The following is a 57,671-nucleotide window of genomic DNA, read 5'->3' as shown; positions in this document are numbered from 1 at the left end:
CGATTCTCCTCCAGCTGTCGATTCCCAATCGTCTTCAGAAATTGACCATCCATCAGTTCTGTGAGAAATTCTAATTGTTGAATTATCCTGTTGCGCAGCATAAATACGATACGGAAAATGATTATCTGTCGTCACACGATAAAATTGTGATGTTGGCTGATTGTGATAAGTACTCCATGTTTCGCCTCCATCGTAAGTAACTTGTGCACCTCCATCATCACCAATAATCATTCGATTTGGATTTTCGGGAGCAATCCATAAATCGTGGTGATCTCCATGTGGTGCATTGTGTGTACTGAAGGTTTTTCCACCATTAGTACTTTTATGATAACGAACATTTAAAACATAGACAACATCTACATCTTTTGTATCTGCATAAACTCTAGTATAATACCAAGCACGTTGACGTAATTTTCGTTCACTATTGACTTGTGTCCAAGTGTTTCCTCCATCATCACTTCGATACAATCCACCTTCATCTTTATTTTCAACCATTGCCCAAACGCGTTGATTGTTTACAGGAGAAACAGTAACACCAATGATTCCTAGAGTACCTTTAGGAAACCCTTCTTTAGTAGAAATTTCAGTCCATGTTTCACCTCTATCTGTACTTTTCCAAAGTGCGGAACCTTCACCTCCTGAACTCAAACTATAAGGTGTTCGTTGAACTCTCCAAGTTGACGCATATAAAATTCTAGGATTTGTTGGATCAATAATTAAGTCAACTACACCTGCTTGGTCATTAGAATACAAGATTTTATTCCAAGTTTTCCCACCATCAGTACTTTTGTAAACACCTCTGTCTTGAGTTGGTTTATAAATGTTTCCTAATACTCCAGCATACACAATATTATGATCTGTTGGATCCACAGCAATTCTTGGGACATGTCGTGAGTTTTTTAATCCAGCCGAAGTCCATGTTTTTCCTGCATCAACACTTTTCCACATACCATAACCAGAAGACACATTACCACGAACCGTTTTTTCTCCTCCTCCAACATACATCACATTAGGATCACTTTTAGAAACTGTTATTGCACCAATACTTCCACCAAAAAAACTATCAGAGATATTTTCCCAACTTCGTCCACCATCTAATGTTTTCCAAATGCCTCCACCTGTAGATCCAAAATAATATAAGTTTGGTTTATTAGGAACTCCTGTTACTGCAGCGCTTCGTCCTCCTCTAAAAGGACCAAGCAAGCGATATTCGAGTGCATTATATTGAGATTCATCAAAAGTTTGCGCTTGAATATTTGTTAAAAATATACAGGAAAGGAAACAGAAAAAAAATACAGAAATTCTCATACTCTGGTGTGGTTTATTTTTTGAATCTTAAAAATACTAATTAATACAAACTAATTCTCTTGCGGCAATAATTTTAACTTCACTTCTCTATGTAAAAATAATGCTGTTACTAGTGTAGATAACACATCAGAAATTGGAAATGACATCCAAACACCTAATTCTCCATAAAATTTTGGTAAAATAAAAATCAATGGAATAAAGAAAAAGCCTTGCCTTGTTAAAGTTAATAATAAGGCTGGAATTGCTTTTCCAACAGCTTGAAAATAAGCTGCTCCAATAAGTTGCACTGCTATTATTGGTGTTGCTGCAAATACCCATCGCATTGCTGAAGGCGTTTCATTTAATACATCTGCATCAGTTGTAAATAATCTAGTAATCTCTTCAGGAAAAATCATAAGAACAACAAACACTAAAGTTCCTAAAACCATGGCATATTTTAGTGCAGTTGCTATTGTTAATCGCACACGTTGGTAGTGTTGAGCACCATAATTAAAACCTGCAATAGGTAAAAATCCTTGTGTAATTCCGAATACAGGAAACAAGGCAAACATGAGCATTCTTCCTACAATTGCATAAGCTGTGACAGAAGTTTCTCCTCCTAAATCGAATAATATATTGTTCATAAACAAATAAGTCACACTCACAACAGCTTGCCTAGAAAGTGTTACAAATCCTAGTGATCCTATTTCTTGAATAATTGGTAAGCGCAATTTAAAATAACAATTGGTGAGTTTTAATTCTGAATTTTTAGACAAAAAATACCATATTAAAAACAAAAAACACAAGAGATAAGATCCTGTTGAAGCCCAAGCTGCACCAGCCATTCCAAAGTCGAATACATTTATAAACACATAATCTAACACTAAATTTCCAACCGAAGGAATCATCATCGCATACATCGCAAATTTTGGTTTTCCTTCTGCTCTAATCACAGTATTTCCCATCATGCACAATGCCAAAAACGGAATACCATATAATACTATGGTGTAATAAATTTTAGCAGGTTCAAAGATGCTTCCTTTTCCGCCGAACACTGGAATTATAGTATCTACAAATGCTAATCCAGGAATGATTAATATAATTGTAAATAATAAAGTTAACGTAATTTGATTTCCAAAAACTTTAAGTGCTTTTGTACTGTCGTTAGCTCCTAAAGCACGTGAAATGATAGACGAGCCTCCAACACCTATACTCATTCCTAAAGCTGCTATAAAAAAAGAAACAGGAAGCACAACATTTATTGCTGCAATAGCAACAGAACCAATCCATTGACCGACAAAAATGGTGTCAACCAAAATATTGAGTGACATGACTAAAATTCCAATAGATGCAGGAACAGCTTGCTTAATTAAAAGCTTGCCAATAGGTTGTGTTCCTAAATCTTTAGAAGATACTTTAGACATTATGCTTCAACAGTTTCACTTAAAGCCCATTGATTAATCCAACTGGAAAGTAAATCGACAAATTCTTGATCATCGTTTAAGCAAGGAACAGTTGTAAATTCTTGTCCTCCCATTTCATGGAAAATCTCTTCACCTTCCATCGCAATTTCTTCAAGTGTTTCGAGACAATCACTTACAAAAGCTGGCGTAACAACAGCAAGTTTTTTTATACCTTCTTTTCCTAAACGCTCAATTGTTAAATCGGTATATGGTTGTAACCAAGGGTCAAAACCTAATCGAGATTGGAACGATGTTGAATAGGTTCCTTCTTTTAAATTCAATGTTTCGACAACCCGTTTTGTAACTTCAAAGCATTGATGTCTGTAACAAAATTTATGAGCTTTACTTGGTGTTGCACAACAACTACCATCGATTTTACAATGCGACTTTGTGATGTCACTTTTTCGTATATGACGTTCGGGAACACCATGATATGAAAACAACAAATGCTCATAATCTTTGTCTTCAAGATGCCTAGCAATTGAGTTTGATAACACTTTTATATAATTTGAATCCTTATAAAATGCTTTTAAATCTTGGATTGTAATATGAGGAAAATGCGTTTTTCTAATGGTTTCTGCCAAGACTAAAATAGTTTCGGTAGTTGCCATAGCATATTGTGGATATAGTGGCATTAAAAACACTTCGTCAACGCCTTTGTCTACTAATTCTTGAAGGCCTTTTTTAATTGTCATACTTCCATAGCGCATAGCTAATGCTACAGGAACTTCAACTTGTTTCTGTACTTTATTTTGTAAGCGTTCTGATAAGACAATTAATGGCGAACCTTCTTTCCACCAAATTTTTTTATACGCTTCTGCTGAAGCTTTAGGACGTGTATTTAAAATAATTCCTTTAACCAAAAGTGTTCTTGCCCAAAGTGGCACATCAATGACGCGTTCATCCATCAAAAATTCACCTAAATAACGCTTAACATCTTTAGGGTTTGGCGAATCTGGCGAACCTAAATTTACAAGTAAAACTCCTTTCATTCGTTTATTAATTTTCTTTAAGTAATTCGGTTCGAATGCTCTCTGGAATAACTGAATTAACAATCATTTTCATAGCGTCGTCATTTCCTAAAAATTTCCATCCTTTGTACTGCGGATCGTTAATTGCAAACATTGTTGCACTCATATCGATAATTAAAGACATCGTTTCTAATTCTTCTTTAACATGTTCTTCGCCAAATTGCGTTTGCATAGTCGCTTTCATAAACATTAAAAACCCTTTTTTATCTTCTTCAGTTTGCTCATCTTCTGTTAAAAAAGTCATTTTCATTGTGCTTGAATAGAAAATCGCAGCATAGTCAATTCCATTTAAAGCTTTCTTATCTGTAACTTTAGTCACATCGTTGGCCAAAAACTGGATTTTCATATCTTCAGCATTAAACATCTGTTGCATTCCAATTTTCATTTGTTCTCTTGGAGCCATTTCAAAAACTTTTGGGTACATATAATCTAAAACACCATCAAAATCTTGATTGACCATAAAGTCAAAATAAGCATTAGCTTCGGTTGTTAATGTTTCTTTAAGGGATTGTGAGTGTGCTGAAATGGATATAAAGCAAACTAAAAAAAAGCTTAAAAGGTGTTTCATTGTTACAATTTATTTTTTCAAAAATACAACAGTCTTTGGTTACAGTTAATGTTTTATAATTTAATTAGGATAGAGACATCAAATACTTTTTTGGAGTCGTTCCGTATTTCTTTTTAAACGCTGAAATAAAATGACTTGATGTGCTGTACCCAACTTTAAGTCCGACCTCATTAACATTATAATCTCCAGCTTCAAGAAGTTTTCTAGCAACTTCCATTTTGTAATCAAACAAAAAGCTAAATACCGAATCGCCATAAATTTGTTTAAAGCCTTCTTTAAGCTTTTTTAAACTAAGTCCTATTTCTTCTGAAAGCTCTTGTAATGTTGGAGGCTCTGCCATTCGAGAAATAATAATGTCTTTAGCTTTTCGAATTTTAATCACATTGGTTTCATCAACTAAAAATGGACACTGCTCTACATCTGCATCTTCGTTTCTATTAAAATAAAGACTCAATAATTCTAGAGCTTTTCCTTTAAAATATAATTGTTTGATGGAGTTATTTAAATTATAATTGATGATTTGATTTAGTGCTATTGCCATAGAAGGCGAAATACTTCCATCCTTATAATATTTTTTGTCTTTATTATCTTCACTTAAAAACGTAATATAATCGGCTTCTTGAGAAAATAGACCATGAAACTTTTTAATAGAAACTAAAACAGAAACCAACCACGAATTAGGATGCACTTCTAAATGAATTGGCAAATCCCGTTGTGGATTATACAACAACAGTGAGTTCTCCTCTTCAATTTTTAGCTTGTACGTTCCGTTATTAAATACAAATTCGCTAGAGCCTTTGATACAAAAATGAAATTGAATAAAACGACTATCAATCTCACGCTCAACAATTTGAATATTATGTTGTTCGTTCTGAAACGTTAGCACAAAAAAACCATCTGCTAGTTTCGTTTCTTCAAATGAACCTCTAGCGATATTTTTTGAGATTGAAAAATCAATTTCTTTTTTGTTGTTATTTAGATTCATTCTAAACAAAAGAGGTTTAAAGTGTTGATATGACTACAAAAATATGACATTTATCATTTTATTTTAAGAAATAGCTCTAAAAAACCACAAACGACACTAAAAGTTCTTCTAGCGTTGTTTTTTTTTGACATGCATTTCTATTTTTGTTTCGTATTTATCCAAATCAGGTATGGAGCATTACAATAAGTCGAAAGGCACAACATTTTATGCCATTGGTCTCAGCTATAAAAAAGCTGATGCTGAAGTGCGTGGTCATTTTAGTTTAGATGACACTTCAAAACTTGCAGTATTAATGCAAGCTAAACAAAACGGAATTGAAAGCCTTATTGTTACCTCAACATGTAACAGAACTGAAATTTACGGGTTTGCAGAGCATCCATTTCAGTTAATTCAATTGTTATGTGACAACACAAAAGGCACAGTTGAAGAGTTTCAAAAAGTGGCTTATGTCTACAAAAACAGAGAGGCTATTTCGCACTTATTTCGTGTAGGCTCAGGATTGGATAGCCAAATACTTGGTGATTTCGAAATTATAAGTCAGTTAAAAACTAGTGCTAGACTTTCAAAAAAACACCAACTACTAAACCCTTTTCTTGAACGATTAGTTAATGCTGTCATACAAGCTTCAAAACGCATCAAAACTGAAACCGAAATTTCTTCTGGTGCAACTTCTGTCTCGTTCGCTTCTGTACAGTACATTATGAATGAAATTGAACACGTTTCAGAAAAAAGTATTTTACTCTTCGGAACAGGAAAAATTGGGCGAAATACATGTGAAAACTTGGTAAAACATACCAAGAATGAGCAAATAACCTTAATTAATAGAACTAAGAATAAAGCTGAAGCTGTTGCAGGAAAATTCAACCTTTTGGTTAAAGATTATGCAAATCTTCAAGAAGAAATAAATGCGTCTGATATTTTAATCGTTGCTACAGGAGCTCAAAATCCAACTGTCGACAAACACTGTATTCAAACCACAAAACCGTTGTTGATTTTGGATTTATCCATTCCAAAAAACGTAAATGAAAATGTAAGCGATTTAAGCAATGTTACCTTAATACATTTAGATGACTTATCTCAAATTACAGATGAAACTTTAGAACGAAGAAAAGAACATATTCCAGTTGCTGAAGCAATTATTGAAGAGATAAAAACCGAATTTAATGCTTGGTTAGCAACCCGAAAGTTTGCACCTACAATTAAAGCGCTAAAATACAAGCTTACCGATTTTGCCACTGCAGAACTAGATACGCAACGCAAAAAAATGACTGACTTCAACGAAGTGCAAGCCGAAGTGATTAGTAATAATATCATTCAAAAAATCACAAACCATTTTGCGCACCACTTAAAAGACGACAATATATCTGCAGATGACAGTCTAGAGCTCATTAAAAAAGTGTTTCAATTAGAAACCACACAAGAGCATGTCTAAAATTATCCGAATTGGAACACGTGATAGTGAACTCGCACTATGGCAAGCTAAAACTGTACAATCGCAACTTGAACATTTAGGACACAAAACTGTACTGGTTCCTGTAAAATCAACAGGAGATTTAGTACTCAATAAACCTATTTACGAGTTAGGAATTACTGGTGTTTTTACAAAAACATTAGACATCGCAATGCTTAACGAAGAAATAGATATTGCTGTACATTCCTTAAAAGATGTTCCTACATTATTACCAAAAGGTATTGTTCAAGCTGCAGTTATAAAACGAGGTAATGTAAAAGATTGTTTAGTTTATAAAAACAATGAAGAGTTTCTATCTCAACGAGATGCAATTATTGCAACAGGAAGTTTACGCAGAAGAGCACAATGGTTAAATCGTTATCCTACGCACACATTAGTAGATTTACGTGGTAATGTAAATTCACGATTACAAAAACTAGAAGACAATAACTGGAATGCTGCTATTTTTGCAGCAGCAGGATTAGGAAGAATTGGCATTAGACCTGAGCAGACCTTTAATTTAGATTGGATGATTCCTGCACCAGCTCAAGGTGCTATTATGATAACTGCCTTAGAAACTCACGACCATGTTTTGGCTGCTTGTGCTGAAATTAATCATAGTGATACCGAAATTTGTACATCAATTGAGCGAGAATTTTTAAATCGTTTAGAAGGTGGTTGTTCTGCTCCAATTGGAGCTATAGCTTTCATTAAAAATGAGGAAATCCATTTTAATGGCATTTTATTAAGTCTTGACGGAAGTAAAAAAATAGAAGTACAACGTACTGTTGCTCTTGGTGAGCATAAAGATTTAGCAGAAATTTGTGCCAACTATATTATTGAACGAGGAGGCAAACGTTTAATGGATTCAATTAAGGAATCTTCGAAAGAAGTGAACATCTATTCAACTAAAACCTTAACTGAAGATCAAAAACAACTGTTTCATGATGACGTGGTTTCTAAGAGTTCAGATTTTGTAAAAATTGGATTAAGCAGAATGACTCATAAAGTCATAAAGCCAATGCCTAAAAATGTGATTGTCACAAGTAAAAATGCAGTTGAAGCCTTACTGATGAATTTTGCACCACAAGAACTTCAGTTTGAGAATGTCTATTGTGTTGGGAGACGAACTAAGCGGTTTTATGAACGAAAAATAGGTAAGGTAAAGCACACTGAAAATAATGCTAAAGCCTTAGCAGAGTATTTAGTAGAATATATTGAAGGAACCGAAGTTACTTATTTTTGTAGTGATATTCGTTTGAATACATTACCTAATATCTTAAAAGACAGCAATATTGAAGTCAACGAAGTTAATGCTTACAACACAAAATATGATGCTCTAAAAATAGACAACACAGTAAAAGGTGTCATGTTTTATAGTCCTTCAACAGTACAAAGCTTTAAACAGGAAAATGTAGCAAAAGAAAATATGATTGCTTTCTGTATTGGTGAAACTACAGCTAAAGAAGCTAGTAAACATTTTGATGATGTAAGAGTCGCAAAAATACCAACTGTAGAAAGTGTAATAGAGTTGGTGAATTTGCATTTCGTGCATTAGTTATTGGCTGTTGGCAAATTGAAATAAAATGAGTAAAAACTAAAATATGAGGAATTTTAGAACTCTAACATTTGGAAGAATGGGATTAAAACCGAAACACAATTAATTATTTCTCAAGAACTAGGATTTATTCCTAAAGAAGATTTAATAACCATTTTTAAACTTCTTAATAAAGAAGCAAAGATGATAAACAGTTTAATAACTAGAATAAAAAACAGCTAATCGCTAAAAGCCAAGTGCCAACTATGAAGAACGATTTATTTTTAAGAGCCTTAAAAGGAGAAACTGTTGAACGTCCTCCTGTATGGATGATGCGTCAAGCTGGCAGGTATCTACCTGAATTTATGGAAATTAAAGCGAAGTATGATTTCTTTACACGATGTCAAACTCCAGAATTAGCTAGTGAAATTACTGTACAACCTATTAGGCGTTATGGAATGGATGCTGCTATTTTGTTTAGTGACATTCTCGTTATTCCTCAAGCTATGAATATAGAGGTGTTAATGAAACCAAATATTGGTCCGTTTTTACCTCAGCCTATACGTTCTCAAAAAGATGTTGACAATGTTATAGTACCAGATGTAAAAGATGCTTTAGATTATGTCTATCAAGCCATAAAAGCAACTAAAGAAAAACTGAATGATGAAATTCCTCTAATTGGTTTTGCTGGTTCACCATGGACAATTTTATGTTATTGCGTTCAAGGACAAGGCAGTAAAAACTTTGACAAAGCCAAAGAATTTTGTTTCACAAATCCTGTTGCTGCACATACTTTACTTCAAAAAATTACAGACACCACAATTGCTTATTTAAAAGAAAAAGTAAAAGCAGGTTGTAACGCTGTTCAAGTGTTTGATTCTTGGGGAGGAATGCTCTCTCCTGTCGATTATCAAGAGTTTTCCTGGCAATATATTCAACAAATTATTGATGCTTTAAAAGATGATGCTCCTGTGATTGCCTTTGGAAAAGGTTGTTGGTTTGCACTGGGTGAAATGGCAAAATCTGGTGCTTCAGCTTTAGGTGTTGATTGGACTTGTTCTGCTAAAAATGCGAGATATTTAACAGGTGGAAATATTACACTTCAAGGTAATTTTGATCCAACACGTTTATTTTCTCCACCTTCAGAAATCAAAAAAATGGTGCATCAAATGATTGACGAGTTTGGAAAAGATAAGTATATCGTAAATTTAGGTCATGGAATTCTTCCAAACATTCCATTAGACAACGCTAAAGCATTTATTGATGCTGTAAAAGAATATAAAGCATAAACTAAACGATTAATATATGGTAAAGAATATTTTTAAAGGGATACAAGCGTACTCAAGTTCTTTAGCATTAATCTCAAAGCTTAAACTCTGGAAATACTTTTTTATTCCAATCATTATTAGCGTCATAACAGCTACTGTTATCGGGTTTTCAGCCTATGGACTATCTGATAATATTGGTCGCTTTATTGCAAAAATTTGGGTTTGGGATTTTGGAAAAGAAACCTTCACAACCATCTCAACATTTATTGGTGGCATAATAGTTTTAGCTGTTGGTTTAATTCTGTATAAGCATATCATTATGGCTTTGTCTGCGCCATTTATGAGTCCTGTTTCCGAAAAAATAGAAGCACATTTAACTGGTGTTGACATTCATAGTCATAGAAACACAACGTTTAAAGAACAGCTTTGGAGAGGGATTAGAATAAATATGAGGAATCTTTGTAAAGAATTACTCATTACGATTCCTATTCTTTTATTGAAATTTATTCCTGTGGTTAATATATTTTCAACCATTCTGTTATTTTTAGTACAAGCTTACTATGCTGGTTTCGGAAATATGGATTATACTTTAGAACGTCATTTTAAGTATCGAGAAAGCATTCAATTTGTTAGAAAACACCGAGGAATTGCCATCGGAAACGGAATCGTTTTTATTTTGTTTTTATTAATTCCAGTAATAGGTGTGATTTTAGTATTGCCTATGAGTGTTACTGCTGCTTCATTAAAAACCGTTAGCATTTTAAAGCAAAACAATCTACTTTCAGAAAACAAAACACTAGCCAAATGAAGTTGCAATTTGAAGGTTTTGAAATTAGTCCGATTCACGAAGGTGATGCCTGGAAAATCTGTGATTTTGTAATTTCTAATTCCGACAGATTAAAACAGTATTTACCAAAAACTTTAGAGCAAAATTTAAATCCAACCTTATCACAACTATACGTTGAAAATCGAATCAAAGCTTTTCAAAATAAAGAAACATTTGTATTTACTATAAAACAATCTAAAACACGACAACTTGCTGGACTAGTCATTCTTAAAAACCTAGATTGGAAAACTAAACAAGCTGAGTTTGCCTATGCTATTGATTATAATTTTAAAGGCCAAAAGATAATCTCTAAAGCTGTAGAAAAAGTATCTCGTTATGCATATAATGAATTTGGTTTAAAAACCTTTCAAATCATCACGCATAAAGACAATATCTCTAGTGTAAAGGTTGCAACAAACAACAACTTTATTTGGCAAAAAACGCTTACAAAAATATTTACTCCTAATGGTGAGCAACCCTTAGATATGGAGCTATATGAATTGTATAAATAATTATGAAAGATAAATTCTTCAAATACATACACGAATTACAAGACATAATCACTTCTAAACTTGAAGCTATTGATGGTAAAGCCAAATTTCAAGAAGATATTTGGAAACGAGCTGAAGGTGGTGGCGGACGAACTCGCGTCATCGAAAACGGACATGTTTTTGAAAAAGGAGGTGTGAATATTTCTGGTGTTCACGGAAAATTACCAGAGTCTATGCAAACCTATTTTAATGTTAAAGATGCTAATTTCTTTGCTTGTGGATTAAGCTTAGTCTTGCATCCTAAAAACCCAATGGTTCCAACAGTTCATGCTAATTGGAGATACTTTGAAATGTATGATCAACAAGGTAATATCGTTGACCAATGGTTTGGTGGTGGACAAGATTTAACGCCTTATTACTTGTTTGAAGACGATGCTATACATTTTCATCAAGTTTGTAAAACAGCATGTGATAATCATCATCCAGAATTCTATTCTAAATACAAAGCGCGATGTGATGAATATTTTTACAATGCACATAGAAATGAAGCTCGAGGCATTGGAGGTTTATTTTTCGATTATTGTAAAGTTTCAAAAGATATGACCATGCAAAACTGGTATGATTTTGTGACTGAAGTTGGCAATAGTTTTCTTGATGCTTATGTGCCTATCGTTGAAAAACGAAAAGATTTAGAATACTCTTTAGCACAAAGAAATTGGCAAGAAATTCGTCGTGGTCGCTATGTCGAATTTAATTTGGTGCATGACAAAGGAACCCTTTTCGGTTTAAAAACCAACGGAAGAATTGAAAGCATCTTAATGAGCTTACCTCCTCATGTACAATGGGTTTACGATCATCATCCTGAACCTGGAAGTGAAGAAGAAAAACTATTAAATGTATTAAAAAACCCAGTAAATTGGATGTAATTTTGTCATTCAGAGCGTATCTGCCAATACGCAGACGAAGCGAAGAATCTAACAAATTGAGATTCTTCAGTCGCTTCACTCCTTCAGAATGACATTAAAAAACAACTTAAATCTTATTACTTTAGACTTTAAACTTATAACTATGTACCCATTAAAAAGAAACAGACGACTAAGAACCAACGAAGCCATTAGAAGCTTAGTTAGAGAAACTATAATTTCTCCAAACGATTTTTTAGTGCCATTATTTGTGGTAGAAGGCAAAGGCATTAAAGAAGAAATAACATCTATGCCAAATTACTATCGATACAGTTTAGATTTACTGGAGCAAGAAGTAAAAGACCTTTGGAAACTCGGTTTAAAATCTGTGTTATTATTCGTGAAAGTACCTGACAACCTTAAAGATAATAAAGGAACAGAAGCTTTAAATCCAAACGGATTAATGCAGCGCGCTATTAAAACTGTAAAAAATGCTTGCCCTAATATGTTGGTCATGACTGATGTGGCTCTCGATCCTTTTTCGTCATATGGTCACGATGGCATTGTTGAAAACGGAAGAATCATCAATGATGATACAGCAGATGTCTTAGCAGAAATGAGTTTATCTCATGCCGAAGCTGGAGCCGATTTTGTAGCTCCAAGCGACATGATGGATGGTCGCATTTTAACCATTCGTGAAGCTTTAGAAGACAACGGATTTACAGATACAGGAATCATGAGCTATTCGGCAAAATATGCTTCAGCCTTTTATGGTCCATTTAGAGACGCTTTAGATTCTGCTCCTGCTGATATTAAGGATGTTCCTAAAGACAAAAAAACTTATCAAATGGATTATGCCAACCGTTTTGAAGCCATTCGTGAAACCGAAATGGATATTGATGAAGGTGCAGATATTGTTATGGTAAAACCAGGATTATGTTATTTAGACATTGTTCGTGAAATCAAAAATGAAGTCGATGTTCCTGTTGCTGTTTATCAAGTATCTGGTGAATATGCAATGCTTAAAGCTGCTGCCGAAAAAGGTTGGCTAGATCACGATGCCATTATGTTAGAGCAAATTACAGCAATAAAACGTGCTGGTGCAGATGTGATTGCAAGCTACTTTGCTAAAGATGTAGTAAAATTATTATCGTAACTTAGCATCAACTAAATTAGTTTTAATGGGCTTACTTATTTTCTACGCAATTATTTCAATTTTCTTTTCCTTTTTATGTTCCATTCTAGAAGCTGTGCTCCTTAGTATTACTCCAACATTTCTCAACCTAAAAAAGAGTGAAGGTAAAGCATATGCTGAAGATTTAGAAGCCTTAAAAAAAGATGTCGATCGACCTCTAATTGCTATCTTAACGCTTAACACCATAGCACACACTGTTGGTGCTATTTTGGTTGGTGTTCAAGCAAAAGCTGCTTATGCTGAACTATATGGAAGTCAATCACATGCCATTTTTGGGATTCAATTTACTGAAGAATTAATGGTTGGTGTAGTATCTACTATCATGACAATCTTAATTTTAGTCGCTTCAGAAATTATACCTAAAACTATTGGAGCAACCTATTGGAAACAACTAGCCAATTTTACAACTAAAGCACTCAATATTTTAATTTTTCCATTAAAATGGACTGGTGTTTTATGGATTTTACAACTCACAACAAAACTCATTGGTGGTAAAGGTCATGGAAGTGTATTAAGTAGAGAAGGGTTTTTGGTCATGGCAGATATAGCTCATGAAGAAGGTGTGTTTCAAGAAAATGAAAGTAAAATCATTAAAAACTTACTCACCTTTAAAGAGGTGTTTGCTAAAGATGTCATGACACCTCGAACAGTTATGAAATCTGAGGACGAAAAAACGACTGTAGAAGATTTTTTTAAAGAGAATATGAATCTTCGCTTTTCTAGAATTCCAATCTATGCTGATGATCCTGACAATATAAAAGGACTAGTCTTAAAAGGTGAAGTATTTAAAGAAATGGCTTTAGGTCATGGCTCAAAAAAACTAGCTGAATTAAAAAGAAATATTATTGTAGTCTCTAGAGACTTACCTATTCCTAAACTATTTGAAAAGCTTGTGGAAAGTAGAAATCATATGGCTTTAGTGGTTGACGAGTATGGTTCTGTTAGTGGTTTGGTTACTATGGAAGATGTGATCGAAACACTTTTAGGAATGGAAATTATGGACGAAAGTGATAATGTTTCAGACCTTCAGTATATGGCTAGAAAAAGTTGGGAAGCTAGAGCAAAAAAGCTTGGTATTCTTGAAGATGAGTCTTCTGAAGAGAACGAATAATAATGGAAACTTGTATCATTTCTTCACCTTTAGGTTATACCAAAATTATTGGTGATAACGATGGCATTGCGCAAATCACAATCCTAAATTCCGAAGAAAATGAAACCAATATTATTCCTTTAGAATTAGAAGATTGTGTGATGCAACTTCGTGAATACTTTGAAGGCAAACGACAGGTTTTCGACTTAAAATTAAATCCGCAAGGCACTCCATTCCAAAATAAAGTCTGGAAACAACTTCAAACTATTCCTTATGGAAAAACCATGTCATATCTCGAACTCTCAAAACAACTTGGAGATATTAAAGCCATTCGTGCTGTAGCAAATGCTAACGGTAAAAATCCACTTTGGATTGTTGTGCCTTGTCATCGTGTGATTGGAAGCGACGGAAGCTTAACAGGATATGCTGGTGGACTGCATCGAAAACAATGGTTGCTAGAACATGAAAGTCCGTATAAACAGCAACGTCTTTTTTAATGTATAAAATTATTTCAACATTTTTACAACGGTTTTTTAAAGCATCAACTATTTTTAAATACGGATTCAATTGGTCTCCAATGTACCGAAGAACTACAGCCAAAATCATTCAAGTTGATGATGACTTACACAAGGTGATAATTAAAATGAAACCAAACTGGAAAAACAGAAACTTTGTCGGTTCCATTTTTGGTGGAAGTATGCTGTCTGCAACCGATCCTATTTATATGATTCAACTGCTTCAAATATTAGGCGACGGCTATGTTGTTTGGGACAAATCGGTTGAAGCACGCTATAAAAAACCTGCAAAAGATACTATCTATGGTGAATTTTTATTCACTTCAGAAGAAATAAAAACTATTAAAATTGAAGTTGCCAATCAGAACGAAATAGACTTTAACAAAACCATGCACCTAGTAGACAAAAACCAAAATAAAATTGCTACTTTTAAAAAAAACCTATATATCGCTAATAAAGCTTATTATAAACAAAAACTAAAACAACGAAACTCAACAAAATAATTATCCTAAATGAAGTTTATAAAAAAAATCTTTAAGTTTTTAGTAATCTTTTTCGGACTACTAATTATCCTTCTCTACATAACAGATACCGATTATTTAATCAAAGCAGTAAGAACCATTTATCTAAAAGGTCATACCACAGCTTTTCTAGAAGACTTTAAAGAATTTGACAATCAAAGTATTGAAAAATCAAACAATCCTCAACCTTGGTCAAATCACAAAGATTATAATTCTGTTGAAGAAACCAGTCTCTTAAAAAAAGCAAATAAAGATTGGGGAACTATTGCTTATGTTATTATTAAAAACGATAGCATTTGGTTCGAAAATTATTATGATGGCTATGGAGAAGATTCTAAAACGAACTCCTTTTCAATGGCTAAAAGTTACGTGTCTGGCTTATTAGGTAAAGCCATAATGCAAGGATATATTAAAAATTTAGACCAACCTGTATGCGATTTTCTTCCTAATTTTTGTGATGGAAAAGCGGCTCAAATGACTGTAGGTGACTTAGCGTCAATGGCTTCTGGAACCAATTGGGATGAGGCATATTATTCGCCTTTATCTATTACTACTAGAGCATATTTTGATGATGATTTAGCAAAAGTAATGAACAGTTTAAAAGTTATTGATACACCAGGACAATCTTTTAAATATGCAAGTGGAGACACTCAGATGCTAGCCATGGTTATTGAAAAAGCAACTGGTAAAAAACTATATCATTATTTTGAAGAAAGCTTTTGGAAACCTTTAGGAAGTGAAAATAGTACATTATGGCAAGTTGATAGTGATGATCATGATTTAGTAAAAGCCTATTGTTGCATAGCAAGCAATGCTAAAGATTTTGCGCGCTTTGGAAAACTTTATAAAGACCATGGCAAATGGAATGGAAAACAAATCTTAGATTCAGCTTTCGTAGCAAAATCTATAACACCTCGATTTACTGAAAGCCCTGAATATGGCTATGGTTTTTGGATGAATGATTATCTTGAAAAAACCTTTTTTATGATGCGTGGTCATTTAGGTCAATATGTTATTGTTCAACCAGAAGATAACATCATTATTGTTAGACTTGGACATTCAAAAGGTCCTGAAAATCCATTGGAAACATTTACAAATGATATTGGTCTATATGTTGAGGAAGCATACAAAATGCTTAACAAATAGTACCATATATTTTAGAATCAGAAATTCTTTTGAACCAACGTTACAAATTGAAGATTATTTTCTATATATTTAATTCGTCATATTTTCTACTATGAAATACTTTAAACTCATTAGTGCTTTAATACTAACTTTAGGTTTATTTTATGTCTTAAACACAAAATTAGGAAGCATTCCTCCTCTTGGAAAATTTTTAGCACCAAATGAAGGTATTTGGCAAAATGAAGGTACCGAATCTACAGATGGCTTACTAGAGCTTATTGGACTTGAAGATGAAGTGACAGTGCATTACGATGCACAACTTATTCCGCATGTGTTTGCTAAAAACGATTACGATTTATACAAAGCACAAGGTTTTATTACAGCAAAGCATCGTCTATGGCAAATGGAGTTTCAAACCTTTGCTGCTGCTGGTCGAATCTCTGAAATTGTTGGCGAAAAAGCTCTTGATTTTGATAGAGCACAACGTAGAAAAGGCATGTTGTTTGGCGCTGAAAATAGCTTAGAGATTATTAAGCAAGATCCAGAATCTTTAAAATTTCTTCAAGCATATAGTGATGGCGTGAATGCTTATATAAATCAGCTTCAACCTGAAAATTATCCTGTTGAATACAAACTACTAGATTATCAACCTGAAGCATGGAGCATTGAAAAAACCATGCATTTATTAATGTATATGACTGATATGCTCTGCGGAAGGGATTCTGACTTAGAATACACTAACATGCTTAGAAAATTTGGTAAAAAACGATTCGATTTATTGTTTCCAGATTTCTTTGATGTAAACGAACCTGTTATCCCAAAAAATACCGATTGGAGCTTTATTGATGTTCAACAAACTGAAGTTCCGTTAAGTGAAATGCCATTAGATTCTATTTCTGAAACTATGGAAAAACCTCATCCCAATAACGGAAGTAATAATTGGGCTGTAAGTCCGCAAAAATCAGCAACTGGAAATGCAATTTTAGCTAACGATCCGCATTTAGGTTTAAAACTTCCGGCAATATGGTTTGTCATGCAATTGCAATCGCCTAACCAAAATGTATTTGGAGCGACACTTCCTGGTGCTTTAGGTGTTATTATAGGATTTAACGAAGATATTGCTTGGGGAGTTACCAATGCAACTCGTGATGTGAAAGATTGGTATAAAATTGAATTTCAAGATACTTCTAGACAATCTTATAAGTTTAACAATACCTGGAAAAAAACAACGATTAGACTTGAAGAAATTAAAATACGAAATCAAGAAACCTTAATCGATTCTGTAATCTATACGCATCATGGACCTGTAAGTTATGATCACACCTTTAAAAGTGATAATGCCAAACAAGGCTATGCTATGAAATGGACAGGTCATATTGGGCATAATTTTACGCAATTATTTTTAAAACTGAATAAAGGAAAAAACTATGCAGATTATGTTGATGCCATTTCAAATCATGTCGCTCCAGCTCAAAATTTTGCCTTTGCTTCAAAAGAAGGTGATATTGCTTTATGGGTTCAAGGACAATTTCCAAACAAATGGGAAGGTCAAGGTAAGTTTTTATTAGATGGTAGCAATCCAGATCACGATTGGCAAAGTTTTATTCCAAAAAAATTTAATGCACATACTAAAAACCCAGAACGTGGTTACGTGAGTTCTGCTAACCAACATCCTGTTGATGAATCTTATCCGTTTTATGTGTTTAATGATGGTTATGGAACTTATAGAAATCGAATTATTAATAACTATTTAAATGCACGAGAAAAAGTTAGTGTTCAAGATTTTAAAAGCCTTCAAAATAACAACTACAATCTTAAAGCAGAAGAACTCGTCCCTTTTATGTTAAGTAGAATGGAAACTTCTGCGCTTACAACCGAAGAGCAACAACTTCTTAATCATATTAGACATTGGAATTATCTAAATGTTATTGACCATAAAGGACCTAGCATTTGGTCAACATGGATTAAGCATTTGTATCGCCTTACTTGGGATGAATTTGATGTAGAAAGTGAAGCTTTAAAAGCACCTTTTATATATCAAACCATTTACATGCTGAAAAATCATCCAAATGACCCATTTATGGACATTGTTGAAACTCCTGAAAAAGAAACTGCAGTAGATTTATTTATACTTTCATTTAAAGCTGCAGCCAAAGAATTAAAAGCGTGGGAAACTGAACATGGCGATTTTGAATGGAAACATTACAAAGGCGCTTATGTTGGTCATTTGTTACAAGCTTTACCTGCGTTCTCAAGATTTGATATTCCAATTGGAGGTGACCGAAACACAGTAAATGCATCAGATGTGAACCATGGACCTTCGTGGCGAATGATTGTTGAAATGACTTCTCCTCCTAAAGCTTATGGTATTTATCCTGGTGGTCAATCTGGAAATCCTGGAAGTAAATACTACGACAATTTTATAGACGATTGGGCTAAAGGTGAATACTACGACATGCTATTTTTACAAGATGTAAAAAATACCAAAGACGTCCTTTCAACTCAAACATTAACTCCTAAGCTATGAAGAATATTATAAATTTTGCGGCTACAATTATCATTGCTTTTTTATTATCTCAAGTACTGCCTTGGTGGTCTGTGATGCTTGCTAGTTTTATCACAGCTATACTCTTTCAGTTAAACAAAAGCGCTGTGTTTTTTATTCCGTTTTTAGCTATTGCTATGTATTGGATAGTACATTCTTATTGGCTTAGCAGTGCTAACGATTTTGTTTTAGCAAAAAAAATATCTGAATTATTATCCTTGAATGGGAATGTCTATTTACTAATCTTAGTTACTGGATTAGTTGGAGGTTTAGCTGCAGGTGTTTCGGCAATCTTCGGAAAGCAATGTGCGTTAATTTTAAAACCATCTAAAACCTGATACTATGATTTCTAAACTCAACTTAGAACATATTTTGTTTTTAGATATTGAAACTGTTCCTGAAACTGAAACATACAACGAGCTCGATAAAACTAAACAACAGCTTTGGGAACTAAAATCTCAATATCAAAGACGTGAAGAATTTACTGCTGAAGAATTTTATGATCGTGCTGGAATTTGGGCTGAGTTTGGAAAAATCATTTGTATTTCGGTTGGTTATTTTACATTTCAAGGCGAACGTCAATTTAGAGTGACTTCCTTTTATGGTGATGAAATTAAAATTCTAAAAGATTTTAAAAACTTATTGATTACGCATTTTAGCCAAGCCAAAAATTTGCTGTGTGCACATAATGGCAAAGAATTTGATTTTCCGTATATCGCAAGACGTATGATTATTCATAATATTGAGTTGCCTTATAAATTAAATCTCTTCGGAAAAAAACCTTGGGAAGTACCTCACTTAGATACTTTAGAACTCTGGAAATTTGGCGATTATAAAACCTATACATCTTTAAAACTATTGACCAATGTTTTAGGAATACCATCACCAAAAGATGATATTGATGGTAGCGAAGTATTTCGGGTGTATTATAAAGACAAAGACATTGACCGTATCATTACCTATTGTGAAAAAGACACCATTGCTGTAGCACAAATTTTTTTAAGATTGCGTGGTGATGATTTACTTCATGACAATGAAATTATTCATATATAATTTGGATTTGACAATCAAGGATTTATCATTTCGACAGAACGAGAAACGAGTGACGAGAAATCTCATTTACGATTTGACTCTTATATATTCTGTTTACGAATGACACTTTGATTCATCTAAGTTTATTCCGCAAAAAGGATTGAACGTTTTGTTTGAAATCCTTTTTTAGAATAAAAAAGATTGAGTCGTGAAAGCCTGTTTTTTAGTTTACTAAAAATTTGCCCAACAAAAAAACCTAGACATTATATCTAGGTTTTTATTATTGAATTGTTTTGAAAAGTTATTTAATAATTAATTTTTTACTAATCGTACCAGAGGTATTTATAAGTTGGGTTAAATACACGCCTTTTGAAAAGTTTGATGCATCTATCGTTTGTGTCAATGCACTTGTATCTAATAATGTGTTGACAATAACTCGTCCTTGAACGTCATACAATACCAAAGTGGTCTCTTCATTAAGTTGACCTTTTATTACAATCTGCTTTTCTTTTATATTACTATACACCTGAAGCATTTCTAAATTCGATTCTGAAATCGATAAAGCTTCATCAGACATTCTTAGATAAAAACGTCCAGTACCAGATAGGTTCGTTGAAGGTGTAATGACATAATCTGTCTCATTTAATAAAGTTATGGTATTAGTTACCGCATCTTCAAGATATACATTTACTGATTCAGGAATGTTCATATCTGTAATACTAAATGTAAGTTGCTCTCCTTGATTGGCATTTACACCTAATGGAATAGACACATTATTAATATCTGTATAATTAAGTGCTTGTAAAGCTAAAGCTTCATTAGCACTGTCTTGTACAAGTTGAGAATACAAAGCAAAATTTGCTGCATTTCTTCCCCAAACCATCGCATCGTAGCCTTGATCAAAACCTTGACTTGCATTAGCATTAAAATAAAAGTCCGTTCTAGTTGTATTGTTAGCATTACTCAAACCAAGCTTTAAGTAAATTAACTCAGCATTTCTACCAGCAATAAAATCATCACTAGTTCCTGTAGATTGCATCGTTGGTGTAAATTGTAAATCGTATGCAGCAACTTTAGTTGGATCTGCACTAACAAAAAAGCCTTGCCCTGGTGCAATAACTGTCGAAGATGTTGTGTTAGCAAGATTGTAAATCGTCCAACCATTTAAAGTAGAACCATCGTAACCATATATTGCTGCTGTTCCTGCATTAAACAAACTAAGGTTAGAAACTCCTGTACTCACTTCGTGGTTGAGAAAACTCTGAACATTTATATAGGAAGGATAAGGATTCCCTACAAGATTCCATTCTGTTTCGTGAGGACCTGAATGTATCAAGTTTATACTAACTGCACTAGTATTTACAGTTCCTGTAAAGGTAAAGGTATTATTGTTAGTCGATGCTGCTCTATAACCAACAGCAGGATCAAGTGTAGCATTAGCATCTTCAGTAACATCAGTATCGTAAATCACATACTCATTTGTAACCTTGCTCCATGGACCAAATAATTTTTGAGACGGATTTGACGGATTAGAAAAAATGTTATTATTAACCGAAGCAAATGTGCCAAAGGTTTGCCCTGTAACAGGAGCAGAAATTAGATCATTCCCTCCACTTTGAATATTAACATGTCTTTGATAACTCACCATTCCTGTAACACTACCATCAACTATTAAGCTTGAAAATTCATTTGAATCTGAATTTAAAATTAAATCGCCATTTGTTGTAATATCTCCAGCAACTAAAAGATTATTTGCCTTATCAATATTAACGGTTGCTCCTGTATTAATGGTCAAGTTATTTATACTTATATCAATATTTGGATCATAAGTGCCATCTAAAACCAATACATTATCTACACTTGTTGTCCCATCTGGAGCGCTAGGACTCCACGAACCTCCAGAAAATAATAATCCATCATATTTTACATTCACAGTATAATCTTCAACCTCTCCATCAAAGTTTGTTAAACATGAGGTTGGATTATTTTCATATCGAGCAGAAACTCGCATTCTTGTTGCGCCAAAATTCATACTTTCTGGTATCGTTATTGGTAATATTGGCAAAGCGCCATTTGACACATTTGTAATATCCCCTAAATCATACTCTTCTCCACTGTCATCAAAATCTCCATCCATATTCCAATCTATCCATGCAAATGCATGAGCCACATAATTACCATCTGTATTAACCCGAACTGTTAGGTTTACAGTAGATCCTTGTGTTACATCTGTACTAATATTTGTAAAATCCTCATATCCTACATCTTTAGTAGGACCATCAGCATTATCGATGGTTCCAAAAACCACTCGTGTCACTCCAGTTTCGTATTGAGTGTCTCCAAACGAATTACAATACGTCACAGGAGGTGGACCACCAATTCCAATATGGTCAATAGCAATATCACTACTCCAATCGCTTCCAGTTGTTCCTGTAATTCGGATTTTTACAGTCTCATTTAAATAAGACATCAAATCAATACTTTCGCTATTCCAAACATCACCTAAATTTCCTGTATTTGAAAAAACAGACGTCCAATTAGCTCCATCATCGTTAGAAATCTCTGCTTCTATTGTACCTGCATTTGTTCCAAAAGAATGGTAAGAAAAAGTAAAGTAGGCTTCTGTAAGACCTGTTAAATCAAAACATGGACTTTCTAAAATTGCTGTTGCATTTGCACCTATCTCTCCAGGAGAATTGTTTGAGGAAGCCTCCAAAAACAAATAATTTCCATTGCCAGTTACATCGTCTGAAGGACCTGTATTGTTTGATGGTGTGCCTCCAGCATCTAAAATCCAATCACCATCATCTCCTGAAGCTTGAGCCCAATCACCTATTCCAGAATCAAACGTTTCTAAATACGGAAATGAAGAAATAACAGTTCCTGTACATGCAACGACATCTGTTGTAGTGAACAATTCTGAACTACTATAAGCCGAATTAAAGCTTCCGCAATTACTTCTCACTTGAAATTCATATTGTGTTAAAGCGGTTAATCCTGTTAATTGAAACGTTGCTGTCGAAACTGAGGTTGTCGTCCAAGAAGGCGCTCCTACAGCTCTATAACGTAAATCATAAGTCATTCCAGAGATGGCATTCCAATTTAAAGTTGCTGAAGTCGTGCTTACGTTTGTAGTTCCCAATCCTGTTGGTACAGTTGCTTGAGGCGTTAGTAATATATCAGACAAGATGTTAGTGGTTCCATCAGTTATAGATTGACTGTTAAGCGTAAATGGCTGATAACATGGCGCTTCAAACAATAAACTATAAGTACCTGCTTTAATTGGCCTGTAATAATCACCATGAGTATCTGTATACACTTCAGAACCAAAAGCATCATGACCAACAACAGTCACTTTTGCTCCTTCAATTGGGTTGTTTGTATTTGCATCTAAAACAACACCTCTAAACCCATAGGTTCCCTGTGTTAAATAGTCTAATAAAGCATCTCTGTTATAATACCAATAATCATCTAACCTACTTTCCTGTAGTATTTTTTGATCAGACAATTCGATTGTAACCTCTCTACAATGCTGATAAAAATTCATGTAATCTTGACGTCCACCATAAACTCTATACCATTCTGCACCATGTGTTACACCAGGACTTTCCATATAATAACTAGGTGAGCCATCCCAATCATCATCATCAGTCATATAAGTTGGTTTATTAAGATACGTTGGCGTGGATGTATTACCAGCATTGGCATCATTTTGACAATGTGTTGCATATTCGACACCTACATATTCATACCATTCTGTATCAGCATGTTCATGCTGACTAGGATAGGCATTATCAAACGGATAATTAACCAACTCTGTTCCTCCATGAAAATTAGCCGCAATAACAAAGTTATGTGCATCTGCAAAATTCATAAAAGCAATGGTTTCGGTTTGGTATGCATTTCCATCATCATGTGGTCCAGCAATATTATCTGGATAATTTCTATTTAAATCAACATTATTACCATTTCCTCTTCTTGCATTAACTACTGAAGTATTCGTAGGACTATTATGATATGTTCCATCTGGATTAGCATTTGGGTTAATCCAGATTTCAGCATTTTCGACTAAGTTTTTAACTCTATTATGGTCTGCATGACTTGTATTGCTATAAACCGTTAAAATATAATCGATTAATGTGAGCATCATTGGGTAACCTGCAATTTCATCACCATGCATTGATGATGTAAACATTATTTTAGGCTCTTGTTCATCTGTAGATACATTATCTGAAATCTTTACAAATAACAATTCTTTATCGCCTTGACCTGTAAAACCAATACTAACTTTTTCAACTAAAGCAGGATAATCATCTTCAAAGTCTTGCATCTGTTGTGCGTATTCAGCATAGGTTGGATAAGTACTTAAAGGAAATGTAAGCGTTGAAGCTGCTGATCTTGCTGCTAATGGTCTAACATCATAAATTGCAGACTCATCAACTTCGTTTTCGTTTTTTGGTACTTGAAAAGGAAGATTGGTAGACTCAAACATTCTAAATTGAGCTTCGTTAGCCCAAGCTTTAACTGTTTTAGTTATAGGATTATAATTAACAAGCGACATATTATGTGTTAAACGTTCTAAATCGCTATCTCTTTCTATTTGAAATGTAAAGGTTAACTCGCCTTGTTTTGCTAGGTAATTTTCAGCCTTTTCTTTTTCTGAATTTTGTGCATTTGTAGTAAATATGAATACAAATATTGCAATTAAGCTTAGGTTGATTTTTTTCATTTTAGTAGGATTTCAATGAATTTATTGCGGCTAAGATATAATTTTTATGTTTATTTTATCCATAAAACGCAAAAAATAACGATGAAATGCATGTTTAAAATTCAATCAAAACCGTATTGATTTGTTTTTCAGCATGTTATTGATTTTATTGAATTGTTTGATTTGTAATCTTTTTACTACATCAATAAGCCAATAAGGTCATATTAATCTTATAATTTGACTATTTTTACATATGCCAAATACTATTTTACTAGAAGTTAACAACTTAACTATTTCTTTTTTTAATGAAACGGAAAGCTCCATTATTAATAATGTATCATATCATCTAAATACAAATGAGATTTTAGGTGTTGTAGGTGAATCTGGTTCAGGAAAATCGGTATCTTCTTTAGCTATTCTTGGATTACTTCCAAAGAATATTTTAAAAATCACTAGTGGTTCTATTAATTTCAACGGACAAGATTTAGCTTCACTTTCAGTTAAAGCTTTTCAACATATTAGAGGAAAAGAGATTGCTATGATTTTTCAAGAACCTATGAGTTCGTTAAATCCTTCTATGACTTGCGGAAAACAAGTTATTGAGATACTTCTTCAGCACACAAATTTATCAAAACCTGAAGCCAAAGCTGAAACGATTTCTCTTTTTGAAAAGGTTAAACTACCTAATCCAGATCGTATCTATTCAGCATATCCTCATGAAATTTCTGGAGGACAAAAACAACGTGTCATGATTGCAATGGCTATTGCTTGTAAACCAAAACTATTAATTGCAGATGAGCCAACTACTGCATTAGATGTTACAGTGCAAAAGGAGATTATAGAACTTTTAAAACAATTACAAAAAGAAGAAAACATGAGTGTTTTATTTATCTCTCATGACTTGGCTTTAGTTTCAGAAATATCAGATCGTATTTTGGTTATGTATAAAGGTTCTATAGTAGAGCAAGGCCATGCCTCTGATATTTTTTACAATCCGCAACACACCTATACAAAAGCATTATTAAGTTCTAAACCTTCTCTAGATGTTCGCTTAAAGCGTTTGCCAACAATCAAAAATTTTATGGAAGGCATTTCAGTTACTGAAATTATTGATGCTTCGCAACGTCATTCAGCTCACAAAACATTGTATAGCAAACCACCTTTACTAGAAGTCATAAATCTTGAAAAAGAATATCTTACAAAATCTGGTTGGTTTGGGTCACAAGAATCATTTAAAGCTTTAAACCAAGTTAGTTTTAAGCTTTATGATGGAGAAACTTTAGGATTAGTTGGTGAATCTGGTTGCGGAAAATCTACTTTAGCAAATGCTATTCTTTTATTAGACAAATCTACCGCAGGACAAATCATATATAATGGTACAGATATCACAAAACTCAATACAAAACAAGAAAGAAAATTAAGAAAAGACATTCAAATTATTTTTCAAGATCCTTATGCGTCATTAAATCCTAGAATTACAGTAGGAAAGGCTATTATGGAGCCTATGAAAGTTCATAAAATAGGAACTTCTGAAGCTGATAGAAAGGAAAAAATTTTAGATTTACTTCTAAAAGTAGGCCTTGACGAAACTTATTTTAATCGTTATCCTCATGAGTTTTCTGGTGGTCAGCGTCAACGTATTGGGATTGCTAGAGCTATTGCTTTAGAGCCAAAATTAATTATTTGTGATGAGTCCGTTTCGGCATTAGACATTTCAGTTCAAGCGCAAGTATTAAATTTACTGAATGAGCTAAAAGAGAATTTCGGATTTACTTACATATTTATTTCACATGACCTTGCCGTAGTAAAATACATGTCTGATCAACTTTTGGTTATGAATAAAGGAAAAGTTGAAGAAATCAATGATGCAGATATCATTTATGAAAATCCAAAAACGGAATACACTAAAAAACTTATTCATGCTATTCCAAAAGGATTATAGCATGAATATTTTTTTAGTTAGGGTTAAGATGTTTTTGAGCAATCTTAGTGTGCTTCTAAAATCAAGTTTTAACTTGTTTTCAGAATTAGTAGGTTTAAGTAGATTTGGGGCAAAAAAATTCATAGGTTAAAGTTTATGATAGTTTTTGGGGCAAAATCATAAAGTTAAGTTTATGGCAAATTTGGTTAATTGTATTTCGATTTGGTTTTGCTAATATGTAACATGTTTTTGATTTATCAGTTAAAACGCATAATAAATCGACGAAATACATATAATTTTAACACTTAATGTGTTTTTTCTTACAAAATAATTTGTCAATTTCACAATTGAAATGAAAAAAACCACTCATAAAAGTGGTTTTTAATTCTATACCTAAAAAAGGTTCTACTACTATATTTGCATCTCAGGAATATCGCCTTCAACAATTAAGGTTCCTTCAGTCGCGTTTTTAATATCCTCTACCGATACGCCTGGAGCACGCTCTAAGAGTTTAAAACCTTTATCTGTAATTTCCATAACAGCTAGATTGGTCACTACTTTTTTAACACAGCCAACACCTGTTAATGGCAATGAGCAAGCTTTTAAAAGTTTTGATTGTCCTGCTCTATTGGTATGCATCATAGCGACGATAATATTTTCGGCACTAGCAACTAAATCCATAGCTCCTCCCATTCCTTTTACCATTTTACCAGGTATTTTCCAATTGGCAATATCTCCATTTTCGGCAACTTCCATAGCACCTAATATGGTAAGGTCGACATGCTGACCTCTTATCATTGAAAAACTTGTTGCAGAATCAAAAAAACTTGCTCCTGGTAACGTTGTTATGGTTTGCTTTCCAGCATTTATAATATCTGCATCTTCTTCACCTTCAAATGGAAAAGGTCCCATTCCTAGAACACCATTTTCACTTTGAAACTCGACTTCAATATCATCTCTCACGTAATTGGCGACCAACGTTGGGATTCCAATTCCAAGATTTACGTAATAACCATCTTGAACTTCTTTGGCTATACGTTTTGCGATTCCATTTTTATCTAACATTTTTTTAGTTTAAGTTGAAACGTTTTAAAGTTAAAAGTTTGTGCTCAAGCCTATTTTACTTTCAAGCTTGAGGCACTTTAAAATTTTTAACTCTTTTGTCTTACAGTTCTTTGTTCAATTCTTTTTTCGTAATGTGCACCTTTAAAAATGCGTTGCACAAAAATACCTGGTATATGAATTTGATTAGGATCTAATTCGCCAACAGGTACTAATTCTTCAACCTCAGCAACTGTTATCTTTGCTGCACCACACATATTTGGATTGAAATTACGAGCCGTTCCTTTAAAAATTAGGTTTCCTGCTTCATCGCCTTTCCAAGCTTTTACAAAGGCAAAATCGGCTTTAAAGGCATGTTCTAAAACATACATTTTTCCATCGAATTCTCTAGTTTCTTTTCCTTCAGCCACTTCAGTACCATAACCAGCAGGTGTATAAATGGCAGGAAAACCAGCTTGAGCTGCTCGACAGCGTTCAGCCAAAGTGCCTTGTGGAATGAGTTCAACCTCTAATTCACCAGATAACATCTGTCTTTCAAATTCGTCATTTTCACCAACATACGATGAAGTCATTTTATCAATTTGTTTGCCTTGCAATAACAAACCTAAACCAAAATCGTCTACACCAGCATTGTTAGAAATACACTTGAGGCCTTTAACTCCTAATTGTACTAATTTGGCTATAGAATTTTCAGGAATTCCAGACAAACCAAAACCTCCAAACATGCAAGTCATATGGTCTGAAACACCTTGCAAAGCTTCGGAAACATTAGCTACTTTTTTATTAATCATTTCTATAAATTTTGATACCGAAAAGTACGAAATAAAAAAGCCATTCTAAAATGAATGGCTATTGATTTATAAGTAATTTAATTAAAAATCTAACACATCTTTTAAATCGTCTGCTGGATCCTTTTCATCACTATTTCCTTCTTTAAGTTTGTCACAATCTACTTCAATTGAAAGCTCTTGAGGCTTTTCAAATTCTCCTTTAGATACATTTAGTTCAGGATCTTCATAACAGGCTTTCATATACAATGCCCAAATTGGTAATGCCATCGATGCACCTTGACCGTAAGTAATACTCTTAAAATGAGCTGCTCTGTCTTCGGCACCAACCCAAACACCTGTAACCAAATTAGGAACCATTCCCATAAACCAACCATCACTTTGGTTTTGAGTTGTTCCTGTTTTTCCTGCAATTGGATTATCTAGCTCATAAGGATATCCTGTAATGATTTCTTTATATACTGTTTGTTTAGCAGCCCAATTATGAACTAATCGTCTTCCTGATCCAGATTCTACAACACCTTCCATTAAATTTACAGTAGTATAAGCCACTTCTTCACTCAATACGTCGCGACTCTCAGGTGTGAATTGGTATAAAACGGTTCCGTTTTTATCTTCAATTCGAGTTACCATTACTGGTTTATTGTACACTCCTTTATTAGCAAATGTTCCATAAGCTGCAACCATTTCGTAGACGCTTAAATCTGGTGTTCCCAATGATATTGCAGGTACTGGCGGAATATCAGATTCAACTCCTAAACGTCGTGCCAAATCAATGACTGGTTGAGGACCAACTTTATCCATTAATCTTGCAGTAACTGTATTTACCGAATTTGCTAAAGCTGCCTTTAGGGTTAAGAAACCATCATAGCGTCCATCAGAATTTTTTGTCGTCCAAGGTTCAGGATTACCATACTTTTGAGCTTCAATTGTAATTTGTTGTCTAGGCAAAGTATCACAAGGTGATAAATGCAATTGATCTATAGCTGTGGCATATACAAAAGGTTTAAATGTAGAACCTACTTGACGCTTACCTTGTTTTACATGATCATACTGAAAATGTCTGTAATTCATGCCTCCAACCCAAGCTTTTACATGACCTGTTTGAGGATCCATTGACATCATTCCAGGATGTAAAAACGATTTGTAATAACGCATAGAATCGATTGGCTTCATAATTGTGTCAACTTCTGAAGCTTTGCCATCCTTCCATTTAAACACAGTCATTTGAGTAGGTTTTTGAAACGATGCTCTAATTTCTTTATCTGTTTTCCCTTTTTCTTTTAAAACTCTCCAACGTTCACCTCTTCTCATTGCATCATTTAACAACTTGTCTATTTCAGATTTATCAAGTTCTAAAAAAGGAGCCGTTTTATTTCGATCTGGCGTGTTTTGGTGATCAAATTCTGCTTGAAGTCTTGGCATATGACGTTGCACAGCAGCTTCGGCATATTTCTGCATTCTCGAATCTATGGTTGTATAGATTTTGAGTCCGTCGTTATATAAATTATACTTTTCGCCATCTGGTTTAGGATTGTTTTTGATCCACTTTTTCATAAATCCGTCAAGATATGCTCTAAAATAAGTTGCGATTCCTTCACGATGCGACTCTGGAGAATAGTTTAAATCTAATTCTGTTTTTTGAAGGGAATCTTTTTGATTTTCTGTGATAAACTCATATTTAGCCATTTGACTAAACACAACATTTCTTCTGTTTTTTGTGCCTTCAGGGTTACGATGTGCTCTTGGGTTGTATAATGATGAATTTTTAAACATTCCAACTAGCATTGCAGACTCTTTGAGGTCTAACTCCTTTGGTTCTTTTCCAAAATATATTCGAGCAGCACTTCTAATTCCGTCAGCATTATTTCCAAAATCATAAATATTGAAATACATGGCAATAATTTCTTCTTTAGTGTACTGACGTTCTAATCGAATAGCTATAATCCACTCTCTAACTTTTTGAAAAAGACGTTGAAATTTATTAGAAGATACTTGCTTTGTAAATAATTGTTTGGCTAATTGTTGAGAAATGGTACTTGCTCCTCCTCCACTTCCAAGCTTAACAATGGCTCTAAGTGTGCCTCTTGCATCTATTCCTGAATGCTCATAATATCTAATATCTTCTGTAGCTACTAAAGCATCAACGAGGTGTTTTGGTAATTCGCTATAATCGACAGGTGTTCTATTGTCATTAAGGTAAAATTTACCTAAAGTTTTATCGTCTGAAGAAATAATTTCGGTTGCTAAATGTGTTTTAGGATTTTCTAAAATGGTATGGTCTGGCATTTCACCTAAAACTCCCCAAGATGCTAATAAAAATGTAAGTATAAACAACAGAATACCAGTTGTAAATGCCATCCAAAACCAACGAATATATTTAGAAAAATCAACCGTTGTAGTCGATGCTGATTTCTTCTTTACTGTTTTTTTTGCCATAATCAATTTGTATTATACTGCTCTACTCTAAAGCCAACATCAGTAATTCCTTCAAGATTTAAAACACCATACACTTCTCCATTTTCACGCATAGCATGTTGTATATTAACCTGGTACTCACCAGCTTCGTTAAACACAAATGGTTTATCATAACCTTTGTACCACAACTTATTTTCTTTAACATCTGTAAACCCAGTGCCTAAAAATGTTCCGTCAGGTGCTGCCATTCGATACTCAAGTGTATCTTTAAATGTTTTTCCATTTGGATAATTTAATTCTACAACCAAAAATAAATTACTATATTTATAATCATTGGTGTTTCTTAAATTGACAAATAAATTGTAATTATTAATTGTGTCTGGTGGTGTTATTTTAAATGACACCACTGAATCCTTATGCCATTGATTTGGCATGGATCTATATTGGTCAAAAACACTGTTAGAATCACATGAAACAGTAATTAAGATTAATAAAAACCAAACGTAATATTTACTTTTTAGCATTATTTTGAGGCTTTTGACGACGACGTTGTTTTCCTTTATGTTTTCTGCGTTTGTTTTTACGTTTTGGTCCATCGAAACGCGTAAGGCTATCTTGACCAACAACGTTTTCAAACTCGGTTTTAGTATCTTGGATGAGTTCGGCAGTATATTCTTCAAGGCTAGCAACCTTTTGTTTTGCTTTGTTTTTTTCAATGATTTCTTTAACCTGATCTGTTGTAAGCACATGCCAATTCATCCATTCGCCTTCGTAAGCATACCACAAATGTCCTTTAAAAATATCTGTTTTTTGACACACTGCTGTTCCTTTTTCGGTGTATAATTTTGTGTCATTTTTTGGAAATGCTTTTAAGGCATCTAAATAAGCATCTAGTTCATAATTTAAGCAGCATTTTAGTTTACCGCATTGTCCAGCAAGCTTTAATGGGTTTAAAGACAATTGCTGATACCTTGCTGCAGAAGTACTCACAGATCTAAAATCGGTTAGCCAAGTAGAACAACATAATTCTCGACCACAAGATCCAATACCACCAAGACGAGCGGCTTCTTGTCGAAAACCAACTTGTTTCATTTCAATACGAGTTCTAAACTCACGTGCAAATACTTTGATGAGTTCTCTAAAATCTACACGTTCTTCAGCAGTATAATAAAACGTTGCTTTACTTGCATCACCTTGATATTCGATGTCAGAAATTTTCATTTTAAGCTTTAAGTCAATCGCAAATTGACGTGCTTTCACCTTCATTGGTTCCTCTTTATCTCTAGCAGCAGACCAAATATCAATATCTTTTTGAGAAGCTTTTCGATAGATTTTCATGACGTTTTCTTCATCATTAATATCTATTTTTTTACGCTTCATTTGTACTCTTACCAATTCTCCTGTAAGAGTAACCATTCCAATATCATGACCTGATTTTGCTTGGGTAGCAACGATGTCACCTATGCTTAGTGATAGGTTTTCAGTATTTTTGTAGTATTGTTTTCTTCCGTTCTTAAAACGCACCTCAACACCAATAAATGGCTCTTGTCCTTGAGGTAACGACATATTGGCCAACCAATCAAAAACAGTGAGTTTATTGCAGCTATCTGTACCACAAGTCCCATTATTTTTGCATCCTTTTGGTTGTCCATCCTTTCCAGTTGAGCAACTTTTACAACTCATAAATTATATATATAGATTCTGAAAAACATCATAATTTTCAGAAGACGATTAAACGTAATTTTAGACCTAGATTTTTTGGTCTAAAATATTTTAAACGTAAAGATAAGATTATTAATTCAACTGAAAATTCTAAAAGACAGTTTCTTCTTTATATATTGAAATAAATTGTTTTTACTTTTTTAAAACTTCAAAAATATTGCGTAAATCCTTTTTAAAAGGTAAGTGATCTGCTCTACCTTTTTTAAAGATGTCATTGCTATTACCTTGACCTTTTCGCAACGCTTTTTGCTCTTCGTAAGGAAGCTTTATGATTTCTTGACAATGAGATGAACAACAGTTGTCCATTTTTTCTTTACACTCATCACATTGTATAAATAACAAATGGCATGCTTCATTAGCACAATTAGTATGCATGTCTGCTGGTTTACCACATTGGTGACAATTGGCAATAATATCATCTGAAATACGCTCAGAACGTCGTTCGTCAAAGACAAAGTTCTTACCTAAGAATTTATTTTCTAAATTATTGGCTTCAATTTGTCTTACATAATTGATGATTCCGCCTTCCAATTGAAATACATTTTTAAAGCCCTTATGTTTGTAGTAAGCACTTGCTTTTTCACAACGAATTCCTCCTGTGCAATACATAACAAGGTTTTTGTCCTCTTTATGTTCCCTCAAATCTTCTTCAATAAGATCTAAAGATTCTCTAAAGGTGTCTACGTCTGGAGTAATCGCATTTTTAAAGTGTCCAATTTCACTTTCATAATGGTTACGCATATCTACCAATACTGTATTTGGATCTTCAATTAAATCGTTAAACTTTTCAGCATCTACATGAACTCCTTTATCTGTTACATCAAACGAATCATCATTCAATCCATCTGCTACAATCTTATGACGCACTTTTACTTTCAGTTTTAAAAAGGCAAAATTATCATGTTCAATGGCAATATTTAACCTTACATTTTCTAAAAATGAAATGGTGTCTAAATGATTTTTAAAAATTTCGAAGTTTTCTGCTGGAACAGAAAGCTGAGCATTAATGCCTTCTTTAGCAATATATATTCTTCCTAAAACGTCAAAATCGTTCCAAGCTAAAAACATATGATTTCTAAAAATTTCGGTATTGCCAATTTTGGCGTACTTGTAGAAAGAGATTGTTAAGCGGTCTTTTCCTGCTTTTTCAATAAGTTCGGCTCTTTCTTTAGCACTTAAGTTATTGTACAGTTGCATGCTATACGAGTTTTAGGTGTTAAAAAATGAATGGCAAAGATAGTGAAAAGTATTTAGTTGCTTGGTATAAAAGACAAAGAAGCACTTATGAATATCATAAGTGCTTCTTTCAGACTAACTCGTTATTAATATTTTTAATTTGTTCTTAAAAATATAATGTAAGTTAACCTCCATCTGATTTACAGTTGCTATTAACGTGTACAGAAACTGAAACATCAAAAGCGTTGTTAAAAATAATTTTTCTAAAAAATCTCATCTTTATTTCAAGAATTAATTTAATGGATATGTCATATTACTGACCTTTTTCATAGCAAGATTTCCCAATCTCAATTGGTAGATGCAAAATGTTTAAAAAGGTTGCGTTATTACATTGAAAAAAATTAAAAGTTGTTGTAATTTAGCAAACCTATCAAATAAAAACAGATTGAAATGAGCAGTGAAAAAGACGCAAAATTAAAAGCCTTAAAATTAACTTTAGACAAACTCGATAAAGCCTACGGAAAAGGAACAGTAATGAAAATGAGCGACCAAGCAGTCGTTGATGTAGATGCTATATCTTCTGGTTCTTTAGGATTAGATATCGCTTTAGGTGTTGGTGGTTATCCTAGAGGTAGAGTTATTGAAATTTACGGTCCAGAATCTTCTGGTAAAACCACATTAACACTACATGCCATAGCTGAAGCTCAAAAAGCTGGAGGAATTGCTGCTTTTATTGATGCAGAACATGCTTTTGATAGAACCTATGCCGAAAAATTAAATGTAGATATCGACAACCTTATCATCTCTCAACCAGATAATGGTGAACAGGCTCTAGAAATTGCCGATAATTTAATTCGCTCAGGAGCTATTGATATTGTTGTTGTCGATTCGGTTGCTGCATTGACTCCTAAAAGTGAAATTGAAGGCGAAATGGGTGACTCAAAAATGGGACTTCATGCGCGATTAATGTCTCAAGCTTTAAGAAAGCTTACTGGCTCTATAAGTAAAACCAATTGCACAGTGATTTTTATCAATCAATTGAGAGAGAAAATTGGTGTTATGTTTGGTAACCCAGAAACAACTACTGGAGGAAACGCTTTAAAATTTTATGCTTCAGTGCGATTAGATATTAGACGTTCTACACAGATTAAAGAAACTGATGGCAATGTTGCTGGAAATAAAACTAGAGTTAAGGTTGTAAAAAATAAAGTGGCTCCACCTTTTAAAATGTGCGAATTTGACATTATGTATGGTGAAGGTATTTCAAAAGTCGGTGAAATATTAGATCTAGCTGTCGAACATGAAGTCGTTAAAAAAAGTGGCTCTTGGTTTAGTTATGGCGAAACTAAATTAGGTCAAGGTCGCGATGCTGTAAAAGCATTAATAAAAGATAATCCAGAATTAATGGATGAACTTGAAGATAAGGTTAGAGCTCTTATTAAAGAAAACAATTAAATTTATTTCAACAAAAAAATCCCAAATTTGGGATTTTTTTGTTTTACAGACGCAACCTTTATTATTCTGTTGCATCTATATATTGATTAAGGTATATATTACCTAAATATTTAATTATATGAAGAAATTATTTTTGTTAGGGTTTTTAATCTTCAGCGTGTTCTCTTGCAGTCCTGATGAGGATAGATCATTGGATTTTTATTATGAAACCCTACCTATCGAAAGTGTTGATATGCCTACTGAATTTGAGTATGGCAACACCTATGAAATAACGATGACTTATTTAAGACCTTCAGGTTGTCATCTGTTTAACGATTTCTATTATTTAAGTGAACTTAATCAGCGAACAATTGCGATTATTACAACTGTATTTTCTAATCAAGATTGCCAAACTCTTGATCCCAATGAAAATGTTGAAGAAGTGTCATTTAACTTTCAGGTCAATAGTTTTGAACCTTATGTGTTTAAGTTTTGGCAAGGTGAAAACGCAAGTAGTAATGACACATATTATGTTGTAGAAGTTCCTGTGGTGGTTGACGGAGACTAATTAAATTATACATCAATAAATAAAACTAACACATTTGAGTTTAGAACAACTCATAGCACAATGCCAAAAAAATGATGCTCAGGCTCAAAGTCAAATATATAAACTCTATGCGAGTAAACTGTTTTCGATTTGCTTGAAGTATTCACGCAACTATGCCGAAGCTGAAGATAATTTACAAGATGCCTATGTGACTATATTTAATAAAATAAATCAATTTAAAAGTAAAGGCTCTTTTGAAGGATGGATAAAACGAATCACTATCAATACAGCTTTACAACGTTATAGAAGTGCTGGTGTTTTTAACCTCGTTAATGAAGATCAAATTGAAGAGGTATCTGTTGAAGTTGATGAAGATAACATTAGTTTAGATTATTTGCTTCAAATCATTCAAGAGTTGCCAGATCGATATAGATTGGTATTTAATTTATATGCTTTAGATGATTTTTCGCACAAAGAAATTGCAAAAATGCTTGAAATATCTATCGGAACATCAAAATCAAATCTTGCTCGAGCACGATTGATTTTAAAACAAAAAATAGAACACTATAAAGCGAATACAAATTCGCAAAGCTTATAATGAACGATAAAAAGAACATAGATAAACTTTTTAAGGAAAAGCTCAAAAATTTTGAAGCGACTCCCAAAGATCATGTTTGGCAACATATTGAAGAACGTCTTCATGAAGGTAAACGTAAAAGACGACGTATTATTCCTATTTGGTGGAAAGTCGCTGGTATTGCTGCTGGTATAATCTTATTGTTTACTGTTGCTAATCGTATTTTTAATACTTCAGAAAAAGATGGAATTACAAAAGATGTTATTGTTGATGATTCTAAGCAGAACAATGATCTTAAACCAAAAGGTGAAAGCAATACACTTCCGCAAAAGTCAGCTTCTAAAGATTTAATTGAAAATAATAATAACGATGAAAATGTAGCAGACATCAATCTTGAAAACACTACTAACGAAGAAGAAGAAAAAAAGGCTTCAATTCAAAAACATAACAGTAATCGCATACATTCAGACAGTAAAAATGAATCCGTTGTTGCTTCTGAAAATTCAACTGATGTTAAATTTAAAGAAAGGCTTCAAAATAAAAAGGCTTCAAATTCAAACAAAACTTATAAAGCATCAATTGAAGAAAAATCAAATCCAATTAAAAACCTTTCTACAAAGGAAACTGTTGTTAAAAATACCGAAAGTAATTCTAAGTATAAAAATAGTTCAGACAATGTACTAAAACCGCAATCAGAAATAGATAAAATCATTAAGTCTTCAAAAACTGATACTACTACTTCTGTGGTAAAAGGAAATACAGACGAAAACAATAACTCAGAAACAGAAGACAACACAATTGAAGAGATTACTCAAAACAAAGAGCAGAAAGAAGAAACCAATGCCATTGAAAATGCCATAGCTGAAACAGAAGATACAGATGAAAAAGAAAACACCGAAGAAAAACTAAACAAATGGAGTGTTTCGCCAAACGTAGCGCCTGTTTATTTTAGCTCATTTGGTGATGGCTCTCCTTTAGATAATCAATTTGTAGAAAACACAAAAGAATCTGAAATCAATATGAGTTATGGTATAACTGGAAGTTATGCAGTTAGCAAAAAATTAAAGATTAGAGCAGGTGTTAACAAAGTACAATTAGGCTATAAAACCAATGATGTGTTAATTTTTGAAAACACAAATCCTGTAGCTCTTGGTACAAGACAAATTGCTAACGTAAATTTAGTTGATAGTATGAGTCAGCACTCTATTTACAGTGCAAAAAACTTTAAGTTTGATAACGCTCCTGCAACTTTATTTACAAAAGAACATGGCTCTATAGATCAACAACTTGGTTTTATTGAGGTTCCTATAGAAATCGAATATAGCTTAGTTGAAAAGAAAATAGGATTGCATCTAATTGGTGGTTTTAGCACTTTGTTTTTAAGTGATAATGATGTATATGCTGTTTTAAATAATGGTAATCGTACACGATTAGGTGAAGCTAGTAATGTTAGAGATTTAAGTTATACTGCTAATTTCGGAATTGGCTTAAACTATAACTTTTCAAAGCAATTTCAATTTAATCTTGAACCAACATTCAAGTATCAAATAAATACATTTAATAATACGTCTGGTAATTTTAACCCTTATTTTATTGGTGTTTATACTGGACTTAGTTTTAAGTTTTAGGTTTTTTAGTTGGTTAGATAGTTATTGTTAACCTCAGTAACTACTCAAAAGCTACTCTGTGCCAAGAGTAGCTTTTTTGTTGTTATTAAATGCCAATAATGCATTCAATATTAATTCTCTAGATTTTGCATTCAACTGTTTAGTATCTTTAATAGTTAACTCTTCAGTAGGAATAAACTTATGTATTTTGATTCTCATCAATCCTGGACTTCCACTAAAGAATGTATACGAAAATCGTTTTTTATTATCTGGAAACGTTAAAGGTACAATTGGAATATGATGATTAATAGCCATTCTGAAAGCACCATCTTTAAATTCATCTAACACAATACTTTCATCTGGAACACCTCCTTCTGGAAAAATGCAAATACTCATGCCTTGCTTTAAACGTCGCTGTGCTCTTAAAAATACAGCTTGTCTACTTTTCGCACTGCTTCTATCGACTAAAATACTAGTGCGTTTGTAGAAAAATCCAAATAAAGGAATTTTAGCCAATTCTTTTTTACCAACAAAAACAAACGGATTTTTAACAGCAACTAACATGAGCATAATATCTGTCATTGAGGTGTGATTGGCAATAAACATATAACTTTTATTAGACTCTGGAACTTGCTCTTTATTAATTTTTATATGAAATCCCATTCCTATCAAAATAAAACGTGCCCAAAATCGAGCCAGCTTAAAAAAGAATGGATACCATGATTCTTTAAGAATTGAAATAAGCAAAATTGGAAATAAAACAATTATAGGAAGTGCTACCAAAATGTAGAACCAGATACGATATAAAATCCAAAAGATGTACTTAAAAAGCCTCATGTGGCTCAAAACTAGTCAAATTTATTCAACAATTCTACTAAAAAAATTACCTTTGCTGACGATATATGTTGAAATACTAATTAAATTGATTTCCTTCTAAACGGAAAGTAAACATGGCAAGAATACTCACAGGAATACAAAGTACAGGAACACCTCATTTAGGAAATATTTTAGGCGCAATCATACCTGCCATAGAAATGGCTAACAACCAAAAAAATGAATCGTTTTTGTTTATCGCTAATATGCATACACTTACACAAATTAAAGATGCTGAAGAGTTGAGACACAACACCTATTCGGTTGCTGCAACTTGGTTAGCCTTTGGACTTGACATAAATAAGACTGTGTTTTACAGACAAAGTGATATTCCTCAAGTGACAGAGTTAGCTTGGTATTTAAATTGTTTTTTTCCTTATAAAAGATTAATGCTTGCTCATGGTTTTAAGGATAAAGCTGATCGTTTAGACGATGTAAACTCTGGTTTATTTATGTATCCTATGCTAATGGCTGCAGATATTTTGTTGTACGATGCTGAAATTATTCCTGTTGGAAAAGACCAATTGCAACATATTGAAATGACACGTGATGTTGCAACCCGTTTTCATGCTAAAATGGGTGAAACCTTTATACTGCCTGAAGCCAAAGTTCAAGAAAACACTAAGCTTATTCCTGGAACAGATGGTGAAAAAATGAGTAAGAGTAGAAATAATTTTATCAATATTTTTCTTCCAGAAAAAAAATTACGAAAGCAAATCATGTCTATCGAAACCGATAGCACACCTTTAGAAGATCCTAAAGACTGGAAAACATGTAACTGTTTTGCAATTTATAAATTATTAGCTTCAGATACTGAGATTGAAACCATGAAAGCTAACTACGAAAATGGTGGTTATGGTTATGGTCATGCCAAACAAGCTTTATACGAACTAATACTTGAAAAATTCGCAACACCACGTGAGCGTTATAATCACTACATGTCACATCTAAATGAACTTGATGAAGCCTTAGCAGTTGGTACAGAAAAAGCTAAAAAAGTGGCTAATGATGTATTACAACGTGTAAGAGAAAAATCAGGTTATTAATTTGATTGGCTAATTTTAACACCTATTGTGCTAATTGTACTAACGCTTATTCACTTTGTGGCTGAACGTAACAAATTAAACCAACTCAAATAATTTTCCTGGCAGTGGTCGTATAATGCCTTTTAATTCCATATTAAGTAAAACACTTGCAACTTTAAAAATTGGCATCTTACATTCTAAAGCAATCACATCTAAAAGTTGTTTGTCGTTATCTTTGAGGTAATTAAAAATGATTTTTTCTTCTGAAGTCAGCTCAACAAATAACTGTTTTTGAATTACTGGTTTTTCTTTAGCTTCTAATTCCCAATTTAAAATATAAGGCACATCCATAGGATTTGATAACACGTGTGCTTGTTGGTATTTGATTAAATTATTACACCCTAAACTCTGACTATCGGTTACGCGACCTGGAAGAGCAAATACATCTCGATTATAAGAGTTGGCAATATCAGCTGTTACTAAGCTTCCGCCTTTTTCGGCAGATTCAATAACAATTGTCGCTTCACTCATTCCTGCTATAATTCGGTTTCGCTTTAAAAAATTGTTTCTATCAAACACGTCAGAACTCCAAAAATCTGTTAAAAATCCGCCATGCTTTTCAACCTCAGCGACATATTTTTTATGTGTTTTCGGATAGATTTGATTTAAACCATGAGCCAAGCAACCAATGGTTTGTAACTTATGCTTTATGGCTGCCTTTTGAGCAGTAATATCTGTTCCGTAAGCAAAACCCGATACAATAATAGGATTGAAAGCGGCTAGTTGCTCTATTAATTTTTCGCAGAAAGCAATACCATAAGTTGTGATTTTTCGAGTACCAACAACACTAATAATGCGTTGTTGCTTAAGATTAATATGGCCTGTTTGAAACAAAAGTATTGGTGCATCAATACAGTGCTTCAATTTTTCAGGATATAAATCATCACTAAAATACAAACAGGTAATCGCTTGCTCCTTAATAAACTTTAACTCAGCTTCAGCTGCTTTTATATGTTCAGCATTATATAAACCTTTAATTGTAGTGGCACCAATGCCATCAATTTTAAGTAAGTTCTGTCGTTTTTCTTTAAATATTGCTTCGGCAGAACCACAATAATGTATTAGTTTTTTTGCAGTAACATCTCCTAATTTTGGAACATGCTGTAATGCTAAAACATATAATAATTCTTCATCTATCATGTTTTGTAGATTATTTTCTATTAAAATACTAAAAATTTCCTTGTTAATAAATACTTCAATTCATGTTTTATTCACATTCAAAAATTTATAACTTTGTTTTATGCAATTAGAGACTTACATCAGCGACTTATTATATAGATACGATTGTGTTACTGTACCAGAATTTGGTGCGTTTTTAACACATCGCGTTTCGGCAAAAATTCACGATACTACGCATGCGTTTTATCCGCCAAAAAAAGCATTATCTTTTAACGAGCAATTGCAAAATAACGATGGTTTATTAGCCAATTATATTGCAGATGTTGAAAAGGTGCCTTATGAAGTAGCTGTAGAAAAAGTTGCTAAGCAAGTAAAATCGATTAAATCGTATTTAGTTGAAGGCGAAACCATTGCATTTAAAAATATAGGAGAATTATTATTGAATAAAGAAGGTAAAATTAATTTTGAACCTTCGCTTCATATTAACTACTTAACTGATGCTTTTGGTTTATCTCAGTTTACTTCTCAAAACATTACTCGTGAAGTTTATAAAGAAGAAGTAAAAGCTATTGAAGAAGTAATTCCGTTAGTAGTTACTCCAGAAAAACGTAAATCTCGCTCATATTTAAAGTACGCAGCAATTGCATTAGTTGCGTTAACTATTGGTGGTTTTGCAGCTTCAAATTATTATGTAAATCAAATTGAAACACATAATCAATTAGCACAAGAAGAAGCCAACCAACAATTAGAGCATAAAGTTCAAGAAGCTACTTTTGTAATTGATAATCCGTTACCTGCTGCAACACTTTCTGTAGAGCAAAAACAAACAGGTAACTACCATATTGTTGCTGGTGCATTTAGAATGGAAGCTAATTCAGATAAAAAAGTAAATCAATTAAGAACTCAAGGCTATAAAGCTAGAAAAATTGGTGCTAATAAATACGGACTTCATGAAGTGGTCTATGCCAGTTATTCTGATAGACTAGAAGCTTTACAAGCGCTTCGTCAAATAAAACATGAGCATAACAGAGACGCTTGGTTGTTGGTTAAAGCTTTAGATTAAAAAGATTCTTCACTTCGTTCTGAATGGCACAATAATTCGCCTTACCTTTGCACTTTCTAAACGAAAATGTAATGGAACCAAAAACTGCATTTAAGTCAAAAACCATAATGACCGATTTGGTCTTACCAAGTGAGACGAATCCAATAAACAACTTATTTGGTGGAGAACTTTTAGCGCGTATGGATCGTGCTGCAAGTATTTCAGCAAGACGACATAGCAGACGAATAGTTGTTACTGCTTCAGTTAATCATGTCGCTTTTAATCGCTCTGTTCCTTTAGGTAGTGTTGTGACTATTGAAGCTAAAGTGTCTCGTGCATTCTCGAGTTCTATGGAAGTTTATATTGACGTTTGGATTGAAGATCGTGAGTCTGGTGAATGTATTAAAGCTAATGAAGCTATTTATACCTTTGTGGCTGTTGACGAAACTGGACGACCTGTAAAAGTCCCAGAATTAATTGCTGAAACCAAACTAGAAAAAGAACGCTTTGATGGCGCTTTACGTCGTAAGCAATTAAGTTTAGTTCTTGCTGGAAAAATGAAACCAAGTGATGCTACTGAATTAAAAGCTTTGTTTGAATAAACTAAATGTCCTTCCGACTGATATAGAGGAACCTTTACGTTAAACCTTTCTACAAAGTAGAAGTCCTATCATAGAATCAAATATTGAATACTATGAAGACATTTATCACATTATTATTAGCCATCGGCTTATTGAGTTTTAATTCTTGTGCACGTCGTGTTGTTGTGACACCTTCAACTGTAACTGTGGTTAAAACACCTCCAAAACATTATAAGGTTGTAAGACTAAAAGGAAAACGTTATTATTTCTGGAATGGAAAGCATTACAAAAAAACACGTCGAGGTTATGTTGTAGTGAGAGTGTGAAAAATAATAATATATAAGATCCTCAAACAAGTTCAGGATGACATTTTATGTCACATTTTATACACCCAAATTGCAGGATTTTGAGTTTTTGAATCTTTATATACACCAAAGCCTAACATGGTCTCTCCAGTAGAACGATTTGTAAACACCTCACCTATTTCCTGTTTGGTATTGACTTTATCTCCTTTTTTGACATAAATTTTAGACATGTTTTTATATACTGTAATATAATTACCATGTCGTATCATTACCACAGGATTGGCATTAGGTATCACCAAAATTTGAGACACAACACCATCAAAAACGGCTCTTACTTTCGTCCCTTTTTCTGTCGCTATTTTAACACCTTGACTATTTATACTAACGGTTCTATCTATTGGAGAAGGTTGTTTTCCATACCTTACTTTAACCACGCCTTTTTGAACTGGCCAAGGTAGTTTTCCTTTGTTAGACTCAAAGTTTCGAGCCAAAGCTTTGGCTTCTGGTGTTAAGACAAATTTACTTGAAGATGTTTTCTTGCCAGCTTTCTTATTTGATGCTGCAATTGCTTCACGTATTAAGCGATCAATTTCTTTATCTATTCTGTTAATTTCTTGTTGTTTTTGCCTCGCTTGAGAAGTGTAATTACTTAGGTTTTTTCTAATGGAAGCCATTAAGTCTTCTTGTTCTCTAAGTTCAACTTCAAGTTGTTTTTTTACTTGTTTGTTATCTAATACAAGTTTGTCTTTGTCTTTTTTTTGACGTGATAAATCGGTATTTAACTCTTGAAGTTTAAGGGTTTTTGCTTTAATCAATTCGCCTTGTTCCTTTTGATAATTTGCATATTGCTTGATATACTGTAAACGTTTGTATGCTTGTTTAAAATTATCTGAAGATAGTAGAAACATCACACGACTTTGCTCAGATTTGCTTTTATACGATTTCACAACCATATCAGCATAACTCGCTTTTAATTCTTTTAGTTGATTTCTTAAACTGGTAATCTCATTTTGATTGGCATTAATCTCACGCGTTAATAAATTGGCTTGATCGTTTGTAATTCTAATAAGATTTCTCCTTACACTAATCTTGTAATTTAAATCTTCAACCAAAGACACTAAAGATTTTTCCTTTTTTCTATCTGAAAACAATAATGCATTAATCTGCTTTAATTCGTTTTGATACTTTTGACGTTTTGCTTCTAGCTCCTTCTGCTTTGCACTTTGCGAATTTGCAATAGAAACACTTAAAAAGAAACATAAAAAAATAAAAATGTAGGTTGGTTTATGGTGCATCGTTTAATATGATTTCTTTAAATCCTGAAGGAATTTTGAATGGAAAACGAACTTCTTCATTTAGAGAAACCGATTTATATTCCATAGCAATAATCACTTCTTCGTTGTTTTCTATTGCAATAATTTTAATGTCTTTCGGAAGAATTTCTTTATCTACATCTTGATAAGCCAAATAATCTACCTGTAAATATCGTTTCTTTAACGGCTGAAGCAATTGCTGAGAATCCATTTTAAAATGTGAAGGATTCAATAACAGAAACAACTCTAATAAAGCTGATTGTTCTTTGGGCTGAAGAATATAGGATTTATCATTTGTTGAAGCTGTATACTTTCCATCTTTTAAATTAAAAAGTGATTCACCTAACAGTAAACTTTGAACTTTTTCAAAGTTGAGTTCAACACCTAATAAATTGCTCAACAAAGCGTAATCACCTTCAAAAAATTGATTATTGATTCTATCGTAAAAGCTAACCTTATCTGGAGTTATCATTGCTCTAGCTAAGCCTAAAGTGGCATTAATCCAAATGGTTCTATCCTTTTCCATTCTAAGATTAACCGAATACCCTTGTTCTTGTAAATCTTGAGTGTAATCTATTTTAACTTTGGCTTGTAAGGTTTTAAATTTTGCGCCTTGCTTTGCATTTTCTCTAATTAATTGTTTTGCAGAAATACTCTCACTAATTTCACCTGAAGATGCAATAGTTTTAGTCGACTTACAAGATATTGCCATGCTAAGGACTAAAAGAATTATAATATTAAGTTTTATACTTTTCATCACATGATTTACTGCTTAGACAATGCTTCTGCCTTTTTAGCAAACGCTTCAGATTTGGTAATATTATTGCTTTGTTTATATGCTATACTTAATTGCGTATAAAAATCTGATAGCATCTTAGAGTCATCAATAACAAAATCAACTCCCATTTCTAAGCTTTCAATCGCTTTTTTAGGCTGATTCAATTTATTATTTGCCACACCATTTGCTAAATACAAAATGGGTTGCGCTGGATATAATTCTAAGGCTTCAGCACTTAATTTCTCAGCTTCTGTATCTTTATTTAAATCTAATCGTAACATCAACACATCTTTGATGGTCTTAAAATCGTTAGGCTCTTCCTCTAAAATCGCTTCTAAATAACCTAACGCTTTTTCTTTATCATTTATTTTTAAATGATATTGTGCTAATTCTCTTAAGGTTTTTGGACTCTTATCATCATCAATAAGTGCCGTAATTTCAACTAACTGAGGTTCATATTCTGGATTTTCAGACACAAACTTCACAAAATCATTAAGGACTTTAGCTTTGGCTTCTGGCTTAATATTTGGACTTGTTAGCACAATTCTCATCGAGTTAATAGCCTCATCAGTAGTATTATCGTCTAAATAAAACTTATACAAGGCTAAATGTACTAATCGCGATTCTGGATTTGATTCTAATAGCGCTTTTGCTGTGTTAAACGCTTTTTCTTTATCTCCTGTTTCGCTATATCTGTAAATAAGTCTGAGGTAACTTGCTTCGTCTTCTGGATTTTTATTGACGCGTTCTTCTAGGTTTTCAATACGATCATCATCATTACCTGTAAGATCATAAATTTGATTTCTTAAATAGTCTCTGTCTTTACTATATCCAAACTCTTCATCAAGTTCATCTAGAATATCTAAAGCATTGTTGTACTTTTTAGCTTCTATATATAAACTTGCTAAATCTTGTTTATAATCGGGATGAAACTTAACCAGTTGTTTAACTGTCTTTAGTGCTTTATCGATATCGTTCTGTTGCATATACACATCATAAAGCTCATCGAGAAACCATTCATTTTCTGGAGACTTTGATGTCGCTTCTTTTAGTGCGTCTTCGGCTGCTCCAAAATTTTTAAGCATTTTATAATTCTTTCCTAATTCAAAAAATAAAGTAGGATCAGAATCATCAATTTTGATGCATTTAAGCAACTCATCAACCGAACGTTGGTAATTTTCAATGCCTTTTTGTTTCAAGGCTTCAAAAAAATGTTCTTGGTAAGCATCTTCGTAGTTCCCTAAATCATCGTCTGGAAGTTTATTAAAATCAACTTGAGCATGATTTATCTTCGGAACGAAAAAAATTCCGAAGAAAAGAATGAGTATGTAAACTTGTTTATTCATCAATTTGAGATGCTTCGCTTATGCTCTTAATGACAATAATTATTCCAAAACTGAATAGTCACCAATGCTTATACTAGTAAAGTTTCCATCATAACTAACATGATTACCTATCATAGCATTGTCTAAATTAGCATTTTTAATAGAGGTATGCGTTTGTATTAAGCTATTTTTAACGGTTGAATTGTCTATTGTACAATTGTTTCCTATACTAACATTAGGACCTATGGTTGCATTGTTCAATACCACATTGTCTCCAATACAACAAGGCTCAATTATGGTTGAGTTATTATTTTTAACTGAATTAGCTATTAATTGTTCTTCATTATCTGAAGCTAAAAAACCTAACATTTTAGCGTTGGTGTCAAGGGTTACATTTTTGTTTCCACAATCCATCCATTCGTCAACTGTTCCTGTTTTAAAAATTTTCCCTTCTGCCATCATGCGTTTAATACCATCATTAATTTGATATTCGCCTCCATTCATAATGTTTTCATCCAAAATTTCCTGAAGTTTTCCTTTTAAAACAGCAACATCTTTAAAGTAATAAATACCAATAACCGCTTGATCACTTACAAACGTTTCAGGTTTTTCAACCAATTCTATAATCTCTTGTTTGTCGTTTAACTTGACTACACCATAAGCTTCAGGATTTGCGACACGCTTTGTCCAAATGACACTATCGGCTTCTGCATCTAAATCGAATTCTGCACGAATTAAAGTATCTGCATAAGCAATTACAGCAGGTCCAGATAATGAAGGCTCAGCACACATAATAGCGTGACCTGTTCCTAAAGGTTGGTCTTGACGATAGATAGACGGTTTAGCTCCTAAACTAGTTGCTAAGCTTTTTAAACTTTCTACAACATCATCACCAAACCAAGCTGGATCTCCTAAAACAAAAGCAATCTCGTCGATAGGTTGCTTTAATACTTTTGCAATATCTTTAACGAGTCTGTGAACAATAGGTTGTCCAGCTACTGGAATTAAAGGTTTTGGTACAGTTAAACTATGTGGTCTAAGACGAGAACCTCGACCAGCCATTGGTACTATTATTTTCATGTATGTATTTGTTTTCTTTAATGATTTAGAGATTTCTCGACTACGCTCGAAATGACATTCTAAAATAGGTTTTATAGATTCTAATCTTGTTATTTAACTCCTGTGCTTCCAAAACCGCCTTCGCCTCTAGCGGTTTTAGAAAGTTCATTTACTTCGTCCCATTCGGCACGTTCGTGTTTTGCGATTACCAGTTGAGCGATACGTTCGCCATTATTAATCACAAAATCTTCGCTAGATAAGTTTACTAAAATCACACCTATCTCTCCTCTGTAATCTGCATCTATAGTTCCAGGTGCATTAAGTACAGTAATGCCTTTTTTAGCCGCTAAACCACTTCTAGGACGTACTTGAGCTTCAATACCAACTGGTAATTCGATAAACAATCCTGTGCCTACAATACTACGTTCTAAAGGTTTTAAGGTTCTTGGTTCAGAAATGCTTGCTCTAAGATCCATTCCTGCAGAAGCAATGGTTTCATAATGCGGCAAGTCGTGATTAGATTTATTTATAATTTTGATTTGCATAATTTAAGACTTCTCGACTACGCTCAAAGTGATATTTAAATTAATTATTGGTTTTACTTATTAATATTTTCAATTCTTTTCGTTCTAATACAATGATTAAAAGTAAAAAGAGTAACAAAAATACAGTTCCTAACCATATATTTCTATCCAAATGATAATAAGTTATAAAACTAAATCCTGTACTAATTAACAAGTATAATGTAATCCGTTTTAAATCGTAAGGCACTGGATAATAACGTTTTCCTAAAACATACGAAATTAGCATCATCAATCCATAAGCAATAAGTGTTGCATAAGCACAAGCCATAAAGCCTATTTTAGGAATAAACACAATATTAAAACCAATCGTTATTGCTGCTCCAATAAGTGAAATATACATCCCGAAACGTGTTCGGTCTGTGAGCTTATACCAGATTGATAAGTTGTGATAAATGCCTAAACAAAGGTTAGCTAATAATACAATTGGAACAATATCTAATGCTAATAAATAACTTTCTTTTTTAATAAGAAAAGGTCGTAATACATCAATATATACAACTACAATCATAAGACCAAGACTACCAACAATTGTGAAATATTTTAAAATAGTAGCATAGGTTTGTGTGGCGTTGTTTTTATCTGAATGATTAAAGAAAAACGGTTCTGCTCCCATTCTAAAAGCTTGAATAAATAAGGTCATAAATACTGCCAATTTATAGCAAGCACTATAAGCTCCATTAATAAATTCACCTTCAATTTCTGGCAACAACCATTTATCTAAATTTTCATTAATTACAAAAGCCAAACCAGCAACCATAATAGGCCAACTATAATTTAATAATTGCTTTAAGATTTTGGTGTCAAAATTCCATTTTGCCTTAAAAAAGTATGGCAATACAAAAACCAATACAACTGCACTAGCTATTAGGTTTGCAATAAATATATACTCAACATCATTTTCAACACTAAAAAGGTGTCTTAGAGTATTAGATCTAAATGCCGTTGATAAAAACAAGAGGTTTAATACAACAATAACGAGTATATTAATGAGTTTAATAAATGCAAATTTTATTGGTCTACCAGTTACTCTTAAGTAAGCAAACGGGATTACGATTAGAGTGTCGAGAAGTGTTATACCTACGAGAATTGAATAGAAATCGGTATTGATTCTTAATGCTTCAGAAATTGGAACTCTAAACAAAAATAGAAGTGTTCCAAAAATTATTGTACTCGTGACAATAGTTATCATTGCTGTTGATAAAACGCTTTTTTTGTCTTTGTTTTTACTATAAAACCTAAAGAACGATGTTTCCATTCCATAAGTTAAAATCACATTAAAAAAAGCTGCAACGACGTAAAACTCTGTGTTTTCAGAATAGCCTTCATTTGGAAGCACATCAGTATGTAAACGTACCAAAAGAACGTTAACTAATTTGGGTACCACAATCGCCAAACCATAGATAACGGTGTCTTTTAAAAAAGTTTTTAGTACGCTCAAAAGTAAAATTTTGTTCTGCTAAAAATACGTTTTTAGACAACGCTAACCAAAGATATGTTATTGTCCGTTTGGTGGAGCACTGGGATAGTGCAATGGTTGTTTCATTTTAATATTTGAAATCTTATAATACAAGGTTTTATTGTTTTGTCTGTAAGAAACCACACATTCATCATCTTTTAATTCAAAAGGTATTTGTTCTTTGGGCTGAGGTAGTCTGTTTTTTGATTCTTCACTCATGTCAGAACTTAAAATAATGTCGTTCTGTTGATTGGCATTTGTTTTAAATCGACCTATGTAACATATAGTATCTCCTTTTTTGAATTCCATTTTCACCTTTTTACCTCTAAAAAACATACTGTCTAGAGGTATTGAATTGTCATTGACTGGAATAAACACATTAATACCTGAACCTCCTTCTTTAATACCAGCTACCCACTTTTGAGCATAAACTTCACCAAATTCTATTGGAGCTTTTGCTTGTAATTTCTGAGCTGTTGAACATTGTGAAAAACTTGCCATAAGTATCAGCATTAATACAAGTGAAGTAATATATTTTATGGTTTTCATAGCAAAATCGTTAGTTCTATAAAGATATGATTTCAAATTTAATGCCATAAAAAAGCCCAACTCAAATGAGTTGGGCTTTTCATATTTGTTTGAGATGCTGAAACAAGTTCAGCATGACGTTTTTAGTTTATTTAGATTCTTCGCTTACGATCTGAATGACATTCTAATTGTTCAATGCTTCTCTTTCTTTGAAGCATTTGACTGCGTCTAATTGTTCAATGCTTCCGCTCCACCAACAATTTCTAAAATCTCGTTGGTAATTGCAGCCTGACGTGCTTTGTTGTATGTTAATTTTAACTGATCTCTCAATTCAGTAGCATTGTCAGTTGCTTTGTGCATTGCTGTCATACGTGCGCCATGTTCACTAGCAAAACTATCTCTTATACTTTTGTATAATTGTGTTTTTAAAGACTTCGGAATTAATTGCTCAACGATTTCAGCTTTTGAAGGTTCAAAAATGTAATCTAGGTTTACATTTGAGTCACTCTCAATTGGTACAATTGGCAAAAATTGTTCAGTCATTACAATTTGCGTTGCAGCATTTTTAAATTTGTTGTAAACGACTTCAATTTTATCAAACTCACCATCAACAAATTTTTCCATTAGCATCTCAGCAATTTCAGCAACATTATCAAATGTTAAATCATCGTAAACATCACTGTTATTAGAAATAACTTTGTTGCTTTTTTTGAAAGCATCATTAGCTTTTTTACCAATAGCTAAATAAGACACTTCTTGATTAGCATACTTTTCTGAAGTTAATTTTGTAACCTCTTTGATAATATTAGAGTTGAATGCACCTGCTAAACCTCTATTAGAGGTAATTGCAACCAACAATACTTTTTTAACTTCACGTTGGTCTGCAAATTTACTTCCAGAATCTGCATCTAAAGTTGCACTTAAACTTTGTAAAAGCTCTGTCAACTTATCTGCATAAGGTCGCATAGCAGTAATAGCATCTTGAGCCTTTTTCAATTTTGCAGCAGATACCATTTTCATGGCACTAGTAATCTGCATCGTTGAAGATACCGAAGATATTCTATTACGTATTTCTTTTAAGTTTGCCATTCTTTAATTTAATTAGAATGTTATTTTAACAAGACTCTTCGACTGCGCTCAGAGTGACAATTCTTATTAAATATAGAGTTATAACAAGCTTACTAAAGCTTATAACTTTATACTTTTTAACTTTTTATGCTCTATACTTTCCTGATAAATCTTTAGCTACATTGCTTAATGTATCTGTAACTTCATCAGTTAATTTTCCAGTTTTCAAAGTGTCTAATACATCTCTGTGCTTAGCATTTAAGAATTCGATAAAATCTCTTTCAAACTCTTTCACTTTATTAACAGGAACGTCCTTAAGTAAGTTTTTAGATCCAGCGTAAATAATTGCAATTTGATCTTCAACTGTAAATGGATCGTTCTGCGCTTGTTTTAATATTTCAACGTTACGCTTTCCTTTTTCAATTACGTTTAATGTTACAGCATCTAAATCTGAACCAAACTTAGCAAAGGCTTCTAATTCACGGAATTGTGCTTGATCTAATTTTAATGTACCAGATACCTTCTTCATTGATTTAATCTGAGCGTTACCACCAACACGAGATACAGAAATACCTACGTTAATTGCTGGACGAACACCAGAGTTAAATAAATCACCATCTAAGAAAATTTGTCCATCAGTAATCGAAATTACGTTCGTTGGAATATATGCAGAAACGTCACCTGCTTGTGTTTCAATAATTGGTAAAGCTGTTAAAGAACCTCCTCCTTTTACCATAGGCTTTAAGCTATCTGGTAAATCATTCATTTCTTTAGCAATATTATCATCATTAATAACTTTTGCAGAACGCTCTAATAATCTAGAGTGTAAGTAGAAAACGTCACCAGGATACGCCTCACGTCCTGGAGGACGACGTAATAATAATGACACCTCACGATATGCAACCGCTTGCTTAGATAAATCATCATAAATAATTAAAGCTGGACGACCAGTATCTCTAAAATATTCTCCAATTGCAGCTCCTGCCATTGGTGCATATACTTGCATTGGTGCTGGATCTGATGCGTTTGCAGCAACTATAGTTGTGTATGCTAATGCACCTCTTTCTTCTAATACTTTAGCAATATTGGCTACAGTAGATGCTTTTTGACCTACAGCAACATATATACAATATACAGGCTCACCTGCATCGTAAAATTCTTTTTGATTAAGGATGGTATCAATACAAACTGTTGTTTTACCAGTTTGACGGTCACCAATAACTAACTCACGTTGTCCTCTACCTACAGGAATCATGGCATCGATAGACTTAATACCTGTTTGTAATGGTTCAGTTACTGGTTCACGATAGATAACACCAGGAGCTTTACGCTCTAATGGCATTTGATAAGTATCTCCAGAAATAGGACCTTTACCATCAATTGGATTACCAAGCGTATCAACCACACGACCAACTATACCTTCACCTACGTTGATAGATGCAATTTTATTGGTTCTTTTAACAGTAGAACCTTCTTTAACTTCTTTAGAAGGACCTAACAATACAATACCTACGTTATCTTCTTCTAGGTTAAGTACAATACCTTCTAAGCCACCATCGAATTCTACTAATTCTCCGTATTGCGCGTTAGAAAGTCCGTAAGCACGTACAATTCCGTCACCAACAGTTAATACTGTTCCTACTTCGTCTAATGAAGCACCTGCTTCAAAACCTGAAAGTTGTTGTTTTAAGATTGCTGATATTTCAGCTGGTTTTACTTCTGCCATCTTTATTTAGATATTAGAGGTTAGATATACATCTAACTCAATTTTAATTTAATGTAAATTCTCTTTTTAATTTGTTTAGCTTATTAGCAATGCTAGCATTATATTGAATATCTCCAACACGTAAAATGAAACCACCAATAATGCTTTCATCTACAATATTTTCTAGCTCAACAGATTTGCTTGTTAGCTCTTTGATTTTAGCCATCACTTTGATTTCTAAATCATCAGTCATTGGAACTGCAGTTGTTACAGTAGCTTTTTCTATACCAATATGAGCTTCGTACAACTCATTATACTTACGAGCTACATCTGCAATAGTATCAATTCTGTTATTATCAACTAATACATCAAATAATTTAGATGATAAGGTGTTTAACTTTGGAAACACTTGATTTAAAATCTGTTTCTTCGTGTCTTGCTTTGCAATAGCATTTTTTAATGCTAAATCAAGATCTGTATTTTCAGATACAGTTTTTGCAATTAGCTTCATGTCATTATAAACAGCTTCAGTAGATTTTTGATCTACAGCTATACTTAAAACTGCTTTTGCGTAACGAATTGCTGCTCTTGTTCCTGACATAATCTATTAGTTTAATGTCGCTTCACCTAACATTGACTCTACCAATTTGATTTGTTTGTCTTTGTTAGAAAGTTCTTCACGTACTACTTTTTCTGCAATATCAATTGAAAGGTTTGCCACTTGTGATTTTAATTCGGCAATAGCAGCTTTCTTTTCTGTTTCAATAGATGCTTGCGCTTGTGCTATTAGCTTTCCTGCTTCTTCTCTAGCATCTTCTTTAGCGTCTTCAATCATTTTGTTTTTGATATCACGCGCTTCTTTTAACATTGCTTCACGCTCAGCTCTTGCTTCTTTTAAAAGCTTTTCGTTATCAGCCTGAAGGTTTTGCATTTCAAGTTTAGCTTTTTCAGCTGCGTCTAAAGCGCCTTGAATACCTTCTTCTCTTTTTTCTACAGCATTAAGAATAGGTTTCCAAGCTACTTTTCTTAATAATAATACTAATCCAATAAATAACACTAATTGCCAGAAGAATAACCCTACTGAAAACTCATTTATCAACTTTTCCATTTATATCTATAGTTTTTAATAAATATTTAATTTTAAAAAACAGCTTTAACCAACCGTTAAAGCTGTTTTTTGTGTTTTAAACTGCAAATAATGCAGCAAATCCAATACCTTCAATTAAGGCAGCAGCAATTAACATTGCTGTTTGAATTTTTCCAGAAGCTTCTGGTTGACGTGCAATAGCATCCATTGCGCTACCACCAATTTTACCGATACCTAAACCTGCACCGATAACAATTAAACCTGCTCCTACCATTACTGGAATTTCCATAATATATATATTAAAAATTAAACATTCATTTTTAGTGGTCGTGGTGTTCTTCAACAGCCGAACCGAAATATAAAGCAGATAACATTGTAAAGATATATGCTTGTAATGCGGCAACTAATAGCTCTAACAATGCCAATGCAAATGCAAGTCCAAACGATAGAGAACTACCTAACCAGTTTTTAAATATAAACATTAACCCAATGATGCTCATTAATACTATATGTCCTGCAGTGATGTTTGCATATAAACGAATAAGTAATGAGAATGGTTTAATGATTGTACCTAATAATTCTATTGGTGCTAAAATTATTTTCATTGGCACAGGAACACCAGGCATCCAAAAAATATGCTTCCAATAGTTTTTGTTGGCTGTAAATGTTGTTAGCACATAAGTGATTAAAGCTAGTGCCAGTGTTACAGCTATATTGTTTGTTACATTAACGCCTAATGGTGTTAAACCTAATAGGTTAATAATCCAGATAAAGAAAAATACCGTTAACAGATAAGGCATGTATCTTTTATATTTTGCTTTTCCAATGTTAGGAATGGCAATGTCATCTCTAATGTATAATATAATTGGCTCTAAGAAACGACCAAAGCCTTTAGGCATGCCTCCAGTTTTATACTTTTTAGCCATACGACTAAACATAAAAAACATCAATACACTTACAGCAAAAATGGTAAACACGTTTTTAGTAATTGAAAAATCTAACGGCTTAGCATTTGTTGGGTGATGTTCGGCATCATAATTAATGGTGCCTTCTGCATCGGTTTTATATATTTTGTTATGGTAAAGCTTATAATAATTTCCGTTTACTTCGGCTACTGTTTCACCATGATGAAACTTTGAAGATGAAAACACCTGCAATCCATTATCCCATAAAATTACTGGTAATGGAAAGCCAATATAAACATGTTCTCCATTCTCATTAGTGTAAGAGTATAAGCTAAAATCATAGGAATCTAATAAGTGATGGTCTATGTATTCTTTAATCTCTTGCTTTATTCCTCCAGTTTCATTTTTTTGGTCTCCATTAGCAAAAGACATAAACGACACTAACAGAAGTAGTAAACTAATTTTTTTAAACGAATTTTTTCTTTGCATATCACTTAATTAATAGTGGCCTAAAAATCGCTGCAAAGGTATGTTTTTATCCCAAAAACAAAAACTATTTTTTGCTTTATTTTAATTGATTGTTTTTTTGCTATACTAAAGTTGTATCAAGTTTATTTAATATTTTAGAAAGTGTTATTGTTTCAAGAATTAATGACACGGTGTATGGTACAAAAAACGTAATAAATTCAAGTTTGCTCAACTCACCGTCAGTATTGAAAAAAGGGTAAAAAACTAAAAAAAAGACAGCAAATTTTAAAAGACTTCCACCCATGAATAAAAACCCCAATTGGCTTTTAAATTTTTTTCTGAATTTGTATAAAAACCCTACTACAAGTAACGCAAAAAGTGCATTTACCCAATAACACATTAAAATTTTGTTTTCAAATAACGGTAACTCATTAAAGTACAACAATGTTAAATGTGTTATAAAAACCACACCTAAAATCCCTATTAAAAGAACAAAAAAACGAACTATTGGGTGTATCATTTATTATTTAATTTGTTAAGTTGTTTAATTACAATATATAAGGATAGAGTAACACCTAGTAAGGTGCAAATAATGATAAAAAGTTTTTGATTATTGTTATAAGTAACATCTAACCATTTACCTAAAAGCACGAACAAATAAATAGTTGCTCCCATTTGTATTGCTACACCAGAGAGTATCGCAGCATTTTTAAGTGGATTGTCCTTTTTTTGGTTATTCTCCAGTTTGCGTTGATTTTTGAATAGTGGGTTGTTGTCCTGTTCTTGAGCCATTATTAAGTTCTTTAATAGCGCCTTTCATAGAGCATGTTGCATTAAATGTTGCTCCAGGCTCAACTGCCAATTTACCAACAATAACTTCACCTTCAACATGAGCAGACGATTTTAAAGATAAGGTATCTGATAGTAATAGTTTGCCAGAAAATTTACCTTCAATGTCAGCATTAGCACTTTTAAGTGTTCCGTTTATAATTCCTGTTTTACCTACAACAACTTTTCCTGGAGTTTTTATATTGCCTTGAATAGAGCCTTCAATTCTAAAGTCGCCTTCACTAATAATATCACCAGTAATTGTAGTTCCTTTAGCAATAGTGTTTTGCTGTGAAATTGTTTCTGTTGCCATTTTTCCTGTTTTTTTATCTGAAGAAAACATAGGGTTTTGTTTTATTGAGATGCTAAATAATCATTTAAATTTTTGTGCCTCTGTACGATTTCGTAGTTAGGCGAAGAAATGGAATAAAAATCGTGAACAATTTTGTGCTTATTTTCTTCAAGTATTTCTGCAAAACCCGAAGCACCTTGAGCACTTTTTAATCCGTGAACTACTACAAAAGTAATGTTCTCATCATAAACATCAATTGATGTTGTTAAATCAAAGTAGGTTACCTTTGAAACTGCTTCATTCAGCTTTTTTACAAATTCATTAATTTCTTCTGTTTGATTAGCTTCAAAAGGATATAAAACATTAAAATGTTTCGCATCATTATCATCAACAAATTCTTTCTTTGCTAAAACAGGAATCACATCTTTTAATATTTCTTCAGCTCGTTTTCCTTCTTCAGAATTAGGATAAGTTAAGGCAATATAATTTACACCTTCTTTGTATGCTTCAAAACCATATAAACGTCCTTTTGCAGAGGCTTTTAATATTTCGAATTTGGGAACTATGGGATCGCCTTCAAACTTAGTGATGTTTACTTCTGCAGCAGAAATAACTTCAGCGTAGTCTTGATTATTGAATTGCTCATAGAGGTTTTCATAAATACTTTCAGGACTGTTTTCATCTTTAGCAAATTCTGAAGACGGGTTCAATAAAATTTGTGCATATCTAGAATCTGGATGGTTAGAAACAATGTCGTTTTTCATAGCTTCTGCCTTACTATCTAGACCTAATTCAACATAAATTTTATACAAGTTATATTTTGAAGGCAATATTAAACGCTCTTCAGGATTGCTCAATAATAGCTTTTCTAATTTGTCTTGAGCCAACTCAAATTCTTTAAACTTTTCTTTGTAGATAGAACCCAATTGATAGTAAGCGAAATTTCGCTCTTTACTAATACTGTCAATGACTTTTTGATCTGAAGGAATTTGAGAAATATAAAATTCTGGATTAAACATCTCTTCATCTGAAGCTGAATCATCAACTTCTCCAGATTGTAAATTTTTAGCTTTGTTAATAGACTTACTTGAAAGTCTCCAATTATCTCTAAGCTCTCGATCTCCCCAAATTTTTACAAATTCGTTTTTTCCAAACGATTTTGTAGTTTGATTATAAAAATAAAATTCCTGTTTTCCGCTATTTGCTTTCGGGTTTGCTCTTTGCGATTTTCCAACTTTATTATTATCTATCGTTGCCAATCCAGAGTTTTTTCGTTCGGCAGCTTCTTGTCTTTCTTTTTCTGCTTCAGCTTCTGCCTTAAGATCATTTGTGTATTCTGTAAAAATTGCTAAGCGATCTGCATCAGACAAACTTACTAAGTTTAAGATACTATCGTTAACTTGAGCTATGTCTTCGTAAAGAATAACATCTTCTAAATTTTCTCGCTTCTTTTTAATGATTCGATACGGTTTTGAATTT

Annotated in this window: 54 protein-coding genes (2 of these 54 only partly in view); 23 read left to right on the top strand and 31 right to left on the bottom strand. The window is 33.1% G+C overall.

Annotation, left to right across the window (positions count from 1 at the left end):
• The 5 genes from ACP15M_RS07115 to ACP15M_RS07095 all read right to left on the bottom strand — a co-directional run.
• A protein-coding gene (locus tag ACP15M_RS07115) for a WD40/YVTN/BNR-like repeat-containing protein (RefSeq protein WP_425076497.1) crosses the window boundary here: on the bottom strand, window positions 1-1,308 show its start. Its footprint begins 1,803 nt before the window's first position; 1,308 of the gene's 3,111 nt are visible here — the first part of the coding sequence; its start codon is at window positions 1,306-1,308; the stop codon falls past the left edge of the window.
• 50 nt (window positions 1,309-1,358) lie between these two features.
• A complete protein-coding gene (locus ACP15M_RS07110) occupies window positions 1,359-2,711 on the bottom strand; it encodes an MATE family efflux transporter (RefSeq protein WP_425076496.1) in 1,353 nt (450 codons plus the stop codon).
• Window positions 2,711-3,742: a ferrochelatase gene (hemH, locus tag ACP15M_RS07105; RefSeq protein WP_425076495.1), complete on the bottom strand. Its 1,032-nt coding sequence runs from the start codon at window positions 3,740-3,742 to the stop codon at window positions 2,711-2,713. Before hemH ends, ACP15M_RS07110 begins: the two co-directional genes overlap by 1 nt.
• A 7-nt stretch (window positions 3,743-3,749) precedes the next feature.
• Window positions 3,750-4,349, bottom strand: coding sequence for a hypothetical protein (locus ACP15M_RS07100; protein ID WP_425076494.1), 600 nt, complete (start codon window positions 4,347-4,349; stop codon window positions 3,750-3,752).
• Between the two features lie 64 nt (window positions 4,350-4,413).
• On the bottom strand, window positions 4,414-5,334 hold the full coding sequence (locus ACP15M_RS07095; protein ID WP_425076493.1) for a helix-turn-helix transcriptional regulator: 921 nt from the start codon (window positions 5,332-5,334) through the stop codon (window positions 4,414-4,416).
• A gap of 169 nt (window positions 5,335-5,503) precedes the next feature.
• Between ACP15M_RS07095 and hemA the strand changes: the two genes are divergently transcribed.
• From hemA to ACP15M_RS07025, 14 genes are all read left to right on the top strand, one after another.
• Window positions 5,504-6,766 (top strand): glutamyl-tRNA reductase, encoded by a 1,263-nt coding sequence (gene hemA / locus ACP15M_RS07090; RefSeq protein WP_425076492.1) that lies wholly within the window; start codon window positions 5,504-5,506, stop codon window positions 6,764-6,766.
• Window positions 6,759-8,342 (top strand): hydroxymethylbilane synthase, encoded by a 1,584-nt coding sequence (hemC, locus tag ACP15M_RS07085; RefSeq protein WP_425076491.1) that lies wholly within the window; start codon window positions 6,759-6,761, stop codon window positions 8,340-8,342. The genes hemA and hemC overlap by 8 nt, the downstream gene beginning before the upstream one ends.
• A 245-nt stretch (window positions 8,343-8,587) precedes the next feature.
• The gene (gene hemE, locus ACP15M_RS07080; RefSeq protein WP_425076490.1) at window positions 8,588-9,610 is read left to right on the top strand and encodes a uroporphyrinogen decarboxylase; all 1,023 of its coding nucleotides are present in this window, start codon (window positions 8,588-8,590) and stop codon (window positions 9,608-9,610) included.
• A 16-nt stretch (window positions 9,611-9,626) separates the two neighbouring features.
• Complete coding sequence (locus ACP15M_RS07075; protein WP_425076489.1) at window positions 9,627-10,397, top strand: EI24 domain-containing protein; 771 nt, start codon at window positions 9,627-9,629, stop codon at window positions 10,395-10,397.
• Window positions 10,394-10,927 (top strand): GNAT family N-acetyltransferase, encoded by a 534-nt coding sequence (locus ACP15M_RS07070; RefSeq protein ID WP_425076488.1) that lies wholly within the window; start codon window positions 10,394-10,396, stop codon window positions 10,925-10,927. The genes ACP15M_RS07075 and ACP15M_RS07070 overlap by 4 nt, the downstream gene beginning before the upstream one ends.
• Before the next feature lie 2 nt (window positions 10,928-10,929).
• Window positions 10,930-11,832 (top strand): oxygen-dependent coproporphyrinogen oxidase, encoded by a 903-nt coding sequence (hemF, locus tag ACP15M_RS07065; protein ID WP_425076487.1) that lies wholly within the window; start codon window positions 10,930-10,932, stop codon window positions 11,830-11,832.
• Window positions 11,833-11,974: 142 nt separating this feature from the next.
• Window positions 11,975-12,964, top strand: a complete 990-nt coding sequence (gene hemB / locus ACP15M_RS07060) for a porphobilinogen synthase (protein WP_425076486.1) — start codon at window positions 11,975-11,977, stop codon at window positions 12,962-12,964.
• A gap of 25 nt (window positions 12,965-12,989) precedes the next feature.
• The gene (locus ACP15M_RS07055) at window positions 12,990-14,114 is read left to right on the top strand and encodes a CNNM domain-containing protein (protein ID WP_425076485.1); all 1,125 of its coding nucleotides are present in this window, start codon (window positions 12,990-12,992) and stop codon (window positions 14,112-14,114) included.
• A gap of 2 nt (window positions 14,115-14,116) precedes the next feature.
• Complete coding sequence (locus ACP15M_RS07050; RefSeq protein ID WP_425076484.1) at window positions 14,117-14,590, top strand: methylated-DNA--[protein]-cysteine S-methyltransferase; 474 nt, start codon at window positions 14,117-14,119, stop codon at window positions 14,588-14,590.
• Window positions 14,590-15,111: a DUF4442 domain-containing protein gene (locus ACP15M_RS07045; protein ID WP_425076483.1), complete on the top strand. Its 522-nt coding sequence runs from the start codon at window positions 14,590-14,592 to the stop codon at window positions 15,109-15,111. Before ACP15M_RS07050 ends, ACP15M_RS07045 begins: the two co-directional genes overlap by 1 nt.
• 9 nt (window positions 15,112-15,120) lie before the next feature.
• On the top strand, window positions 15,121-16,275 hold the full coding sequence (locus ACP15M_RS07040; RefSeq protein WP_425076482.1) for a serine hydrolase domain-containing protein: 1,155 nt from the start codon (window positions 15,121-15,123) through the stop codon (window positions 16,273-16,275).
• A gap of 91 nt (window positions 16,276-16,366) precedes the next feature.
• Window positions 16,367-18,781 (top strand): penicillin acylase family protein, encoded by a 2,415-nt coding sequence (locus ACP15M_RS07035; protein ID WP_425076481.1) that lies wholly within the window; start codon window positions 16,367-16,369, stop codon window positions 18,779-18,781.
• Window positions 18,778-19,137, top strand: a complete 360-nt coding sequence (locus tag ACP15M_RS07030; RefSeq protein WP_425076480.1) for a hypothetical protein — start codon at window positions 18,778-18,780, stop codon at window positions 19,135-19,137. The genes ACP15M_RS07035 and ACP15M_RS07030 overlap by 4 nt, the downstream gene beginning before the upstream one ends.
• A gap of 4 nt (window positions 19,138-19,141) precedes the next feature.
• On the top strand, window positions 19,142-19,852 hold the full coding sequence (locus tag ACP15M_RS07025) for a 3'-5' exonuclease (RefSeq protein WP_425076479.1): 711 nt from the start codon (window positions 19,142-19,144) through the stop codon (window positions 19,850-19,852).
• A 280-nt stretch (window positions 19,853-20,132) separates the two neighbouring features.
• On the opposite strand, the gene ACP15M_RS07020 is transcribed toward ACP15M_RS07025, so the two are convergent.
• Window positions 20,133-24,560, bottom strand: a complete 4,428-nt coding sequence (locus tag ACP15M_RS07020; protein WP_425076478.1) for a M14 family zinc carboxypeptidase — start codon at window positions 24,558-24,560, stop codon at window positions 20,133-20,135.
• A 232-nt stretch (window positions 24,561-24,792) separates the two neighbouring features.
• Here ACP15M_RS07020 and ACP15M_RS07015 point away from each other — a divergent pair, with 232 nt between their 5' ends.
• Window positions 24,793-26,481 carry an ABC transporter ATP-binding protein gene (locus ACP15M_RS07015; RefSeq protein WP_425076477.1) on the top strand — a complete coding sequence of 563 codons (1,689 nt, stop codon included), beginning with the start codon at window positions 24,793-24,795 and terminating at the stop codon, window positions 26,479-26,481.
• Window positions 26,482-26,871: 390 nt separating this feature from the next.
• Here ACP15M_RS07015 and ACP15M_RS07010 read toward each other — a convergent pair whose 3' ends face one another.
• The 6 genes from ACP15M_RS07010 to ACP15M_RS06985 form a co-directional block, all read right to left on the bottom strand.
• Complete coding sequence (locus ACP15M_RS07010; RefSeq protein ID WP_425076476.1) at window positions 26,872-27,525, bottom strand: CoA transferase subunit B; 654 nt, start codon at window positions 27,523-27,525, stop codon at window positions 26,872-26,874.
• Between the two features lie 86 nt (window positions 27,526-27,611).
• Complete coding sequence (locus ACP15M_RS07005; RefSeq protein ID WP_425076475.1) at window positions 27,612-28,313, bottom strand: CoA transferase subunit A; 702 nt, start codon at window positions 28,311-28,313, stop codon at window positions 27,612-27,614.
• An 81-nt stretch (window positions 28,314-28,394) separates the two neighbouring features.
• On the bottom strand, window positions 28,395-30,749 hold the full coding sequence (locus tag ACP15M_RS07000; protein WP_425076474.1) for a penicillin-binding protein 1A: 2,355 nt from the start codon (window positions 30,747-30,749) through the stop codon (window positions 28,395-28,397).
• A 2-nt stretch (window positions 30,750-30,751) separates the two neighbouring features.
• Window positions 30,752-31,252 carry a gliding motility lipoprotein GldH gene (locus tag ACP15M_RS06995; protein WP_425076473.1) on the bottom strand — a complete coding sequence of 167 codons (501 nt, stop codon included), beginning with the start codon at window positions 31,250-31,252 and terminating at the stop codon, window positions 30,752-30,754.
• Window positions 31,239-32,411, bottom strand: a complete 1,173-nt coding sequence (locus ACP15M_RS06990) for a PSP1 domain-containing protein (protein ID WP_425076472.1) — start codon at window positions 32,409-32,411, stop codon at window positions 31,239-31,241. The genes ACP15M_RS06995 and ACP15M_RS06990 overlap by 14 nt, the downstream gene beginning before the upstream one ends.
• Window positions 32,412-32,582: 171 nt before the next feature.
• A complete protein-coding gene (locus ACP15M_RS06985; protein WP_425076471.1) occupies window positions 32,583-33,647 on the bottom strand; it encodes a rhodanese-related sulfurtransferase in 1,065 nt (354 codons plus the stop codon).
• Between the two features lie 429 nt (window positions 33,648-34,076).
• Here ACP15M_RS06985 and recA point away from each other — a divergent pair, with 429 nt between their 5' ends.
• The 4 genes from recA (at window position 34,077) to ACP15M_RS06965 (ending at window position 37,812) form a co-directional block, all read left to right on the top strand.
• A complete protein-coding gene (gene recA / locus ACP15M_RS06980; RefSeq protein WP_425076470.1) occupies window positions 34,077-35,081 on the top strand; it encodes a recombinase RecA in 1,005 nt (334 codons plus the stop codon).
• Between the two features lie 118 nt (window positions 35,082-35,199).
• Window positions 35,200-35,628: a hypothetical protein gene (locus ACP15M_RS06975; RefSeq protein ID WP_425076469.1), complete on the top strand. Its 429-nt coding sequence runs from the start codon at window positions 35,200-35,202 to the stop codon at window positions 35,626-35,628.
• Between the two features lie 34 nt (window positions 35,629-35,662).
• Window positions 35,663-36,205, top strand: a complete 543-nt coding sequence (locus ACP15M_RS06970) for an RNA polymerase sigma factor (protein ID WP_425076468.1) — start codon at window positions 35,663-35,665, stop codon at window positions 36,203-36,205.
• The gene (locus ACP15M_RS06965; RefSeq protein ID WP_425076467.1) at window positions 36,205-37,812 is read left to right on the top strand and encodes a hypothetical protein; all 1,608 of its coding nucleotides are present in this window, start codon (window positions 36,205-36,207) and stop codon (window positions 37,810-37,812) included. Before ACP15M_RS06970 ends, ACP15M_RS06965 begins: the two co-directional genes overlap by 1 nt.
• Window positions 37,813-37,863: 51 nt before the next feature.
• On the opposite strand, the gene ACP15M_RS06960 is transcribed toward ACP15M_RS06965, so the two are convergent.
• On the bottom strand, window positions 37,864-38,628 hold the full coding sequence (locus tag ACP15M_RS06960; protein ID WP_425076466.1) for a lysophospholipid acyltransferase family protein: 765 nt from the start codon (window positions 38,626-38,628) through the stop codon (window positions 37,864-37,866).
• Window positions 38,629-38,741: 113 nt separating this feature from the next.
• Between ACP15M_RS06960 and trpS the strand changes: the two genes are divergently transcribed.
• The gene (trpS, locus tag ACP15M_RS06955; protein ID WP_425076465.1) at window positions 38,742-39,710 is read left to right on the top strand and encodes a tryptophan--tRNA ligase; all 969 of its coding nucleotides are present in this window, start codon (window positions 38,742-38,744) and stop codon (window positions 39,708-39,710) included.
• Window positions 39,711-39,785: 75 nt separating this feature from the next.
• Here trpS and dprA read toward each other — a convergent pair whose 3' ends face one another.
• Complete coding sequence (dprA, locus tag ACP15M_RS06950) at window positions 39,786-40,889, bottom strand: DNA-processing protein DprA (RefSeq protein ID WP_425076464.1); 1,104 nt, start codon at window positions 40,887-40,889, stop codon at window positions 39,786-39,788.
• A gap of 100 nt (window positions 40,890-40,989) precedes the next feature.
• Between dprA and ACP15M_RS06945 the strand changes: the two genes are divergently transcribed.
• From ACP15M_RS06945 to ACP15M_RS06935, 3 genes are all read left to right on the top strand, one after another.
• Window positions 40,990-41,931, top strand: a complete 942-nt coding sequence (locus ACP15M_RS06945) for an SPOR domain-containing protein (RefSeq protein WP_425076463.1) — start codon at window positions 40,990-40,992, stop codon at window positions 41,929-41,931.
• A 71-nt stretch (window positions 41,932-42,002) separates the two neighbouring features.
• A complete protein-coding gene (locus ACP15M_RS06940) occupies window positions 42,003-42,512 on the top strand; it encodes an acyl-CoA thioesterase (protein ID WP_425076462.1) in 510 nt (169 codons plus the stop codon).
• A 92-nt stretch (window positions 42,513-42,604) separates the two neighbouring features.
• Window positions 42,605-42,817: a DUF6515 family protein gene (locus ACP15M_RS06935; RefSeq protein ID WP_425076461.1), complete on the top strand. Its 213-nt coding sequence runs from the start codon at window positions 42,605-42,607 to the stop codon at window positions 42,815-42,817.
• A gap of 50 nt (window positions 42,818-42,867) precedes the next feature.
• Here the strand turns inward: ACP15M_RS06935 and ACP15M_RS06930 are convergent, their stop codons facing one another.
• The 17 genes from ACP15M_RS06930 to ACP15M_RS06850 form a co-directional block, all read right to left on the bottom strand.
• Window positions 42,868-44,091, bottom strand: coding sequence for a murein hydrolase activator EnvC family protein (locus ACP15M_RS06930; protein WP_425076460.1), 1,224 nt, complete (start codon window positions 44,089-44,091; stop codon window positions 42,868-42,870).
• Window positions 44,081-44,821, bottom strand: a complete 741-nt coding sequence (locus ACP15M_RS06925; RefSeq protein WP_425076459.1) for a DUF4292 domain-containing protein — start codon at window positions 44,819-44,821, stop codon at window positions 44,081-44,083. Before ACP15M_RS06925 ends, ACP15M_RS06930 begins: the two co-directional genes overlap by 11 nt.
• 53 nt (window positions 44,822-44,874) lie before the next feature.
• A complete protein-coding gene (locus ACP15M_RS06920) occupies window positions 44,875-46,233 on the bottom strand; it encodes a tetratricopeptide repeat protein (protein WP_425076458.1) in 1,359 nt (452 codons plus the stop codon).
• A gap of 39 nt (window positions 46,234-46,272) precedes the next feature.
• Complete coding sequence (locus ACP15M_RS06915; RefSeq protein ID WP_425076457.1) at window positions 46,273-47,292, bottom strand: sugar phosphate nucleotidyltransferase; 1,020 nt, start codon at window positions 47,290-47,292, stop codon at window positions 46,273-46,275.
• 89 nt (window positions 47,293-47,381) lie between these two features.
• A complete protein-coding gene (dut, locus tag ACP15M_RS06910; RefSeq protein WP_425076456.1) occupies window positions 47,382-47,816 on the bottom strand; it encodes a dUTP diphosphatase in 435 nt (144 codons plus the stop codon).
• Window positions 47,817-47,856: 40 nt separating this feature from the next.
• Window positions 47,857-49,293, bottom strand: a complete 1,437-nt coding sequence (locus tag ACP15M_RS06905) for a lipopolysaccharide biosynthesis protein (RefSeq protein ID WP_425076455.1) — start codon at window positions 49,291-49,293, stop codon at window positions 47,857-47,859.
• A gap of 57 nt (window positions 49,294-49,350) precedes the next feature.
• Window positions 49,351-49,860 (bottom strand): hypothetical protein, encoded by a 510-nt coding sequence (locus ACP15M_RS06900; protein WP_425076454.1) that lies wholly within the window; start codon window positions 49,858-49,860, stop codon window positions 49,351-49,353.
• 207 nt (window positions 49,861-50,067) lie between these two features.
• Window positions 50,068-50,928, bottom strand: a complete 861-nt coding sequence (atpG, locus tag ACP15M_RS06895) for an ATP synthase F1 subunit gamma (protein WP_425076453.1) — start codon at window positions 50,926-50,928, stop codon at window positions 50,068-50,070.
• Window positions 50,929-51,052: 124 nt separating this feature from the next.
• Window positions 51,053-52,633, bottom strand: a complete 1,581-nt coding sequence (gene atpA / locus ACP15M_RS06890; protein WP_425076452.1) for a F0F1 ATP synthase subunit alpha — start codon at window positions 52,631-52,633, stop codon at window positions 51,053-51,055.
• 43 nt (window positions 52,634-52,676) lie between these two features.
• Window positions 52,677-53,213, bottom strand: a complete 537-nt coding sequence (atpH, locus tag ACP15M_RS06885; protein WP_425076451.1) for an ATP synthase F1 subunit delta — start codon at window positions 53,211-53,213, stop codon at window positions 52,677-52,679.
• Window positions 53,214-53,219: 6 nt separating this feature from the next.
• Complete coding sequence (locus ACP15M_RS06880) at window positions 53,220-53,720, bottom strand: F0F1 ATP synthase subunit B (RefSeq protein WP_425076450.1); 501 nt, start codon at window positions 53,718-53,720, stop codon at window positions 53,220-53,222.
• 76 nt (window positions 53,721-53,796) lie between these two features.
• Window positions 53,797-53,988, bottom strand: a complete 192-nt coding sequence (gene atpE, locus ACP15M_RS06875; RefSeq protein WP_425076449.1) for an ATP synthase F0 subunit C — start codon at window positions 53,986-53,988, stop codon at window positions 53,797-53,799.
• Window positions 53,989-54,019: 31 nt separating this feature from the next.
• A complete protein-coding gene (gene atpB / locus ACP15M_RS06870; RefSeq protein WP_425076448.1) occupies window positions 54,020-55,093 on the bottom strand; it encodes a F0F1 ATP synthase subunit A in 1,074 nt (357 codons plus the stop codon).
• Window positions 55,094-55,193: 100 nt separating this feature from the next.
• Window positions 55,194-55,592 carry a DUF6168 family protein gene (locus ACP15M_RS06865; protein ID WP_425076447.1) on the bottom strand — a complete coding sequence of 133 codons (399 nt, stop codon included), beginning with the start codon at window positions 55,590-55,592 and terminating at the stop codon, window positions 55,194-55,196.
• Window positions 55,589-55,864, bottom strand: coding sequence for an AtpZ/AtpI family protein (locus ACP15M_RS06860; RefSeq protein ID WP_425076446.1), 276 nt, complete (start codon window positions 55,862-55,864; stop codon window positions 55,589-55,591). The genes ACP15M_RS06865 and ACP15M_RS06860 overlap by 4 nt, the downstream gene beginning before the upstream one ends.
• The gene (locus ACP15M_RS06855; protein ID WP_425076445.1) at window positions 55,806-56,243 is read right to left on the bottom strand and encodes a bactofilin family protein; all 438 of its coding nucleotides are present in this window, start codon (window positions 56,241-56,243) and stop codon (window positions 55,806-55,808) included. Before ACP15M_RS06855 ends, ACP15M_RS06860 begins: the two co-directional genes overlap by 59 nt.
• An 11-nt stretch (window positions 56,244-56,254) precedes the next feature.
• Window positions 56,255-57,671: the 3' portion of a tetratricopeptide repeat protein gene (locus ACP15M_RS06850; RefSeq protein WP_425076444.1), read on the bottom strand. It continues 1,133 nt past the right edge of the window; 1,417 of the gene's 2,550 nt are visible here — the last part of the coding sequence; its start codon lies off the right edge, out of view; it ends in the stop codon at window positions 56,255-56,257.

The sequence above is a fragment of the Psychroserpens sp. S379A genome, assembly GCF_049800755.1.
Classification (GTDB): Bacteria; Bacteroidota; Bacteroidia; order Flavobacteriales; family Flavobacteriaceae; genus Psychroserpens.
Note: the sequence above shows the minus strand (reverse complement) of the source record. Positions and strands in the feature narration are given on the sequence as shown.

Coding starts and splice junctions, on each gene's coding strand:
- ACP15M_RS07095 (WP_425076493.1), bottom strand. CDS start 5,334: ATGAATCTAAATAACAACAAAAAAGAAATTGATTTTTCAATCTCAAAA.
- ACP15M_RS06985 (WP_425076471.1), bottom strand. CDS start 33,647: ATGCAACTGTACAATAACTTAAGTGCTAAAGAAAGAGCCGAACTTATT.
- ACP15M_RS07030 (WP_425076480.1), top strand. CDS start 18,778: ATGAAGAATATTATAAATTTTGCGGCTACAATTATCATTGCTTTTTTA.
- ACP15M_RS07055 (WP_425076485.1), top strand. CDS start 12,990: ATGGGCTTACTTATTTTCTACGCAATTATTTCAATTTTCTTTTCCTTT.
- ACP15M_RS07075 (WP_425076489.1), top strand. CDS start 9,627: ATGGTAAAGAATATTTTTAAAGGGATACAAGCGTACTCAAGTTCTTTA.
- ACP15M_RS06925 (WP_425076459.1), bottom strand. CDS start 44,821: ATGGCAATATCTTGTAAGTCGACTAAAACTATTGCATCTTCAGGTGAA.
- hemE (WP_425076490.1), top strand. CDS start 8,588: ATGAAGAACGATTTATTTTTAAGAGCCTTAAAAGGAGAAACTGTTGAA.
- ACP15M_RS06960 (WP_425076466.1), bottom strand. CDS start 38,628: ATGAGGCTTTTTAAGTACATCTTTTGGATTTTATATCGTATCTGGTTC.
- atpG (WP_425076453.1), bottom strand. CDS start 50,928: ATGGCAAACTTAAAAGAAATACGTAATAGAATATCTTCGGTATCTTCA.
- hemA (WP_425076492.1), top strand. CDS start 5,504: ATGGAGCATTACAATAAGTCGAAAGGCACAACATTTTATGCCATTGGT.
- ACP15M_RS06965 (WP_425076467.1), top strand. CDS start 36,205: ATGAACGATAAAAAGAACATAGATAAACTTTTTAAGGAAAAGCTCAAA.
- ACP15M_RS07000 (WP_425076474.1), bottom strand. CDS start 30,749: ATGGCAAAAAAAACAGTAAAGAAGAAATCAGCATCGACTACAACGGTT.
- ACP15M_RS07040 (WP_425076482.1), top strand. CDS start 15,121: ATGAAGTTTATAAAAAAAATCTTTAAGTTTTTAGTAATCTTTTTCGGA.
- ACP15M_RS07025 (WP_425076479.1), top strand. CDS start 19,142: ATGATTTCTAAACTCAACTTAGAACATATTTTGTTTTTAGATATTGAA.
- ACP15M_RS07070 (WP_425076488.1), top strand. CDS start 10,394: ATGAAGTTGCAATTTGAAGGTTTTGAAATTAGTCCGATTCACGAAGGT.
- ACP15M_RS06880 (WP_425076450.1), bottom strand. CDS start 53,720: ATGGAAAAGTTGATAAATGAGTTTTCAGTAGGGTTATTCTTCTGGCAA.
- ACP15M_RS06930 (WP_425076460.1), bottom strand. CDS start 44,091: ATGCACCATAAACCAACCTACATTTTTATTTTTTTATGTTTCTTTTTA.
- ACP15M_RS06940 (WP_425076462.1), top strand. CDS start 42,003: ATGGAACCAAAAACTGCATTTAAGTCAAAAACCATAATGACCGATTTG.
- atpE (WP_425076449.1), bottom strand. CDS start 53,988: ATGGAAATTCCAGTAATGGTAGGAGCAGGTTTAATTGTTATCGGTGCA.
- ACP15M_RS07045 (WP_425076483.1), top strand. CDS start 14,590: ATGTATAAAATTATTTCAACATTTTTACAACGGTTTTTTAAAGCATCA.
- ACP15M_RS06945 (WP_425076463.1), top strand. CDS start 40,990: ATGCAATTAGAGACTTACATCAGCGACTTATTATATAGATACGATTGT.
- ACP15M_RS06865 (WP_425076447.1), bottom strand. CDS start 55,592: ATGATACACCCAATAGTTCGTTTTTTTGTTCTTTTAATAGGGATTTTA.
- atpB (WP_425076448.1), bottom strand. CDS start 55,093: ATGCAAAGAAAAAATTCGTTTAAAAAAATTAGTTTACTACTTCTGTTA.
- ACP15M_RS06935 (WP_425076461.1), top strand. CDS start 42,605: ATGAAGACATTTATCACATTATTATTAGCCATCGGCTTATTGAGTTTT.
- hemB (WP_425076486.1), top strand. CDS start 11,975: ATGTACCCATTAAAAAGAAACAGACGACTAAGAACCAACGAAGCCATT.
- ACP15M_RS07110 (WP_425076496.1), bottom strand. CDS start 2,711: ATGTCTAAAGTATCTTCTAAAGATTTAGGAACACAACCTATTGGCAAG.
- ACP15M_RS07015 (WP_425076477.1), top strand. CDS start 24,793: ATGCCAAATACTATTTTACTAGAAGTTAACAACTTAACTATTTCTTTT.
- ACP15M_RS06995 (WP_425076473.1), bottom strand. CDS start 31,252: ATGCTAAAAAGTAAATATTACGTTTGGTTTTTATTAATCTTAATTACT.
- ACP15M_RS06920 (WP_425076458.1), bottom strand. CDS start 46,233: ATGAATAAACAAGTTTACATACTCATTCTTTTCTTCGGAATTTTTTTC.
- hemC (WP_425076491.1), top strand. CDS start 6,759: ATGTCTAAAATTATCCGAATTGGAACACGTGATAGTGAACTCGCACTA.
- ACP15M_RS06900 (WP_425076454.1), bottom strand. CDS start 49,860: ATGAAAACCATAAAATATATTACTTCACTTGTATTAATGCTGATACTT.
- ACP15M_RS06915 (WP_425076457.1), bottom strand. CDS start 47,292: ATGAAAATAATAGTACCAATGGCTGGTCGAGGTTCTCGTCTTAGACCA.
- ACP15M_RS07050 (WP_425076484.1), top strand. CDS start 14,117: ATGGAAACTTGTATCATTTCTTCACCTTTAGGTTATACCAAAATTATT.
- ACP15M_RS07005 (WP_425076475.1), bottom strand. CDS start 28,313: ATGATTAATAAAAAAGTAGCTAATGTTTCCGAAGCTTTGCAAGGTGTT.
- ACP15M_RS06855 (WP_425076445.1), bottom strand. CDS start 56,243: ATGTTTTCTTCAGATAAAAAAACAGGAAAAATGGCAACAGAAACAATT.
- ACP15M_RS07035 (WP_425076481.1), top strand. CDS start 16,367: ATGAAATACTTTAAACTCATTAGTGCTTTAATACTAACTTTAGGTTTA.
- atpH (WP_425076451.1), bottom strand. CDS start 53,213: ATGTCAGGAACAAGAGCAGCAATTCGTTACGCAAAAGCAGTTTTAAGT.
- dprA (WP_425076464.1), bottom strand. CDS start 40,889: ATGATAGATGAAGAATTATTATATGTTTTAGCATTACAGCATGTTCCA.
- ACP15M_RS07100 (WP_425076494.1), bottom strand. CDS start 4,349: ATGAAACACCTTTTAAGCTTTTTTTTAGTTTGCTTTATATCCATTTCA.
- atpA (WP_425076452.1), bottom strand. CDS start 52,633: ATGGCAGAAGTAAAACCAGCTGAAATATCAGCAATCTTAAAACAACAA.
- ACP15M_RS06990 (WP_425076472.1), bottom strand. CDS start 32,411: ATGAGTTGTAAAAGTTGCTCAACTGGAAAGGATGGACAACCAAAAGGA.
- hemH (WP_425076495.1), bottom strand. CDS start 3,742: ATGAAAGGAGTTTTACTTGTAAATTTAGGTTCGCCAGATTCGCCAAAC.
- trpS (WP_425076465.1), top strand. CDS start 38,742: ATGGCAAGAATACTCACAGGAATACAAAGTACAGGAACACCTCATTTA.
- hemF (WP_425076487.1), top strand. CDS start 10,930: ATGAAAGATAAATTCTTCAAATACATACACGAATTACAAGACATAATC.
- recA (WP_425076470.1), top strand. CDS start 34,077: ATGAGCAGTGAAAAAGACGCAAAATTAAAAGCCTTAAAATTAACTTTA.
- dut (WP_425076456.1), bottom strand. CDS start 47,816: ATGCAAATCAAAATTATAAATAAATCTAATCACGACTTGCCGCATTAT.
- ACP15M_RS06860 (WP_425076446.1), bottom strand. CDS start 55,864: ATGGCTCAAGAACAGGACAACAACCCACTATTCAAAAATCAACGCAAA.
- ACP15M_RS06975 (WP_425076469.1), top strand. CDS start 35,200: ATGAAGAAATTATTTTTGTTAGGGTTTTTAATCTTCAGCGTGTTCTCT.
- ACP15M_RS07020 (WP_425076478.1), bottom strand. CDS start 24,560: ATGAAAAAAATCAACCTAAGCTTAATTGCAATATTTGTATTCATATTT.
- ACP15M_RS07010 (WP_425076476.1), bottom strand. CDS start 27,525: ATGTTAGATAAAAATGGAATCGCAAAACGTATAGCCAAAGAAGTTCAA.